Here is a 57671-nt window from a genome sequence, read left to right on the forward strand (position 1 = left end):
GTGCGGCGTTGCCGAACGCGAAGTTCTTCGGTATGACTGGTACACCGGTCCGCACCCTGGCTACGGACACCTTCGCCCTCTTCGGCGAGGAGGGCGACCCGGGTAGGGTGCTGCACCGGTACTCGGTGTCCCGGTCCCTGGCGGACGGGGCCACTGTGCCGGTGATGCTGGACCCGCGTCCGGTCGGCTTCGAGATGAACGACCAGGCGTTGCAGGCTGAGTTCGACCAGTTCGCCGACGACTTCGACCTCGACGACCCCGACCGTGAGGCCCTGTCCCGCAAGTTCGGACGTCTCACCTCGGTATTCACCAATCCTGATCGTGTCCACGCCGTCTGTCAGGACATCGTGGATCACTACCTGGCCAGCACTTACCGCAACGGCCTCAAGGCGCAGGTCGTGGCATACAACCGAGAACTGGCGGTGGCATACACCGACAAGATCAACGAGTTGCTGGCCGGCTTCGAGACGTCCCAGGTGCTCGCAGAGGTGGGCAAGCATGACCGGATCACCGCAGAAGTGAACATCTCGGTCAAGGACTCCAAGGACGAAGACCCCGCCATGCGCCCGTACCGGCTCACCGAGGCTGCCGAGGAGGAGCAGAAACGACGATTCCTCACTCCGGACGACTCGCTGTGCTTTCTGGTGGTGACCGCGAAACTGATGACAGGGTTCGACGCCCCCAACGAGGGCGTGCTCTACCTGGACAAGCCGATGAGGGCCCACACCTTGTTCCAGACGATCACCCGCCCGAACCGCACCTGGGTATCGCCTTTCACTGGGTTCGAGAAGCCATCCGGCGTGGTCGTGGACTACATCGGTTTGGCCGAAGAGGTCCAGAGGGCGGTCGCTGACCCAAGTGCGGATGGGGCCGAGCGGGGCGGCGGCTTCGTCACCGACCTGTCCGTGCTGGTCGCCGAATTCCGCGCCACTTTCGCCCGAATCGAAGACCTCCTCGCGGACGTGGAGGATCTAGACCTCACAGTCCACGGATACGAATCCGTGCGAGCCATAAACGCGTTCCTAGACGCCACCCCGGACGCCGCCGCGGCGTTCAGCAAGGACTACCGGCTTCTGGCGCGTCTGTACCCGCTGGTCAACACCGACAAGCGGGTCGTCAAGTACCAGGACGGCTTCGGGTTGTTCGGGTCGGTGTACACCACCCTTTTCAAGAAGTCCTCCGACGAGGAGAGGAAGGAACGGCTGCGTGAGCTCGGGCCGATGGTCTTGGAGATCATCAATGCCCACGTTCATTCCTTCTCCGTAGCCGCTACCCAGGAGGAAGCCCTCGTCCTGGACGCCCAGGGCATCGCCGTCCTGAAGGAGCTGCTGTCCCTCGTCCGCGCCGAGCCGGACGCGGACGGTGGCGACGACAAGGCTCCACCGTCCGCCGCGGAGATCCTGGACCGCATCAAGGCCGCTCTCGACGCAGGTGTCGAACCGGCATCCGCGAAGTACACCGCCCTCGCAGAGCGGATCCGGTTGCTGCGGGACAGGATTATCCAGAACGCACAAGACGCTCTGGAGTTCCTGTCCGAAGCCCTTCGGGTCGCCCGAGCCATCGTGCATGCCGAGAAGCACCCCGGCGAAGCCGTCGTTGTGCTGGACGACGACCACGTGGGTGTCCTGTCGCGGATCATCCACGACCACCCACCGGCCGGGCTCACGATCACGGAGAGGAACCTAGCCGAGAAGATCGACCAGGTCGTTACCCGCACCCTTGCCCGGTCATGGGACAACGCAGACGCTCGTAACCGAGGCGTCCGCCGCGCCACCGCTGCAGTCTTCCGCGACTACGGCTTGAAGCCGTTGGGAGAGCCGTACAACTCCACCGTCGCCTACATCGAAGCCCACTACCTCGTCGACTGACGAGTGCACGGGAGGCCCGGGCAACGTAAGGTGCCGGGCCTCGTCGCGTTACTCGGGCCCTGATCTGTCCCCTGGGCTGCGCTTGACAGCAAGCTAAACTCCTGAATTCCCCGCTGGCGGCCAGTTGGCGGGAAGCTACCTGACCCACGGTAGTCACGGAGCGTCAAGACCAAGCAAGGGCAAGCATGGCCCAAGCCCCTCCATTCCGACCGGGACCGTGCGGTGTTGCTCCCACATTGCTCGGGTCAGGCGTAGCCGATGCTCAATCGACAACCGTCCGCCGACGGCGCGGCGTTGAACGCCGTCGGGTTGGTAGCCGAGTTTGCGCGACACGGCCTGGGAGGCGACGTTGTGTTCGAAAGCGGCTGAGACCGCCTCTTCCGCGCCGAGTCCGACGAACGCGAGGTGCAGCACCGCGGCACGCATCTCGGCGCCAATTCCCTGCCCCTGGTAGCGCCGTCCCAGCCAGGAGCCCGTGTGCACTTCCCGCGTGATGGCCAGGTCATGCGCACCGATGCTCTGCTGTCCGACGACGACACCGTCGGCGAACACCGTGAGGTTGAGCGACCAGTCGCTGGGGGTCCAGATGCCCAGGTGCCGCCAGTGATGCTGGACGACGCTCAGCGCAACTTTGGCCGGTGGCTGGTCGGTCCACGGCACGACAAACGGCATGACGTCCGCGTCGTGGACGCCGCCGGCTGCCAGATCGGCCAGGGCGCCGAGTTCCTCGGGCGAAGGCAGACGTAGTTCCAGCCGTGGCGTCCTCAGGCGCAGCCCTAATAGCGGGAAGTGGTCGGCAAGCATGCCGCCATCGTGCCCGCAGACGTGGAACAGATCACCTTGTTTCCGGTCCGCGGGCAAGGACCGGCCCAACCTTCCAGTGACTCCGAAAGAGCCGGCGCCATCGCAGCGTCGTCGATGTCGGCGAGCACCGACCGCTCATCACCGACGTCGGGCCGAGCAAGCTCGGCAAGGCTGAGAAGCTCGGCGTCGAGGTCGTCGGCCAGGACGGGATCTGGCCACAGCCTCAAATCTGAGGTTGTACGACGACCAGCTCCGCGTTCACGCCGAAGTGGCGTCCGTACATGACGCACCAGCGTTCGACCGGCGGCAGGGCGCCCTCGGCGGCGAAGCCCAACTCACTGCAACCGACCCCGCCGGTGATGCGGTCCAGCTCTTTGCGCGGCCGAGGCAGGGTTCGGGGGCATCGGCTCAGTGCTGATCATCTGGTCGAGGCGGCGGGTTCGCGGTGGAGGTGGAGCAGCGCCGCGCCGCACGACGCGGCGGCGTCGATGACATCGGCCGCCGAGAACTACTCGTCGTCACGGATCACCGTGCTCGCACCTTCGAGGACGGCCGGCAAGAATGCGCCGGTGCCGTTGCTCAGCGTCCCACTACTGCAACGACACTTCGATGAGTGGACAGCGCGACAGTGACCCAGCAACCCGTCGATCCCATCACTGGCGTCACGAGCCAGCCACACGTCCACCGTCAGTCGCGAGACTCCCGCTCGGGCCGCAATCTCCTTCTCCTGCCGCCCCTCGGCACACTGAAACACGATCCGCTCGGCCCGCCGATCCATCGTCGACGCCACCCCATCAGCCAACACCATGACCCGCCAACACCAGTAGCATTCTGCCGATGCGGCCCGAAGTGAAATCAGGTGTCAGCAGCGCTCAAGGGGAATCGGGCTTCGCTTCCCAGGTTGCGAGTTCTCCGCCGGGCATGGAGACGACCAGGAATCCGTCGGGGCCTCCGACTGTCCATGCTTCGTATTCGTCGTCAGGCTCCACGTGGATCGTGGCTCCGCTATCGAACGCAATAATCAGTGCTCCAGAATCATTAATCGCAGACTTCGTTACGGCCTGATGAAGTAGAGTACTCATTGGCTGGAAAGATTCTTGTGGGTCAACATCAGGAGAAAGGTTGTACTGTTTCCCCGGCAGGGTGAACCTGAATGACGATTCGATACGCACCATGTAGCCATCGGAGAAATGTAGGACAGCGCTGTACTCAACCGTCATGGATAGTAGCCGTTTTCCAGTAAGGTCAAGCTTCATTGTTACCATCCTTCCGGAGTCGGGTACGATCCGTCTGCGTTGCGCGGGATATGACTTTCCGCCTTGGACCCCGGCTTGCCGTCAAGTCTGACGGGCTGGTTGTGTTCGTTGGTGAACTTGACGTAGCCGTTCGGGTATCGCGGATCTGCTCCGGGTTCCATAATGCGAACTGAATTTGCATCAATCGATGAACCCGGCTTCTGCCAGATGGTTCCCTTGCCATTGTTGCACGGTCGAGAAGACCAACCGTCCTGCGCTCCCGCCGGCGGGGAGGAGTCCGCGGTGGAACTTCCCGCGCTCTCGCTGCTGCTGTTGGCTTTGACGGGTTCGACGTGGTCGTCGCCGGCGGCGTGACCTGCTAAATCTATGGCGGCAGCGCCGGTCATCGACGCCCCGGCCGCGATGCCGGCTGCGGACACGATGTTCAGCGGCACACCGGCGATCGCCCCCACGCCGGTCGCGTCCAGGAGGCCGCCCACGCCTTCCCCGGCGCTGCTGATCACCGTGAGACCGATACCGCCCACGGCGGTGAGGGTATCCAGCGGGTGGTTGAGCATCGCGTTCCCGGCAGAAGCCATCGCGTTGACTACATCTGCGCCGGCTTGTGCGAGTGTGTCCCCGACGTCGTCGAGCCAGCTGGATTTCTGCGGCGCCTGACCTGCACGGTCGCGCAGCGTCTGCGCGGTGATGTTGCCACTGTCCGTGAGCTGGGCGCGGGCGCGGTTGAGCGCGTCGCGCGCGGCTTGCCGTTGTGACTCGCCCGGGTCGGTGAAGGGTGGCGGGGGCTGGTTGTTCGCTGCGGCCTGCGCAGCCGCATGGTCGTGGGACGCCTTGGCTTGCTGGGTTGTGGCTTGGCCTTGATTCCACAGCGAGATGCCCTCGGCTGCCTGAGCTTGTGCCCACCGCAGCGTGCCGGCGTGGTCGTTGAGCGCCCCGCTGGCGGCCTGCAGGGAGTCGGCTGCCGCATACCACTTTCCGGGTTCGTAGGAGAATTTGTCATGAAACGCTGATGCGGCGGGCCCTTGCCAGGCGCCGGTGTCGATCGCCTTGAGACCGTCGGCGGCATTACCCGCTTCCCCGGCGCGCGCCTGTAGGACGCGCGCGTTCTCTTCGATCGCCTCAGGTTTGCCCGGGATCAGAGCCACCGGATCCTGGGTTTCGCCAAGTTCAGCCACCCTCGACCGCCTGCTGTCCGGGATCGATCCGCAGGGTTCGGGCTGATGCATCGTCGATTCCGCAGTAGGCGTTCGCGGCCCTGGTCAGGGTGTCGCCGATCTTGTCGGCGTCGTCGGTCAGGATGTCCAGGCCGTCGGACCACCGCACGCAGAAGTCCATCAGCCCATCGTGCACACCCTGATGCCCGTACAACTCAGCGTCACCGCACAGGCTGCGGAGCTGGAACCCCTGCTGATCCGTGACACTGCGGCTGATCCCGCTTCCAGCCTCGGCCACTTTGTCGACATCGACATGGAAACCCGGCCCATCCACCACTGAAACGGCCCCCTCGAACACTCACAGTATTCGTGCATCATCCTCTGTGCCCATACTGTCGGCAAGCCTTTGACTACTCTCAGAAGAAGTGCGCCTTCCGGAGTCGTCCTTCCGCCGCACCGCGCTCGAGTCGACCCCGAGGACGGTGTACATGCAGCCAACGCGGCCACCATGAGCCCTCGGCCAATCCTCCATTGCCGGCGCAGAGCCCTTCCTGAGCTGCACGGAGTGGCCACGACGGGGCTTCCTGCCCTGGCCGAAGTGGTGGGGCAACCCAAAAGGAACGCCCCTAACGAACAATCTGGACAGATGCAGTCGAGGTCGTAGAGTCGTCGGTACTGACGTGAACAACGCGCCCGGCCACCGCCTCCGAGGGTGATGCTGGCCAGCCCCGACAACGTGATCTCCGCAGTCCCGGCCCTGTTGGCGTTCCGCTGCCTGGCTCGATGCGTCGTGCGCATACCGGCGGACGGCCGTCGTAAGCTGCTCAACCGTGATGGAGCAACTGGCGGTGACGGTAGGAGGACGAGCCGCACGCGCGATACTGATCGATGATCAGTATCGGCTGGCGCTGATCAAGAGGACGAAGCCAGGGCAGGCGCCGTACTGGACCGCGCCGGGTGGTGGTGTCGAAGACACGGACGCCTCGGTTGAGGCTGCTCTGCACCGGGAGTTGGCCGAGGAATTAGGGGCCGAGGCATCCGGTGCTTCTCGGGTATTCCTGGTCAGCTCACCCTCGCCGTCCGGTGTCGCGGTGCAGTACTTCTTCGTGGCTCGGTTGACGCAGCTGGACGAGTCGGCCCGCACTGGTCCGGAGTTCGAGGACTCGTCTCGCGGCGGTTACGAGCTGGATCGGGTCGACCTTCGTGGTGATGATCTGGCGTCGGTCGATGTGAAGCCAGTCGCATTGAAGGAGTTCATCCTGGCCAACCGCGAGGCGTTGTTGGCCGAGGTCGACGTAGAGAGTTGACGCGCGGTCACGAGTTACCCCACCGCAGATAGGCGCACGCCTGCGCGGCCAGCGCGATACCTGCCCACCGCGCGCTTCTAGTCGGCGGATCGCATGAGTCGGCTGGTGAAGCCCTGTGCCACGAGCCGCCCGAACGCCTCTTCAACCTGCCCGGGTACTTCCTGCGGGATCGCGAACCCAAGGTCGGGATACCTCAGAACACGTTCTAGGTCGCCGACCATCATGGCGACGACGTCCGCAGCGTTCCCCATTGTCTTGGTGTACTCCTGGAACGTGACCGGCGTCGATGCGCAGAGCGGCTCGACCTCGGGCCACTGGCGTCGACAGGTAGCGTAGGCGCGCCTCTCCATGTACGGCATCGCGATCACGAGCAGAGACGCTGGTGAGATGCCGACTTCGTCGAACACCTGCCGTGACAACGTGAAGTTTTCGCCGGTGTTGCGGGCGTTCGGCTCAACCAGGATCGCCGCATCGGGCACGCCGAGCTGCAGGGCAACTTCGCGAAAGTGCTCAGCCTCGCCACGCGGATAGAGGTGAGCAGTCTCAGCACTGGTGGCGCCACTGACTGCCATCACGGGGAAGAACCCTCGGTGATACAGCTCGGCGGCGTAGACAGCCGCGCCAGGGTCGTTGCCGCCGAGGACCAGCGCTGCGGAACAGGAACGTAGGTCGTGGTGGAGGCGGTGGTAGTTCCAGATGAGTTCGGCGTCAGCCCATTCGTCAGCCGTCAGCTCGCGCTCCACGCGTCACTCACCCCCTACGACGGCGCCTGCCCTTCGAAAGCCAGGCGGATACTCTGGATGCTCTCCAACTGGTGCATCATGCCGTACCGCTCCGCCAGCGCAGCGGACTCCTCCAGCAGCTTGACTCCGGCTGGCGCGGTCCGTGCATCTGACAGCAGGATGTGGCCCTGTGCGGTGTCAAGTCGCACCTGTTGCATTGGGGTGTCGAGCGCTCGGTTCGCCAGCGCGACGTCCATAGCCGCCAGTGCGGCGTCCAGCTTGCCCGCCCCGCGATGCGCGAGAGCCAGTTTCTGGTGGGCGATCGACCAGTCGACTGGTTCGTCGAGCTCGTCAAAGCTGCGGATGGCGGGGTCGATGAACAGCACGGCTTCGTTCGAGCGGCCGCATTTGCTCAGCGCTGTGCCTACCCAGAGCAGCGACCTCGTCCGGTCACGCTCGGAGAGCCGCTGATCGTCGGCCAGCAGTGAGTAGTGATCGGCGGCGCACTCGTGGGCGCCGGCCATCTCCTCGAGGACCGCGAGTTGGAGGTCGATCTGCGCCACGCGTCGCGGAGCTTTCAGGTCATCGAAGACCGCGCGTGCCTGCCGGTAGTAGTGGCTGGCCGAAAGTGGTCCTCGCAGGTGCCCTTGGTCTTGGCGTAGGTCGCCGACCAAGCGCAAGGTACGGCCGTACAGGGACATTCCGACTGGATCGCTGCTATCTGGGATGAACCGCCGCCGCCAGCGCTGCACCAGTCGATCTACCAGCGGGAAGTCTTGACGCCCGAAATGGATCATGGCGCGCTCGAGATCACCGGCCCACTCGTCATAGTCGATCGCCGAGCCGCCGACTGCACCGGGCGGTACCGGCGAGTGGACGGCGAAGTCTGTCCCCTCCTGGAGCAGGTCCTCTAACTGCGCTGACGTAATACGCAGGAGCTCCGCCAGCTTGTCACGCCGGTAGGGCATCGGCTCGGAGCGTCCGGCTTCCCAGTCCCGGATGCTCGTGACGTCGGCGGGCAGCTGCTCCGCCAGCTGTTCCTGCGTCAGTCCGGCTGCCTTGCGTGCGCGCTTCAGCCGGGTTCGGCGTCCGCCCATGGATTCCCCCTTTGTGACGCCTCGGGTCCGCCACATTACCCCAGGTCACAGCCCGGAAGCCAAGGTCCGCCCCCGGTTTTCCCCCGGTTTGCCCGCTGGGACGACGCGTCCGGTGGGGTCAAGGTCGTGTGTGGCACCCCTGCGGCCGGTTGACGCGGTCGCCCGACCTCCCGCACCACGCGCCACCAGGACGGCGATCCCGTGATTTCCCTCCGCTGCCTGGCCGCACGTGGACGTCCCGGCCGCCGGGGGTGCCGCCCAGACCTACCCGAGCGGACGAGGAACGAGGCGGTCTCCGACATGGCCACGCTGGCAATTCCGCACAGCACATCCCACCCCGAGGCCGCAGTGGCGAAGCGGCCGAGCGCAGCCTCGGCTCCGCCAGCCTCGCCGGATCGGCGGCCTGCCGCCTACGACAGGCGCCGCAACGCGCTCGCGCCGGTGCCGGAGCCGCGACTGCTGGAACCGGTCCAGCTCTACAGCCTGATCGTGTTCACCCTCGCCACCCACGCGCCGTTTCCAGCCGCTTCGGCTGACGTCGGGCGCTGCGTGGACTGTGGCCAGTGCTGGCCATGCGCCACGGTGCGCTTGGCCGAGCGACTGAGGGCGGGATTTTAGCCATGACGCTGACCGAACGAACCTCGAATCAGGTCAGGCGAGCCGAGCCATCCGGCAGCGCGCCGGAGCCGTGACCGGCGCACTCATCACGATGCTGGTGGTCACGGGCCTGGTTTTGGTCTGGGCCGTGGCGCTCGTTCAACAGGACTACCGACGGGCTCAGGTTAATCATCGCGATGGCCGGTCCGTGGCCGCGCTGCAGCAACGGCTCGATGACGAAAAGGCCGCAGCCGTTACCGCAGAGGAACACAGCGAAGCTGACACCGACGTCTTGCCTGCCGTCGGCCCGGGCCTACCCGCGCGACGTCGGCGCGCGGCACGACCGGCGCTGGTTCGCCCCTACGTGGCTGCAAGGAAAAAGACGGCGCCACCGAGGTCCCAGACGTTGCCGCCCGACGTGTTGCAACGCGTCCTGGACGGCCTCCGGAACCTACCCGACCGCGCCCCCCGACCCTCCTCGTCCGCTGCCGCGCCGGAGTGGCCCGATACCGACCCAGATACCCCGCAACCGCATGAGGAGTAGCCGCTATGAGCTCATCCGAGGTGTCCGTGCACGTCAGCACGGACCGCACCCTGCGCGTGAAGATCATCGACGCCTGCGGCATGACCTGCGTGTTCTGCCACAACGAAGGCACACCGGTGGTCGCCGACAACGTCGGCCGTCAGGTCGGCACCTTCGAAGGCACCGGCGGCACAGGACGTGTCTCCATTTACACCGCCACCAACGGCGCGCGGTTCCTGCCCGCACCGATCCTGCCGGACAACAGCTTCCGGGAGGCACTGGTCGCGCTCCACGATGCCTTGGGCCTGGATGAGCTCCACCTCACCGGCGGCGAACCGACCCTGCACGCCGGCCTGCCACATCTGGTGGCCCTGGCGCGTTCCGCCGGGTTCTCCGTGCGGATGACCTCCAACGGCGAGCGCGGCAGCGAAATCCTTCCGCATTGCGCCCAGGCAGGCCTGGAGCGCATCAACTTCTCGATCTTCGGGACCACACCCGAGGAGCTCGCCGCAGTCCAGCACAACCGCTACCGCAACGTCGAACCCGCAGCCCGGAAGCTCACGGCACTCACCGACTCAATCAACGCCGCACTCGCAGCGGGCATCGGCGTCAACGCCAACATCGTGGTTCCCGACGAAAGCCACATCGCCCGCGTGCACCGCCTCCTCGACGAGTACTCACCACGCCTGTCCGTCCGATTACTCAACTCACTCGACCACGGGGAAGCGTCGATCCGCGCGATCAAGACAGCACTCGAGCAACGCGGCGCTGTCCCGGAAGCGCGCTACCTGACAGCCGGCGTCTCCGGCGCACGAACGGCGTACCGACTACCAAGCGGCCGGCGGGTGTTCTTCAAACAGATCCGCCGGGTCCGGCTACCGACGACGTGCACAGGCTGCCCCTTCAACAACGACACCGACTGCCAGGAGGGCTTCTACGGCGTACGGCTCTACCGCGACCGCGCCGGCCTCTACCAGGTCGGCGTCTGCATCCAACGCATGGGCCTGTGCCGGCCCCTCGATGAGTTCCTGCGATCCGACCTGCCCGAAGAAATCCGTGCGCTTCGCGCCCGCGAGGCCGCCGAGCTCGACGCAGCAGATCGCTAGGCTCCACACCACCACACCGAAGGAGACACGCCAGTGCCGATCGAGCACGAAGCCAAGATTCTCGACATCGACCCGCAGGCAACCGCGGCACTCATCCTGGAGAAGGGCGGCACGCAGGTCAGCGACACGCGGCTCATGCGCCGCCACGTCTACGACATCACGCCAGGAAACCAGTCGAAGTGGATCCGGCTACGTGATACCGGCAGCGAGACAACGCTGTGCGTCAAGGAGATCCGTAGCGACGCCATCGACGGCACCTACGAGGTCGAGGTCACCGTAAGCGACTTCACCAGCACCAACGAACTGCTCGGCCTGCTCGGCTTCACGCCCAAGTCGTACCAGGAGAACCGCCGCACCAGCTTCGAACTCGACGGCGTACAGCTTGAGATCGACGAGTGGCCGCGGATCCCGCCATACTTGGAGATCGAGGCCAGCTCGGCAACCGACGTCGTCCGGACAGCCGGCCTCCTCGGCTACACCGAGGAGCAACTGACAAGCGAGAACACGACGAAGGTCTACGGGCGCTACGAGATTGAACTAAGCACGATTGAGGTACTGAAGTTCTAGCAGGATATGGCAGTGCCCGGATTTCTTCCTTCGGTCTGGTGCACGTCGCCGAACCGGAGGGTGACGTGGCCGGCGCGCGTGACCGTCACGCAGTACAGGTTCGTCTCGACCGTCGTCATCTTTCCCCTCCTGCGGAATCGCAGCGAAGCCGGGTGACCGTCTTGCGCGGGGCCTCGACCCAGTAGGTCCTGGCCGCCAGGCCTTCGTCCAGCAGCCGGCTGGTGTCGGCCAACGCCTCGCCGAGGTCGAAGACCGCATGCATGATCTCGGTGAACTGCCGGGACGCGGCGCGGTCCTCACCGGTGACCATCATCCTTCCCCGCTGCGACGCCGCACCTCGCCACCGCACCGAGCCGACCGGCTCCGACAACCACATCCGAGTCCCTGCGCGCTAACCTCACGCTCCGCGCACTGTGAACTATCGAGCGAACGGAACGCTCGGAAGTCGCGCTTGCTCCGTGCTAGACCGGTACAACGCGGCAGTCCAGTGACGAGCACTGTGCCGAGGCACAACATCTGCGCCGAAATTGATGATTCTGTGCAAATGTCAGGGCGGTTTGTCCCAAAAGAGATACGGGCCTGGTCGCTTGCCGGTCGCGAGCGCATCCTGACACTGTGATTACCGCATCGTTCGCACGTGCTCGTGCAACTCTTCCATGAGTACGCCCGCTGACCCCTGGGCAGAACTCGACGCCCTGTGGGGGAACACCCGCACATCGGCCGAAACCCCGTCCGCCCACCGGTTTGCGTTCTACGGCAGATGCTCAACCGAAGACCAACAGGACCCCGCAACCTCACGCAGCTGGCAGCTGCGGAACGCGTGCAGGTTCGTGGAACCCCTCGGCGGCGAAGTGGTCGAGGAGTACTTCGACATCGGCGAGTCCCGGTCCGTCCCCTGGCACCGCCGCCCAGAAGCCAAACGGCTGCTCGAGGCACTCAAAGGTGCCTCACGCCAGTGGACGGCGGTCGTCGTCGGCGAAGGCACCCGGTGCTGGTTTGGTAACCAGTTCTCCCTCACCGCACCCCGCCTTGCCGCCTACAACGTCGAACTCTGGATTCCCGAGCTCGGCGGCAGCTACCAACCCCGCAACCCCTCCCACACCATGATGATGAGCCTCCTCGGCGGCATCAGCGAATCCGAACGGCAACACGTCCAAGCCCGCGTCCGCGCCGCCATGGACGCCCAAGTCATCAACGAAGGCCGCCACGAAGGCGGACGAGCACCCTACGGCTACATCGTCATCGACGGCGGGCCCCACCCCCACCCACGCAAAGCCGCCGACGGCCTCCACCTCCGCATCCTCCACATCGATGACGAAGCAGCCGCCGTGGTGCGCCGAATCTACGCCGAGTACCTCCAAGGCTTCGGCGACCACACCATCGCAACCGGCCTCAACCACGACCACATACCCTGCCCCTCAGCTCGCCACCCCGAGCAAACCCACACCGTCGCGGCGACGCCTGGCTGGCCAGCACCATCCGCTCGATCCTGCAGAACCCGCGCTACACCGGCTACGCATTCTTCGGCCGCTGGACCAAAACCGAGGTCCTTCTCGACCCCGATGACCCCTCCGCCGGCCACACCACCCGCTTCCGCCGAGCGTCACCCGACCACGTGGTTCGATCCCGGATGCAAGCTCACCACCCGATCGTGACCGTTCAACAGTTCACCCAGGTCCAGCTGCTCCGGCACACGAAGACCCTCGCCGGCCGCAGCAAAACCGAACGCAGCGGACACCCCACCCGCCATGCATACCTGTTCCAAGGGCTCATCAGATGCCGCACCTGCAACCGCAAGATGCAAAGCTCCACAACCGGTCCACACCACTACTACCGCTGCGTACCCCGCGACTCGTTCACGCAGGTGACGCATCCGCATTCAATCTCGGTCAGGGAAGACAAAGTGCAGAGAGCTGTCACCACGTGGCTAGAAGAACTCAACATCACTGCGGCAGCAAATACTGTGGGATGTGACGACCTCGCGACGGCGGCGATCAACCGTGACGACGACAACCTAGCCAAGTCGTACCATGACTTGCAGCTCGTAGTCGTTTACGATCACCGCACATCCACCTTGACGATGTCCCTCCAGCCGCAGGAAGCAGCCGATCCACCGCATAACCGAATACAGCTGTGGACACCAAGACCGCGCCGACAAGCGGCTTCCCCGCACCCAGCCACCAGATGCTACATCGAACCTCGCTGACAGTCAGAATGTCAGGTGTTCGAGCCCCCCAGCTCCACAATGACCAAACACCGCCTGAAGGCGGTTGAGTACGCTGTCGACTCGGCAAGCTTCGGATGACACGTGCTTAGGACAAGGACGCGAAGTGCTCACCGTTGCGCGCGGTCTTGTCGTCACGCATCCGCGTCGGCCTCGCGGTTGAGCACGTCTGTTTCCCCAGCACGCTTCGCCGGTGATCTCCCGGCGCTGTGTGAGTTGCGACTACTGGCGCGGCCACATCGATTCATGCGATTTGGCGGGACTGAGTCAACCGCCAGTGGGTGAGGCGACCAGCAGTACGGCGCAACGGTCCTCGGCGCGTGCCGTGCAGTGTTCTGAGCGTGCCCGAGGTGACGCGTTACCCACCAGCTGCGGGCCGTCAGCCACTGGGAGGTCACAGCCGAGATACGAACTCTGGCACGTCGTAACAACCGCGCTGAAGATCGCGACTCTGCGCGGGACAGGAGAGGAAGTACTGATCGATGAGCCAGCCCAACCCGTACTCGTCACACCCCCAGCCGCAGCAACAAGGGCAGCCCAATTTGCCGCAACTGCATGCAAACGCTCACGTTGTACCGGGCGTTGGGGGAACTGTGCCCCACTCGGTCGCGACAGGTCTCGCGATGAAGCAGAGGCACCCGGTGGCGGCATGGCTGCTGTGGCCGACGATCACGCTGGGGATCTACCACCTGGTCTGGTACTACAAGATCCACAAGGAGATGGCCGAGTTCGATCGTCGCCGGGCTGTCCCGGTCGCGGGCCCCATGCTGGTGCTGTTGTTCCTCGGCTGGACCGTCGTCGCTCCGATGGTCAGTTACTACAACTGCGGCAACCGGATCCGCAACGCCCAGCGCGCCGCCGGCCTGCCAGCCACCTGCTCGCCCGCGGCCGGCATGCTGCTCATGTTGGTCTGCGGCGTCGGCATCCTCTACTACCAGGTTGAGCTGAACAAGGTCGTCGCTGCCTACGGGGCGCCCGCGGGACAGCAGATCCAGCTTCGCGTCTGACACCCGCGGTGACAGGACGTGTAGCCCACTGACCTGTCTGATCGGATCTCGGCTCAAAGTGCGTGGCTACGCGGGCTCGACCCGCCGATGCCGCCCGCCGTCACCCCGATGCCGCTCGAGGCCACGTAGTACAGCAGCGGTCGGGTGTGAGATTAGGCAAGGAACGTGACGATTCAAGGAGATCGGTGTGGCCTCTGACGCGCTCGAAGGACCAGTCCCGGAATCGAGCGGACGGGGCCAGGCGGTCCTCGACCTGCTGGACAAGGCCATCGGCCTGCAGGCACCGCTGGTCCGCAAGAACATCGCCCGGGCCCGCCAGCGCAACCCGGAAGCGACACCGGCGGAGATCGTCCGCACCCTGGAGCGGATGTACGTCAGCGCCTTGGCGGCGGCGCACACCGGATGTACCTCACCTCCGAACCTGAGAACACCGCAGCTCACACAGCATGGGCCCAGCAGGGGTTCGTCGACATCCAAAATGATCTGACGATCGACGGCGTCTCGGTCATCTCTAACTTCAAGGGTCCCGGGAAACACCGCGCTGTCTACGAACTAAGGCTGTGAACTCCGCTAGCGCAACGATCCCGCCGATCCGGCCCCCGGTCGACCCCCAGGCCTGACTGCGCGACGCCGTGCGTTCATGAGGTAAGGCAGCTTTCAGTCCTGTGCGCACGTAGCCATCGAGGCAGCGATGTGCGCCAGTGTGCACGACCACAACCCCGTCATTCCGTGATGGTCTTTCCTCGCCTTGGCCAACGGGCACGGGGACACCGGATGACGCGGCACCGAGACGACCCGGGGCGCGTCAATCCACAATGGACAGACGCGCCCCGGCTTTGCTCGTTTTGGAGTATCCCGGTCCTGCGGTGTTGGGTCAGGAAGCGGTTTCGTCGAGACGTTGGTTGCGGGGCACGATGGCAGCGACGGCTTCGGCGGTCTTACTGGCGAGTTCCGGCAGGATGTGCGCGTAGGTGTCAGCGGTGATCGTGATGGTGGAGTGGCCGAGGAGTTCCTGTACCTCTTTCAGGCTTGCTCCGGCGGCGAGCATGAGAGTGGCGGCGCCGTGGCGCAGGTCGTGCAGGCGTACGGGCGGAAGCTCAGCGGCGTCGGCGATGGCGTGGAAGGCGTCGGTGAGCCTGGCCGGGTGCAGCGGCCTGCCGTCGCTCTCGGTGCACACCAGCTCGTGCTCGACCCACTCGGCGCCGGCCGCCGCACGCAGTTCTTTTTGGTGCGTCTTCTGCCGCCGCAGCACCAGGGTGGTGGCCTCGTCGAATGTGATGACGCGGCCGGAGGCTTCGCTTTTAGGTTCGCCGAACTCAGTCTTCCATCCCAGCTGGACGATCGCGGTGGAGATGGTGATCGTCCGGTTGAACAGGTCGATGTTCCACCACGGCAGGCCGCACGCTTCACCGCGCCGCAAACCCCGGTAGGCGATGATGTGGAACAGCGGATAGTAGGGGTGGCCCTCAGCCTGGTCGAGGAACCGGCCGATCTGCTCGGGTGTCCACACCATGACCCGCGAGGGCTTCTCCCCGGTGCGCTGCCAGCGCTCGGCTCGGCCCGGTGTCCACAGCAGAGCTTTCGGGCGGCGCCCGGAGGGCAGCTCGACGTAGGAGGCGGGGTTGTAGGTGATCTTCTGGGCGCGGATGGCGGCCTTGAGCGCGGCGCGCAGGGTGGCACGGTAGCGCTGCATAGTGGCCGCGTTTATGACTCGGAGACCGTGCACGCTCTTGCGGACGTCGGGATCGTCGCTCTCCTTGGCGGCGGTGATGGTGTCGTTGCGTTCGGCCATCGCGTCGAACATGCCGGCGATGTGATCGACGGTGAGCGCGTCGAGTCGGTAGTGGCCCAGGTGCGGGATCAGCCAGTTGGTGATGTGGAACTGGTAGCCGATCCGGGTTCCTTCCCGGATCTTCTTGCGCGAGGCGATCCAGCTGGTCAGCCATTCGCCGACCGTCGGAATGTCGCCGAGGCTCGCGTTGCCCTGGTCGAGTTGCTTGGCGACCGTCTCGGGAGCGGGCATCGGTTCGCCGGTGCGCAGTCGGTTCTCGATGAGGTCGCCGATCGTGGCGAGTGCGGTGTCGCCACGTCGTTCACCGAGCGCGACGAGAGCGGCGATCTTGTCCAGCTGGTCCAGCGCATCGGTTTGCGACGCGAATCCGTGCCGCCTGCGCGTACGGCGGGTCCGGTCGTGGTTCTTGGGAAGTTCGACTTGAAACGACCAGGTTCCGTGGTTGGAACTCCACATGCCGTTGGCGCGCTTGAGCTTCGGGCATTGTGTGCCGAGTTGCTTCTTGGTACCGGGTTGAGTGCACGTACAGCGTTTAAATGTGCTGCCTTTGGACGTCATCGCGGATTTTCCTTTCCCGCAATCCGTGGGTGTCGTGTTCGGACACGGGCCATGGACGCTCCGTTTCGCACAGAGGGGAAGCGTCAGGCATGAGGCTCTTTGTCCAGCCCGAGCAGCTCGATCACCCGTACGACGGGAATGCAGTAGCTACGGCCGACGCGAACCGCCGGCACCGGGAAGGTTCCAGTGCGGGCGAGTTTGTAGGCGGTGGTGCGGCCGATGCCGAGCATGCGGGCGGCCGTCATCAGGTCAATCGTCACGCCGAGTGTCGCGAGTTTCTCGCGCGACCACGCCGGCGGCGGCGCGGCCGTGGCTGTCGAGTCAGCTGTAGCAGGGCAGGGTCGGTCGAGGTCATGCACAGCAACCTCCTCGCGGTCAGGCGATGGCACGGTTTGGTGGTGGGCGCGGAGATCTCGTATGTGGGCGGAGCCTGCGATCAGCGCCCATCTGGCGCCGTCGGGGTCGCGGGCGCCGGAACGGCGCTCAGCGGTGCTGTCAGGTACCCGCGCGGCGCCCCGGTTGGCTGGCGGTGGTTCGCGGGGCCGGGGCGAGCAGGCGGTGCGGAACCTGCCGCACGCTGGTCGCGGGATCTTGGGCGGCCCAGAACAACGCCGGGGTGACCAGGGCGCGGTGTGCGGGCTGGTCGGAGAGCACCCATTGCTCGACGGGACGGAAGGCTCCGTTCTCGTCGCGGGTTCCGGTGGCCTGGTAGCCGGTGTACTTGATGGTGGTCAGGATCGCCGCGATTGCGGCTGGTGGCCACGAGGTGTGGGTCCCGGGCGGTGGGTAGCGGTCGTGGTCGGCATCGAGGCGGGCGGTGATGTGCTCGACCGACAGGCCGGTCACCGCGCGCCAGTAGAAGATGGCCTGCACCACCGGGGCGCGGAGCGGGTCCGGGGTGAGGCGGGTGCGAGGTGTGCCGCGGCGGCTGCGTGCTCCGGCCACGGTCATCGTGGTGTAGCCATAGGGCGGATGGTGGATGTTCCAGCCCGCACGGATCAGGACGGCGATCGCCTCGGCTGAGCGCCGTGTCACCGGATGCTGGACGAGCTGAACCTGCAGGGGCGCTTGGTTGGGAACAGTTCGGTTCGGTGGCTGTCGGTGCCGGACGCGGCGGCTGACCGCATGGACCCAGCGGCGCACCTGCGTCGTGAAGTGGCGGGCTCTGCTGTACGTGGGCATGACGAAGAGGCCCCTTCAACAAATCGGGCAGAGGAAGGTGGGCAGCGGGTGGGTGTGGCGCTCCGGGGCGGGGCGCCAGGGGGTGTCCTCACACCCCGGAGCGCCACAGGTTCAGCAGGGCGCGCGGGTTCCGCCGCGCCGATCGCGCGCGACGGTCGAGGTCCGGGCGGTCCCGGAGGGGCGGGTCGAGCCGCGATGCGCGGGTGCTGGTCGGTTCGTGCGGGCCGTCTTGTTCGGCGTGGTGCTGTCCGGCGGGTGGCGGAGTGGACGGTGCAGGTGGGTCAGGTCGTCGAGCAGGAGGCGTAGTGCGTGCGCGGCTTGCTGGGGCATGACCCCGTTGCCCAACGCGCGCAGTTGCGCGGTGCGCGGCAGGTCGAGATGGTCGGCGGTGGCCCAGCCTGGGGGCAAGCCCATGAGCCACTCCACGAACGGCGGCGCGAGCACGGGACGGCCGTGCCGGCCGGGCTGGGTCGGGTACGGGGCGGGGCGGCCGGTGATGAGCTCCCAACGGTGCACGGCCGCGGCGTACTCACCCCAGTCCACCGGCGCCGGTTCACCGCGTGCGGCGCGGCGGGCGCGAGGTGCGCGGGCGGTTGCCACGATCACTTACCTCCTTGTTCGCGCTGGTCGTCGGCGCGGGCGTGGTGACGGCGATGACGACCGAGGGCAGCATCAGGTCGCCCTTCGACCCGCGCTGCGCGGGGCAGCCCTTGGTCCCGTCGGTCGCCCGCGGGGTCGGCAGGAGCCGTAGAGCGTCCAAGAGACAGACCTCCTTGTCGTGACGCGGCGGAGATTCCGTTGGAAGAACCGTCGTGCGCGGTCGGTGTCGGCAGCAGCACCCCACGCACCCGGGGACAGACAGCTACGAATCCCCTGAGTTTGTGGTGCCGTGCACCACGTTCCGTCCGTCGGTGATGACGGCGTGTTGAGCGCGCGTGCGCGGTCGGGAAGAGACGGTCCGCCGTCGTGCGTGTCATGGGTGCTGTTCTTCGGGTCCGGGGCCGTCGGGGTCGGCAGCAGCCGCACCGAGTCGGTCAGCGCCACGCACCCCGCTGGGATCGGACGGCCCGGATTGCGCCCGGCCTCGATCGCCGCCAGCCGCGAGTCCGCCGCTGTCGGAGTCGGCGAGAACTGCGCCGGCCGGACTATCGAGTCGACCGCGTCGTTGAGGTTCACCTGATGCCCGCCCGCTCGCCTGCGTGCGGGATCGGCCGGGCCGCGTGGCTCGCCGTCGCGGGCCTGCGGGGTCGGCATCATCCGCATCCCGTCCCGACTGGGGGACGGCACACAGGAACACGCGCTCCCGCCGGTGGGCGGCGCCGATGTCGGCGGCTCGTAGGCAACGCCAGACCGCGTCATACCCCGCTTCGGCCAGCCCTGCGAGTACACGATCGAGGCCGCCGTTGCGCCAGCGGAGGGCGGCGACGTTCTCCACGACGACGAGGCGGGGTCCCAGGACGCGAATGGCGTCCAGGATGCTGCTCCACAGTCCACTGCGAGCGCCTTTCTCGATACCCGCGCGCCGACCGGCCGCGGAAATGTCCTGACACGGAAAGCCCGCTGTGAGCACCTCGACGGGCGCGACGGAGGCGAAGTCGACAGCGCGCAGATCGCCGAGGTTCGCCACTCCTGGCAGACGTGCCGCGAGGATCGCGGCGGCGTGCGGATCGACTTCGCAGTACCAGGCGATCCGGCCACCGAGCACGGCCGCGACCCCGAGGTCCAGACCGGCCAGCCCGGTGCACAGCGACCCGATCACCGGGCCCTCGGTCGCGACGAACCGCAGCTCGCGTGCAGCCGAGGCCCCATCCGTTCGGGAGGTGTCCTGCCTAGTGGGCATGGTGTGCCTCCCGCTCCGGGACTCGCCGGTCCGAGTCGTTGGTCGGCGGTGGGCAGCGGTGGCGCGTGACGGCGCGCCGGGCGGCGCCGGGACGCCGATAGCGGGCGTCCCAGCCGCAGTCCCGGCAGTGCACGAGGGTGCTCACGCCTGCCACCGCCCGCTACCCTCGGCCCCGCCTCCTGAAGCGACGTGACCGTCGCTCGGCGACGGCGGGAGCGAGGTGCCGCGGGGCACCAGGGGCTTGGACAGGACGACGACGTCCTCGTGCGAAATCAGATGCAGCGGCAAGCCCTGCTTGCGCTGTTTGCGGATGAAGTCGCGCTGGAAGAAGCTGCCGCGGGCGACCAGTTCGCGATCGGCGACCCGGGCCAGCAGCGCCACGCACCGCTCAACCGGCACCAGCCCTGCGACCTGGCCACAGGCGATGATCTGCGAGGGCAGGTCGATCAGTTCCGAGTGCTCGCGCCACGGGCGCACGGTGATCGCGACGTGCCCACCCGGGCGCAGGATCGCCGCGCAGCCGGTCAGGAGGCGGGTGAACCCCGCCAGCAACCGGTGGTGGCCGACATTGGCCAAATTGCCCCGATCCAGCGCGCTGCCATAGCGGTGGTGGTACTTGTGCACCTTCCCGTCCGGCGAGTCGGTGGCGGCGGTGACGACCTGCCCGTGCGTCGAGGGCCCGTACGGCGGTGAGGTGACCACCAGCGCGACCTGTCCCCGGTACTTCTCGGGCAGCAGGAACGGCAGCTGGCGGGCGTCGCCGTGCACGACCTCCGCCTCATGGTCGTGACCGCGTTGCCGGGCCAGGTCCAGGTTCGCCCGGGCCACCGTGACCCAGTGCGGCTCATACTCCACGCCAACCGCGCGGCGCCCGGCGTCGATCGCTTCCACCAGGGTGGTGCCGGAGCCGGCCATCGGGTCGAACACCAGCTCCCCGGGGCGGGTGTACGCGCGGATGGCGTGCGCGGCCACGGCCGGGAGCATCTTCGCCGGGTGCGCGGTCGACTCGGGCACGTAGCGGCCTTTGCGCTGCGCGGCCGGGGAGGTCTGCGCGGTCGCCCACACCGACAACGGCAGCTCGCCGGCATCGGCCACACCGGTCGCGGTGTCCGGGCCCGCCGGGTCGTGTCCGGTCGGGGTGTTCGGCTGCGCCGAGCTGGTGTCGCTGGTGGTGTCGAGGGCGTCGATGAACGCACGTGAGATCGGCACCGTCGGGTCGTCACATCCCTGGGCGGTCGAGGGAGTCGCGCCGGTGGTGTTCGGTACGGAGGGACGCAGGTCAGTCATCAGCGTGGTGCCTTTCGCAGGGGTGGGAGCGGCCGGTGAAGGCGCGAGCGGGCGCCGTGAGGACGGGGTCACTGGCCACCTCCGGCGCCCGGCGCGTCGCTGTGCGCGGCGGTCGCCGGACCGGTCCCGGAGGGCGGCGCGCTGGGGTCGGCCGGTTGCGCGAACGCGAGGACATCGCCGTGCGCGCGCAGGTGCGGGGCGGGCAGTCCGCGCACCGTCGCGCGGTGGCGGGCCCGGTCATACTCGGCGGCCACCGCTGCGCTCGGCGCGGCGCGCAATCGCCCCTTCGTCACGGGGGTGTGCAGCGTGACGACGTGCTGCAGGTAGAGCAGATCGGCGTGCTGGCAGGCGGCCACGATCGCCCCGGTCGGGTCGACCAACCCTCCCTGGCTCCAGTCACTGTGCGTATACACCGCGAGGATGCCGCCGTGGCGGAGCCGGTTCGCCGCCAGCAGCACGAGCCGGTCCAACGACACCGACTCGGCGGCGCGGGCGGGCAGGGAGACGAGCACCAGATCCGCGCCCTCGCCGGGCGCCGAGTCCGGCACCTCCGCGCCGTTGAGGGCACCGGTGCGAGCCGGGAGCGACGGCGCCCCGGCCAGCGCCGCGGACCGGTCGCTCGCGTCGGTGACGAGGTCGGCCCAGAACGGTCGTGACGACGCGGCGGAGCCGTCGGCGCAGGCGTCAAAGGTGTAGGTGTCGGCGGTGCGATCGAGTGCGCGCACCGCCGCCCGTGCCGCCGCCACGGACTCGGCACCGGTCGCCGTGGCGCCGTCGACGTCCGGGGTTGTGACTGTGCTCGGCGCGGGGCCGAGGTCGATCAGAACGACGTGCGCGCCCGGGTCGGTGAACGCCGTCGTGATGGCCTCCACGATCGGTACCGGCCATGGCGCGTGGGCGTCGATCGGGTCGGGTCCGCACGTCCACACCGTCGCCGGAGTCGGCACCGTCGACGAGGGCGTCGGGCGCCGCCGCGCCGGGGCCGGCGTGCCGTCAGGACGCGAGGTCGCACGGGTCCCGCCGGCGGCTGCCGTGGTGGTGCGAGTGCGGGCTCCGGGGTAGGGGGCGCGGTCGCCGCCGCGCCGGGTGCGCGGCGGGCGAGTCGAGTCTGTCCGGCGACCAGGACGGCCGTCCGGGGACTGCGCGCGCTGGGTCATGAGAAGCCTCCTGAAGCGTGTGCCACCGGTGTGTGCCCGGCGGTAGATGCGGTCACCGGCTAACTCCGGAAAAACGGCCTTTTGGAGACACTCACTCCCGGAAAAATTCAAGAAACTCGACATCCAAGGCAACGAACTACAGTTGTTCCTGGTCAGGATGAGTAAGAACCCCGGGAAATGGCCTCTCCCCTATCCTCTAGGGCCCCACGAGTGCCAGTTCAAGAAATTCTCTCGGTGACCTGGCGCGCGCATCACCGCATCCTGTCGATAACGAAATTCTTGTGAGGCGCCACACTCAAGCAACAGGCACTCCCCAGCGTGTCATCGCAGCTCAACGCTACTGAATCGGGCGCCTCAAGCGCCGCGAACGCGTCTCGTGGACCGTGCTCGCGAACTGCACGAATGGCACTCATCGCCGCATCCGAGGCGCCCTTTGAGGCGCTTGTGATGCGGTTTCGAGGCGCTTGTGAGCCGGTTTTGAGGCGCCCCGACTGGCTCTCTGGTGGCCGCACTGATTCCGTTTTTGTCAGGAGTGGTCGACATGGCTCTGTCGTTACCGGAAACCGATCCCAGGTCCGGCGTTTTCTCTCTGCGCCGCAGCGACGACTACGCCCGGGATGGCGGGGTGTTCGACTCCGCCGCCACGACCTTCCGCTGGCTGGTGACCGGCCCGCATCCTGTGTGCGTGGACGGTGCCGCCATCCTCGGGCTGCCCCCGCGCCCGGTGGCGCTGGACGAGCTCGGGGCGCTGCTGCTGACCGAGGACTGCGCCCAGGCGACTCGCGACGCGGCGTGGACCTATCTGATCACCAGGGCACGCGCGGAGGGCGGCACCTGGACCATGGCGTGCGTCGGCTTGGCGATGCCGGTGCTGCTGCCGGTCGCCGCGCAGCTGACCAACCGGTTCCGCGGTGACAAGCACGACATCCACGCCGCCGTGCTGACCGGGTTCCTCGACGGGCTCCGCGAGACCGCGCTGGACCGGCCGGCGATCCTCGTGCGCCTGCGGTGGGCGGCCTACCGCGCCGGCTACGCCGCGCTGCGCGAGGCCCTCGACGCCGCGCCGCCGACCGACGACATCGGTGTCCGCGCCACGCCACCACACCGCCCGGGCGGACACCCCGACCTTGTGCTCGTGACCGCCGTACGCGCGGGCGTCATCACGACCGACGACGCCGCGCTGATCTCGGCCACCCGCTTCGGGGAACTGTCGCTGACCGAGGCCGCACGCGCGCGCGGCCAGTCGTACAAGACCGCGCAGCAGGCCCGCCACCGCGCCGAGCAGCGCCTGGCCCGCTACCTCGCCGAGCCGGTTGACTCCCGCGCCGACGACGGCGCCACACCGGCACCGGGCACCAGCGGTCGCGCACACCCCAGCGACGCCCGGCACCCGGCGCTGCGGCTCTCCCCGACCCACCGACAGCGGCTACGCAACGTGACACGCGTGAGTCCGGAACTGGCGAAGAAATTCGTGCGCCCGCTGTCTCCGAACGACCCGAAATCCGGAGTTAGCGCACGCGGGACCCGGCTGCCCGCACTCCCGCGCCGCCGCTCGGCGCTCACTCAGGAGGCGCCCTCATGCGACTGACTCCCGTTCGCCACCGCCATCGCCCGCACCCGACGACCCCACGCCGCAGGGCCCCGCGCCGTCCCGGTTCCCTGGCCCCTGCCCCGCGAGTGCGACAAGCACCTGCCCGCTCCGCGGCCGCACGCACTCGCACCGGGAATCGCTGCGCGGGCACGCCCGGCACGCCGCTCCCGCCGGCACCGGCCCGGCCACGGCGAGGTGCGCACCGCCGCCGTGTCGCCCTGCTCCTCGGGTGGCTGGTCGCGGCCAGTGTGCTGCTGACGTCCTCGGCCGCGCGAGCGGACACCGTCCAGGTCGTCGCGCTCGCCCAGACCGTCGATCAGGTCCTCGACAACATCCGCACCTGGATCCTGGGGCTCCTCGCCGGCATCGCCCTCGTGCTGTTCACCGTCGCCGGCCTGCGCTACCTGCTGGCCTCCGGCGACCCCGGCGAAATCGAGAAAGCCAAAAGCGCTTTCAAAGCCGGATGCATCGGTTTCGCGCTCGCCGCGCTCGCCCCGCTCGTGGTCGAGATCCTCAAGGGCATCGTGGGCGGGGTGTGAGCGATGACCACCGCCGGCACCACACCCGCAGCCCGTCCACGCTGCCCGCTCCGCCCGCACCGGCACCGACCCGCGGTGCCGATCGTGCGTCCCGCCCGAGCCACCGATTTCGCCCCTGCCCGCGACGGGGCGGGCACTGAGGCTGGGCGCCACGAGCGGCCCACGTTCAGTCCGCCGACAGCACCTGTCCGGCGCCGTCGCGGCCGGGGGCGCTGGATGCCGCAGCGGCGGTGGGCACGCGCGCTCGCAGTCCTGGTGCCGCTGCTGGCGGCCGTCGCCGGCATCGCGCTGACTGCCTCGGCCGCGCCCGGCCCCACACCGGGGGCCGTGGCAGCGGCTGCACCGGTGGCCCCCGCGCAGCCGCCGGTACTGCCCCTTCCGCCGCAGCCCAGCTGTGGTCCGGGCTCGGTCGAACCCGCGTGCATGCTGCCCACCGGCACTCAGGCGCCTCCGCCCACGGGGTTGCCGAGCACCCCGATCGTGATACCGCCGTCGTCGCAGCCGCCGATGTCGTGTTTCCCGGGTGCGCTGATGCCCGAGTGCGGAGCGCTCGGCGGCAGCACTACGGCACCCCCGTCCTGCGACGGGCCGAACTGCATTCCGCAGCCGACCCCGATCGACCCGAACGCGCCCGGCCAACCCCAGGCACCGGGCTCGGACACCGGAGACACGACCGACGACTGCGGGATCACCGACCCGGTCGCGTGTGTCACCGAGGGCATCGACAGCTTTTTCCGGGGCGTGGTCACCGACGCGCTCAACCCGCTGCTGGACTTGCTGGGCCAGACCCTGCTGACCACTCCGGAACCGAGCTCGCTGCCCAGTATCGGGCAGCTGTGGACCGAATCGTGGCAGATCCTGCTCACGGTCTACGTGATCATCGTCCTGGTCGCCGGAATGATCGTCATGGGCTACGAAACCCTGCAGACCCGCTACACGATCAAGGAAATCGGGCCCCGGGTCGTGCTCGGGTTCCTCGCCGGAACCCTGTCGCTGTTCATCGCGACCAAAGCGATCCAGTTCGCCAATGCCCTCGCCGGGGCGGTGATGGGCTCCGGGATCAGCCCGCAAAACGCGGGCAAAGCGCTGACCGACATGGTGATGGGCAACCTCGGTGGCGGGGTGTGGCTGATCTTCATCGGCCTCGCTCTCGTGGTGATGATCATCATCCTGCTGATCACATTCATCGTGCGGCTGATGGTGACGATCCTGCTGATCGCCGCCGCGCCGATCGCGCTGATGTGCCACGCCCTGCCCCACACCGACGGCATCGCCCAAGCGTGGTGGAAAGCCTTCGGCGGAGTGCTGGCCATCCAGATCGGCCAGTCGCTCACGATGGTCGCGGCGCTGCGGATCTTCTTCGCCCCCGGCGGCTTCACCGTGTTCGGCCCGACCCTCAACGGCGTGATCAACCTGCTGCTGTGCCTCGCGCTGATGTTGGTCCTGATCAAGATTCCGCTCTGGTGCCTGCGCCCGATCACCGGTGGGCGCTCGATGCTCGGCTCGCTGGTGCGCGGCGCGATCGCTTACAAGACCATGGGCCTGCTCGGCCGCGGCTCCTCCCTGTTCAAGGGCAAGGGCGGTAAGGGTTCGGGACATGGCAGGCCGGGCGGGGGCCTGCCACCGGACCCGCCCGCCACGCGCTCGGGCCAGTTCATGCTCCCCATGCGCGTACGTCGGGTGCGCCCCGGACCGCCCCGGTCACCACGCCTGGGCGAGCTGCCGCCTACCGATCGGCTCGCGAACCGGCTGCCCGGGCCCGGGCAGATGTCGCTGTTCACCACCAGCGGCACCGGGGACACGAGCGAGGTCGCGGTGAACCCGCGTGCGCTGCCGCCGGACCCGCTGCCCGGGGCGCTGCCCCGTGAGCAGCTCGGGCTGCCGATCACCACCCGGCGCGACCCCGATCGGGTAGGGCGCCGCTCGCTGGCCGACGAGCTCGCCGAACGCCAACCCGGGATGCCGCCACCGGTAGCCCAGCCCGGGCTGCTGACCCCGGACGGGCGGATCAACCGCAACGCGCGCCCGCTCAGGCACCTGCCCCGCGCGCTGATCGCGCCCGGAACCGGGATGCTGCCGCTGCACCTGCGTCCCGCACCGCCGGGCACGCCTCGGCAGACGCTGGCCGACGACCTCGCCAACCCCGACCCGGCCGGCCCGCCGCAGCAGACCGGGCCCGGGCTGATCACCCCCTCGGGCCAGATCAACCGTGCCGCCCGCGCACCGCGGCGCCCCGCACGCGACGCCTACACCGGCAACCGAGCGCGGGCCTCGGGCCAGTACCCGCTGCCCCTCGAGGTGCCACGCCAACCCCCACCCCAGCCGCCTGCACCGGCCAGCGGTGCCGACACCCCGGCGCCGCCTCGACGGCGAGCCGGTACGCAACTGCCCCTGCCTCTGGACCTGCCCGGTCGCCGGGGCCCGACGAAGAAGTGAGGCCAGTTCGCCATGACTTCTCCCGTGCGTGTACCCGCCGACGTCGACCGCCCCGACCGGGTACTCGGACCGCTGACCGCCCGCCAACTCGCGATACTCGGCGCCGCCGGCCTGCTGCTCTACGGGCTCTATGCGCTCACCCGCGCCGTGGTGCCGCTGCCGGTGTTCCTCATCGTCGCCACCCCGCCCGGAGTCGCGGTCACCGTGCTGGCCCTCGGGCAGCGTGACGGGCTGCCCCTGGACCTCCTCGCGCTCGCCGCTGTGCGTCAGCACTTGTCGCCTCGGCATCGGGTCGCCGCTCCCGAGGGTGTGCGCGCGGCCCCGGCGTGGCTGACGGCCCAGCAGGCCGACACCCACGCTTGGGGGCGTAGGCGGTGCCAGGCCTCGGCGGAGCCGGTGTCCCCGGCGCCGCTGGAACTGCCGGCCAGCGGTGTCGCCGACACCGGCGCGCAGGCCGGGATCGTCGACCTCGGCACCGATGGGCTCGCGGTCATCGCCGTGTGCTCAACGGTCAACTTCTCGCTGCGCACGCCCGGAGAACAGGAGGCGCTTGTCGCGTCCTTCGCGCGCTACCTGCACAGCTTGACCGCGCCGGTGCAGATCCTGGTGCGAGCCGAGCGGCTCGATCTCGCGCCGCAGATTGCCGAACTGCGGGCGCGTGCCGGCGGGCTGCCGCACCCCGCTTTGGAGGCTGCCGCGCGCGACCACGCGGATTACCTCGCCGAGCTCACCGCGCACGCGGATCTGTTGCGCCGCCAGGTGCTGCTCGTCTTGCGCGAACCCCTGGGCAGCGGCCCAGCTCCCACCGCGTCGAGCGTGTTGCCGCGGCGGCGGCGCCACCGCGGCGGCGGTGAGCTGTCGGTGGATGACGGGGTGCGGCAGGCGGCCGAGCAACGGCTGGTGCGGCGCTTGGGCGAGGCCATCGAACTGCTGATTCCCGCCGGGATCGTGGCAACGCCGCTCGACGCCGCCGCCGCAACCGGGGTGCTGGCGGCGGCGTGCAACCCCGACACCTTTCTGCCGCCGTCGGCCGGACGGGCCGGCGCCGACGAGGTCGTCACCGCCACCACCACCTTCACCGACCTCTACGGCGCCGACTACCGCGACGACGATGCCGACCTCGCCACGGCATCGCGCCCGGTCCCGCCGGCGCACACGCCCGCCGCGCAGCCATCCCCTCGCCGGGCTCCGGCGACGCACTCCTCCCGTCCGCCGGCTCGCGGCCCCGAGCCCACGCACCTCGAGCCCGCACGCCCCCAGCCGGCCCGTCCCGGGCGCGCGCAGGCCTCGGGCCCGTGGCTGTCCGAGGACGAGGACTGGGACTACGACGACGAGATCGAAAGCAGGTAGACCTCGATGGCACGCACCAGAAACCACCACGCAGCGTCCCGGTCCGGGTCGGCGGGAGCGTTCACCCCGGACGCGTTGTCGGTCTCCGCCCGGCACCTGGAGGTCGGCAACGAGTTCGTCGCGTCCTTCGGCGTCACCGGCTACCCGCAAGAGGTCTACCCCGGTTGGCTCGCGCCCCTGCTGACCTACCCCGCCCGCCTGGACGTCTCGGTCCACGTCCAGCCCGTCGATCCGGCGACAGCAGCCAGCGGCCTGCGCAAGCAACGCGCCAAACTCGAATCGTCGCGGCGGCACAACGCCCGCCACGACCGGCTCGACGACCCGGACCTCGACGCCGCCGCCGAGGACGCCGCCGACCTCTCCCGACGCATCGCCCGCGGCGACGGGAAACTCTTCAAATTCGGCCTCTACCTCACCGTCCACGCCCCCGACGAAGATGCGCTCGCCGAGGAAGTCTCCGCGCTGCGGTCACTGTGCGCGTCGCTGCTGCTGGACGCCAAACCCGCGACCTACCGGGCACTGCAAGGCTGGGTGAGCACCCTGCCACTCGGACTCGACCCGCTCGGTCTGAAAAGGACGTTCGACACCGCCGCAGTGTCGGCCGCGTATCCCTTCACCTCACCGGATCTGCCCCCGACCGACCCGACCACCTCGACGCCCGCCGGGGTCCTCTACGGCTACAACGTCGGCTCCTCAGGGCTGGTGCACTGGGACCGGTTCGCCTGCGACAACTACAACTCCGTCGTCCTCGGCCGCTCCGGCGCGGGCAAGTCCTACTTCGTCAAGCTCGAGACCCTGCGCAGCCTCTACCGCACCCTCGGCGACACCGACAGCGACTGGACCGCTGGCGGGGTACAGGCGTTCGTCGTCGACCCCGAAGACGAGTACGCCCGCCTGGCCTCCCAGGTCGGCGGCACCTACGTCCACCTCGGCGCGAACGGGATCCGGCTCAACCCGTTCGACCTGCCCGTGCACACCGACGCCCGCGGACGCCGCACCGCCCCGCGCGACGCCCTCAAACGGCGCAGCCTGTTCCTGCACACCGTCCTGGCCGTCCTCTTCGGCGCCGAGGTCACCGCCGCCGAGCGAGCCGTGCTCGACACCGCGATCACCACGACCTACCACCGCGCGGGCATCACCGACGACGCCCGGACCTGGACCCGCCCGGCACCACTGCTGCGCGACCTGCGCGACGTCCTCGCCGCCTCCGGTGACGGCGGCGACGCGGTGGCCGCCGATCTTTCGGCGAGGTTGCATCCCTTCGTCGACGGGTCGTTCGCCGATCTCTTCGACGGGCCCACCACCGCCACCCCCGACGGGCACCTCGTCGTGTTCTCCCTGCGCGATCTCCCCGACGAGCTGCGCGCGATCGGCACCCTGCTCGTACTCGACGCCGTATGGCGCCGCGTCTCCAACCCCGCGGCCCGGCGGCCCCGGCTGGTCGTGGTCGACGAGGCGTGGCTATTGATGCAACAGCCCGAAGGCGCAAGGTTCCTGTTCCGCATGGCCAAGGCCGCCCGCAAACACTGGTGCGGCCTCACGGTCGCGACCCAGGACACCGCCGACGTGCTCAGCAGCGACCTGGGCAAAGCCATCGTGAGCAACGCCGCCACCCAGGTGCTGCTCCGCCAAGCGCCGCAAGCCATCGACGAGATCGCCGAAACCTTCGACCTCTCCGCCGGAGAACGCCAGTTCCTGCTCACGGCCGACCGCGGCCAAGGCCTGCTGTCCTCAGGAACCCAGCGCGTCGCGTTCCAATCGCTGGCCTCGCCCACGGAGCATTTCCTCGTCACCACCGACCCCGCCGAACTCGCGCGGCTCGCCGAAGAAGACCCACACGCCATCGACAGCGGCCTCGCCGACGCCTACGTCGACCTTGGGCCCGCCCCCTCCGGCGCCCCCGAGCCCGCTGCCATGCACGCCGCCACGGGTGCCGACGACGAGCTCGACAACGACACGTTCGGCGACGCCGGACAGGTCGACCTCGACCCCGCGTGACCCGTCCGCGCCGCTGTCACCTTTTCCTTGTCCCGCGCCCGTTTCCTGGAAGGGAGTTCCGTGATGCCTGTGCACGCCGCGGCACCGCCGACGGCACAGAACTGGGTAGGCGACTATCTGCGCGACCCCGGCGCCAGCACCGCGTACCTGCTCGCCGACCTGCGCGCCTGGACGCTGATATGGGGACCGGTTCTCATCCCGGCCCTCGCCGTGGCCGTGGCCGGTGGTGTGGCGGCGCGGCGTTGGTGGCGCGCGCGCCGCCACGCTGCGCTGCTGGCCGATGCTCGCCGGATCACCGTGCTCGCCCCGCCCACCGTGGATCCCGCCGGCGGTGCCGCGCTCTGGTCCAACCTCGTCGGCCTCCTGCGCCCCCGGTTGCGGCGATGGTGGGCCGGCCAGCCGCATCTGGCGATGGAGTACGTGTTCGGCGAGCACGGCGTCACCGTGCAGTTCTGGGTCCCCGGCGTCATCCCGCCCTCGCTGGTGGAACGGGCGATCGAAGCTGCCTGGCCCGGCTCCCACACCCGCACCAGCCCCGCCGGCTCCCCCTTCCCCGACCGGGAGACCGGGCACCGGCGGATCACCGTCGGCGGGCAGCTGCGCCTCGCCCGCCCCGAGGCGCTGCCGATCCGCACGAGCTTCGACGCCGACCCGATCCGAGGTCTCCTGGGCGCCCCGGTCGGGCTCGGCCGGGACGAACGCGCCTGCGTGCAGATCCTCGCCCGCCCGGTCACCGGCCGCCGCGTCGCCCGGGCCCGCCGCGCCGCCCGCCGGGTGCACCACGGCTCCTCCGGTCGCCTCGGTGGGCGGCTCCTCGACGCGGTCACACCGGGTGCGAACGCCACCCGCTCAGGCCGGACCCCGGACTCGCGGCGGATCAGCCAAGACCCCCGACTGTCGCTGGAATATTCCGCCCAGAACAAGGCGATCGTGGGCAAACAGCGCGGTGCGCAATACGAGACCGTCGTGCGCTACGCCGTGGCCGCCGACCTGCCCGCCGACGCCGCCGACGAGCCGACCGGCCGAGCCCGTGACACTGCACGTGGGCGGGCCCACGCGCTCGCCTCCGCGTTCGCCGCCTACACCGACCACAACCACTACACCCGCACCCGCCTGCGCCGCCCCGCCCACGCGCTCGCCGAAAGACGCCTCGAACGCGGGGACCTGCTCTCGGTGCCCGAGCTGGCCGTGCTCGCGCACCTGCCCACCGACGCCGAGATCCCCGGCGTCGAACGCGCCGGCGCCAAGGCCGTCGCCCCGCCACCGGGAGTCGCGACTCCCGGGCCGGAGGTGACACCGCTGGGACGCTCCGACACCGGCCACGCCCGGCCGATCGGCCTGCGCATCGCGGACGCGCGCTATCACACGCACGTGGTCGGAGCGACCGGCTCGGGAAAGTCAACCCTGCTGGGCAACATCATCCTCGACGACGCGGACAACAACCGCGGCGTCGTCCTGATCGACCCGAAAGGCGACCTGGTCACCGACGTCCTCAACCGGCTCCCGCGCTCAGCCGCCGAGCGGGTGGTGCTCTTCGACGCCGACTCCCGCCACCGCCCGCCCGTGCTCAATCCGTTGGAGGGCGGGGAAACCGATCGGGAAGTCGACAACCTCGTCTCCGTCTTCCGCAGGGTCTACTCGGCGTTCTGGGGTCCGCGCACCGACGACCTCATGCGCGCCGCCTGCCTGACACTGCGGGCGCAAGAGGGCGTGCCGACCCTGGCCGACCTGCCGAAACTGCTTGTCAGCGAGGCATTCCGGTCCCGCATCACCACCGGGCTGACCGATCCTGTGCTGCGCGGATTCTGGGAGTGGTACGACGACCTCACCGACAGCTCCCGCTCCCAGGTCATCTCGCCCCTGATGAACAAGCTACGAGCATTTCTGCTGCGGCCCTTCGTGAAAGAAGCCATCGCCGGCGGGCGATCCACCGTGGACATGTCGCAGGTCCTCGACGAGGGCGGCATCTGCCTGGTCCGCATCCCCAAAGGCTCCCTCGGGGAGGAAACCACGCGGCTGGTCGGGTCACTGGTCGTGGCCCGCACCTGGCAGGCCACCACCGCCCGCGCCCGCGTCCCACAGCGCCTGCGCCCCGACGCGCACACCGTGATCGACGAATGCCACAACTTCCTCAATCTTCCCTACCCCATGGAAGACATGCTGGCCGAGTCACGAGCGTTCCGGAACGGGTTCATCCTGGCCCACCAGCATCTCGGCCAGCTCTCGAGAGAACTGAAGGAAGGCCTCTCCACCAACGCCCGCAACAAGATCATCTACTCGGCCTCCCCGGAGGACGCCCGCGAACTAGCCCGCCACACCGCACCCAGATTGTCCGAACACGACCTGTCGCACCTGGACGCCTACCACGCGGCCACACGGCTGGTCGTGCACGGCCAGGAGACCGAACCCTTCACCATGATCACCGCTGCCCTACCTGACCCGATTCCCGGACGGGCACGCGAAATCCGTGCCGTGCTCCGCGCCCGGCGCCGCGCGCACAGCGCCGCGGCCGGCGACAACGCCTCGACAACTCGCGACACCGCCACCCGGCCCGCGACGGCCGGGCGCCGGGTTCCACCGACCCGACCACCCAGGACCGATCCTCGTCGCGCCCGTCCCTGAATTCCGTCGCGTCACAAGGAACGGCCACCAGCCACTCGGTTCCCGGGGGCCCGAGGCCGAGTCTTGCCCACAGCACGTGTCCACAGCCTGTTGACACCTCGCCGAGGAGCGTCCGTTGATCACGACCACCACCCGACAGCACAGCCTGCGCGGATCTCTGCCCGGCCGCCACACCGCCCGCGCGGCCAGCTCGGTCGAGCACCAGGCCATGCTCGCCTCGCGCCTGACCGCCCGCGACAAGTGGCTCCTGGCCCTGCTGCACGAGCACCGGGTCTTGACCACGGCCCAGATCCAGGACGCGGCCTTCCCCTCCGGACGTTCGGCGCGCCAGCGGCTGCGCGACCTCTACCTCTGGCGCGCGATCTCCCGGTTCCAGCCGTTTCAGCAGCTCGGCTCCGCCCCGATGCACTACGTCCTGGGCCCCGCCGGCGCCGCCGTCCTCGCCGCCGAACACGGTCTGGAGGTCAAGGAACTCGGCTACCGGCACGACCGCGCCATGAGCATCGCCCACAACCAGCGCCTCGCCCACACCGTCGGCGTGAACGACTTCTTCACCTCGCTGATCGCCCGCACCCGCTTCTCCCCCGCAGCCCAGGCGGAGGCAGTGGTGGTGTGGTGGTCAGAATCCCGCTGCGCCCGCCATTTCGGCGACCTCGTCATTCCCGACGGCTACGGCCGCTGGCGCCACCGCCGCGGCGGTGGCGCCGTCCGGGAGGTGGAGTGGTTCCTCGAGTTCGACACCGGCACCGAGTCCCTGGCCAAGGTCGGGCGCAAGCTCACCGCCTATGCCCGGCTGGCCGAATCGACCGGGATCGCGACGCCGGTGCTGGTGTGGCTGCCCAGCACCCGCCGCGAAGCCGGAGCCCGCACCGCGCTCGCACGCGTACACGCCGACCTCGGCGACCTCGGCGACCGGTGCCGGTGGCCACCGCCGCGGCCGATCTGCTCGACCCCATTGCGCCGCATCCGAGCCCGGCCGAGGCGGTGTGGCTGCCCCTGACCTCAGCACGAGCCTATCGCGCCGGCCCGCGCTACAACCTGGCCGACCTCGCAGGTGCCTGGCCTGGCCTGGCACCTCCGGCCGGCCCCGGCACCGAGGACGACGAGGGCCCGACCGGTGACGCCGCGGCGGCCTCGCCGTACCGGCTGCCACCACCCAGCCCGATCTCCCCGCTGGCCACTCCGAACCGAGTCACGCTCGACGAGCACTGACAGCGGGACTTCTCCTCCCCGCCCTGGCCTCGAGGGAGAACTCGCCCGACCGCTGCTACGCACTTACCGCGAAAGGAAAGCGAGGCAACCCATGGGACCCAAACTCGTGGCCGGCGTCGCCGCCCTGATCCTCGCCATCCCGCTGCTCATCGGCGCCGGAGTCGCCAGCCTCGTCAGCTCCCTATTCGGCAGCAGCAGCACGTCCAGCTCACTGACCTGCACGCCCGACGGCACACTACCGGGCTTCACCGCCGAACAGATGGGCAACGCCGCCACCATCGTCGCAGTCGGCAAGCAGATGGGCGTGCCCGAACAGGGCTGGGTAGTCGCCATCGCAGCTTCGATGCAGGAATCCCAGCTGCGCAACGTCTTCTACGGCGACCGTGACTCGCTCGGGCTGTTCCAGCAACGACCATCGATGGGATGGGGTACCCCGCAACAAGTCACCACACCGACCTACGCGGCAACGAAGTTCTTCGAACACCTCACGGCCACGCCGAACTGGCAGAAGATGAGCATCAACGACGCCGCGCAAACCGTGCAGGGATCGGGATTCCCGAACGCCTACGCCCAGCACGAAAGCAAGGCACGCGCCATCGTCGCCGCCGTGTCCGGAGCCCGCTGCCAACCCACGCCCGCGACGACCGGAACCGGTGACTGCACCACTATCCAGGCCGCCACCGCCGCAGCGACAACCGCAATCAACTACGCATGTGGACAATTGGGGCTGCCCTACGTATGGGGCGGCAACGGCCCGGCCGACGGGGACAGCGGATTCGACTGCTCAGGCCTGACCAAGGCCGCCTACGACGCCGCCGGGATCGCCCTTCCCCGTACCGCGCACACCCAGTACCAAACCGGGCCACGAGTACCCGATGGACAGGCCCTCCTCCCCGGGGACCTCGTCTACTACTACCCACCATCGAAGGTCTGGCACGTGGGACTCTACATAGGACACGGCAAAATGGTGAACGCACCCGACGTCGGCCAACCCGTGCGAATCGCCGACTATCGCTATCCCGGCGATGGCTACCTGGGTGCCACGCGCCCCGCACGCTGAACGCTGAACGCTGAACGCCGGGAACAAACCACCTCGTGCCCCCGGCCGCAGCTGACGACCAGGGACACCACGCGTGGTGGGTATGTTTCGGGTCGTGTGGGCGACGAGGGCGCGGACATCGCACGATCCCACTGTGGTTAGACGGTGCGACGCGGTCGCTGCCGCTCAAACGCGGTGCGGCGGGGGGATCCGCGCACTACGGGTTTTCGACCAGGGGCACCGGTGTCATGAGAATCCGCGCGCAGGACCGGATACCCACGAGGGTGAGCGGCGGCCTGTGCGCGGATAAGGGGACAGCAGTCAGGCCTTCGGTGCCGACTCGGCGGCGCCTTCAGCCGTTGCCGGGACGTCGGTCTTGTCCGGGTTGATGGCGAACCGCTTCGGCGCCTCGCACGTTTTGATCGCGTACCCGTCGGCGACGAGCTTCTCCAGCGCGTTGTTGACCGCACCGCCCGAACGGCTGAGCACCTTGCCGATCTTGGCGGGCCCGAAACTCTCGCTCGCGTGGGCGGTCAGGTACTCCTCCACCAGGGCCCGCAGCCCGCCCTTGGGCAGTCGGTCCTTGTCCGTGCTGGCGTTGTCCGCGACCGCAGGCAGTTCTGCCGCAGACGGCTCAGCCTCGGCCGCACTGCTCGCCGGATCCCCCTGCGCGGCGTCGGGGCTGGTGGCGCTGTTCTCGGCCTGGGTTTCTACGGACGGGGCGGCCCCGTCGTCAGCGGGGGCGGGGGCGTCGGTTTCCGAGTTGTCATGGGCTTCCGAGTCGGCGGTGGCCTCCTGCGAAGACGTGGTGTCCTCGGTGGCCGACTCGTCGACGTCGGCCTCCTCCGTCGCATCCAGGTCCCCCGTCGTGGTGTCGGTGGAGTCGCTGGCGTCATCGGTCGGTGCATCGGCGCTGGGCGTCGCGTCCGTGTGCGGCTGCGCGTCCTCGGCATCGGGTGCGGCAGCGTCATGGTCCGGCGTGGCAAGAGCCCAGGTATCGGGCTTGCGCGGACCCTCACCTGCGGTCCGGATCGCGGTGCCCTCACTCTCCCAGCGGGCCAGGAACTTCGAAGCGGTCGAGCGGCCAACCCCGGCCGCCATCGCCAAGGCGGCGGGCGTGGACCGGGGATTGTCAGCCAGCGCCGCCCGGACCTTGTCCTCCGTGGTCGGCGCGTTCTGCTGCCTGGGGTCATCGGACACGGCGTGCAGGTGGCGGCCGCCGTCAGTGGTGGCGGCGCGGGCGTGGCGGTTCTTACCGGACATGACGAACTCCAGGTGTTGGTACGAAACGGAATAGGTTGGGATGGTCGCCCCGGCCGGGGCGCTGGCTCGCCGGTGCGCATCCGGTTGGTCGGGCTACACGTCTATGGACGCTTCGTCATCGCCTCCATGTCAAGCGATTCGTCAAACAAGACACGTGTCTCGTGTGGACACACTGTCCGGGCGGGTTCGACAATGCAGCCATTTTGGCGAAAACGTATACGCGGATTGACATCCGGGCGCCCACGGAGCGTCGATGGGCCCGTAATAGCGCGAACCCCGCACCGTTTCCGAGAAGGACGCGTCTGCCATGGCCGACGACTTTGCCAAGCGCCCGCGCCGCCGCCGGCGAGCTTCCCTCTCTCGCCCCCGAAGAAGTTTCTGGTGGCGATGCCCTACAAGCCTGCCTGCCCCGGCATCATCCCCGACGGCGAAACACCGCCAGGGATCATCGACACTCTCGAGAAGTTCTCCCGATCTTGGCGGGATGGATTACGGCGGCGATGTCGGACTCCGTCGCCGCCGATCAGTGGCCCAGCAGATCGGCGTCCACCTGCAATCGTTCTACGGCGACGCCCAGATCCGACACCGATGGGGACTTCTCGGACGGGGAGCCGCGAGGCGGAGGCGGAGGCGGGTGCCTTCTCGCGGCGAAGGTTGAGCGTTATCGCCGAAGGTTGGTGACCGATTGGTGGGCCGTCCGGGTTAGCTGTCGGCGCACGAGGGCCATGTGTCTACCGCCCACTCCGGCCAGCTCGGCCAGCCCGCCGGTGGGGTGGGAATCTCGCCGCCGTCGAGTTCGGCGGCATCAGGCACCTGGAACTGCTCCCGCCAGGCATCCAGGTCGGCCTCGCTCATCGGGAACGTCTGATGCGGTGTTGTTTCCTGGCGGTGCGCGATGCGGGCGAGCTGGACGTCCTTGTCCACGGGCAGGTAGACCACCTGGCATGATGCCCCGACCGACCGGGCCAGCCAGCGCAGTGCCGACCGTTCGTCGCGGCTCCAGAGCCCGAAGTCGAGTACGACGCTGGTCCCCAGCCGCAGCGCCTGTAGGGCGACCGAGATGAGCCGCCCTTCGAGCACCCAGCGCTTGCCGTCGGCCATCGAATCGCCGAACAGCGGGATCATCCAGTGATCTGGGGTCAGCCGCAGTGCCCGGTGGGTTGCGGCGAGCTCTTTGGCGCGGGTGGTTTTCCCAGCCCCGGGGAGCCCGACCATCAGGAGCAGGGTGGCGGCACGCGGGTGCTGCGTAGTGCTGGGTCCGGCTGCATGCGGGCGCTGTGAATCGAAACGCTGCGACTGAGACATGACTTCCCTGATCAGGCAGGATGACCCGACGTCACAGGAATACGAGTGACTGCCGGCAGGACACTGATCCGGCGGTACGTCCTGGCACTGCCCCCGCGTGGCGGCAGTGCAATGGGCCACGGTTACAAGGAACCGCGGTACCGCCGCTAAGCGGCGGTTGTAGTCATGGGAGCGCAGCAGCACATGTCTTGATCATAGCGGACAGTCGAACCTGCGGGGACGGATATCTGTCGGTCATCGCCGTGCCTCGCAGGTGTGCAGCCGCTCGCTCATCTCGGCAGTGGACAAGTGGGAGCGACCGACCGGGGGTAGGCCGCCGCATCGGCGCACGCTGGTCGACGAAGCGGGGCCCGGTCACGCTGGACTCCCCGACCGCGCTTAGCCACCGCCCTCCGGCACTGTCGCGGGCAGGTGCACCTCACCCTCGGATTTCTCCGAGACCACCTCAAAGGTCCACTCGTCACCGTCGAGCCGGTAGTTCCCGTCCGCGTCGGGGACGATCCGCCGAGGCAGGTATCCGTCGAGGGCGCGGCGGTGCTGGTGGACGTGGACCAGCGTGTCGCCGTCGAAGTACACCAGCGGATATTCGTCGGGGAACTTGTCGTGGTTCGTCGCGCACCACACTGCCACTGCCTCGGCGATCTCCGGCCGGAACACCGGCACCCACGGTGCTGCGGAGTGGGTATCGAGCCGCGCGGGAAATCCGCTCACAGGCCGGTTGCCGGGGTCGCAGGTCACCACGGTTTCGCCTGGGCGCGGATAGTGGCGCTCGGCGTCGCGCAGCACCTCAAGCTGGTGGTAGAAGCGGTCACGGGTGCGAGTCGGGCCGGACAGGAACCAGCGGCCCAGCTCTCCGAGCGGATAGCGGCCGTCGTCGCCGAGCGCGATCTCGTGACGCTGGTGGGTGGCCTGCCCGGTGAAGACCACCAACAGGTCGCCTTCGAAGCGGGCCAGCGGGTACCAGTCCGGGTCGACCGGGTACACCACGTTGAGCCACTCGCATACCGCCTCGGCGACCTCCCGCCGCAGCCGGGGCCGCACCCACAGACCGTGGTGGCGGGCGGGTTCGACGGCGGCGGGGAAGCTGCGCTGGTGCGGCTCGGCCCGGGCGGCGGGAACGAACTCGATCCAGTACTCGCCGGCGGCGAGGTCGGTGCCCGCGGACGAGTGCGGGGCGTTGCTGAGCAGGGTCATCACTGCTCTCCTTCGACAGTGGTGTTCTGGTCGGGCGTGTTCTGGTGGTCGGGGTGGGTCCAGCGGCGCGCGACGGGATCCCAGGTGGCCGTCATGACGAGGCGATTGAAGTCGGGCAGGCCGGGCCCGTACAGCCAGCCGAACTCCAGGCATTCGGCTTCTCCGGGCCACCGCCCGGTCCACACGTCCTGCGGGCAGCGACAGGGCTCGTCGTGGCCGAGTCGCTGCAATCCGGTGGCCAGGCAGCGGGCGACGTCACAGCCCTCGACGTGGTACTGCCCAATCGCGACCTCGCAGTCCGGGCAGGACTTCTGCACGGGCGTGGCGTCCGTGTCGGTGGGGTGTGTGGCGGCGCGGTGGTCGGCGGCGCTGCGCGGCTCCGCTGTCGCTACTTCGTCAGCGGCAGCCGGGGCGGCGGGTGCGGTGTTCGGCGACATGGTGTTCTCTCCTTACGGTTGTGGGCTGAAAGGTCGGGGTTCAGTAGGCGGTGAGCACCGCGCGTGCGCGGGGGTTGGCCAGCACCGGGTGGGTCGTGTGGCGCTCGTTGTCGGCGATGAGCACGCGCACGCCGAAGCGGGGCGGACCACCAGAGGGGTCCGCCCATCCGTAGAGGGTGGGCAGCATCGACAGGGCGTGCGCGGCCGTCTCGGTGGCGGGGTCGCCGTCGCGATACCCGAACACCTCGACCTCCAGCTCCACCGCCGCGTCGTCGGCGGTGACGGCGTACCGCAGATGCGGTGGCAGGTTGGCCCGTAGCTTGTCGACGTCGCCGTGAGTGCCGGGTCCCGGTGGTTCGGTGAGGTCGGCCAGGATCCGCAGTCCCAGCTGGGGCAGGTCGTGGCGGTGGGTCGCGCCGAGCAGCGGACCGTAGCGGCGGGCGGTGGTGTCGGCGGCATCGATCCCGGTATAGCCGCAGGTGGCGCGCCCGTGCGGGAACACCAGTGGAAGTTCACCCGGTCCGGGCGGGACGTAGTCACCCGCGCGCAGCGACCAGCGATCACCCCGCAGCGCAGACCACACCGCGCCTGTGTCGAAGGCGTGGACGTAGTCGGTGCCGTGGCTGGTGGGCCAGAGCCACGGCCACTCACTGCCCGCGTGGGTGACCTCGCCGGCCTCGTCGACCTCTGCCTCGCGCAGGAAGAAGTCGACCAGGGCCCTGAACCCGCCCTCCGACCGTGCCCGCGCGATCTCGTCGAGGCCGCCGCTGGCGCGGCTGCCGAGGTGGACCGAGCCGAGCCACTCGGCGTCGCGGCCGCGCCCGAGGTAGAAATCGTGGGTTGTCGTGCCGCTCATCGGGCCTCACCACCGAAGGCGGGCATATCGGCGGGCTTCTCGCGCATCAGCGGCATCGGCACCGACGGTGGCGCGGCCGGGTCACGCAGCCACGCGTAGAGGTCGGGCGGGCCGAGCGGGTCGTCCTCGCCCTCGGGCAGCCACGGATCGCGCGGGTCGATGCGCTGCCATCGGACCCCTCCGCCCACGGTGGCGAACACCGCAAGCTCATCTGGGTCAAAGGCGATGATCCAGCTGCTGCTGTGGGGGCTGTACCACGGCCATGGCCAGCCCCCTCGGGCCGGAACCCCCGGCCGAGGCCTTCGTCCTCCCACGCATCGAGGGCGTCGACCACCGCCGCGCGGAAGGTGTTCTCGTCGGTCGCGGTCAACGCCAGCAGCACGGGCGGGACGGCGAGAAAGTTGTCCGGGTAGCACTCTCCCTGCAGGGAGCCGATCCAGTCGGCGTGCTCACCGCGTCCGAGGTAGAAATCGGTGAAGCTCGACATGATCTGCGGTCTCCTTATCGTGTTGGCGCCGAGAAACCCCAGCTATGTGCCGCCGGGGCCCAGGCATAGGGATCGGGGTACGGCGGCTCGTGGAGGCGGGCGGTGTCCCGGTCGCGCTCGGTGGCGCGGCCGAGGATGTAGGCCAGCACGATCACCGGGGTCCACGGTCCCGGCAACATGACGGCCAGAACCATCCACAGGAGTCGCTTTTTCCTGTCACGCATGGGTTTGTCGCTCCTTGCCACGGTGCGGTGGTGGCTGGTCATTCGAACGTGGGAACGGCGCCCAAGGCCCCGACGACGTCGGCCACGGTGGCAGGCAGGTCGGTAGTTGTGTTCATCAGTGGCCCTCCTTCGCGGGGATGCCCTCCCGCGCGGGTGGCTTCGCGGTGTCGTCGATCGGTGCGCTGAGGGCGCGGCCGAGAGCGGGCGCTCGGCCGATCGCCTCGTCGACCGGCATGGTCAACACGATGGTCATTTCGTCGCGGGACGGCGGACAGGTGATGCGCGGCAGATAGGTCACGCGCACGAGCTGGCCCTCGCTTCCGAGCGCCGCCGTGAGGTCGCGTCGCAGCTGTACGGCGACCTCCTCGCAAGCGGCGCGTTTTTGCTCGCGCTCGCGTTCGGCGGCCACGGCGCGCGCGAGGCCCTGGTCGAGTTGCGGGACGAGTTGCTCGTGGATGTAGGTCGCGACCTCGGCGGGTGCGGCACCGACGGCGAAGCCGGGGTGGAAGCCTTCTTCGAACTCGTGTGTTGGCCACCGGAACGCGCCGTGAAACCGTGGCGGTACGTCCGGTACCAGGTAATACCCCCACGCGCGCTCATCCCACGGGTGTAGGCCGATGCGTATTCCGCTGCTCAGGCACAGCAGATCGGCGACCTCCCATTCGTCGCGGCCACGGCCGACGGTCCAGTTGCCCGGTAACGCGGCGGCGATGTGGATCGCGACGAGGGCGACCCGGTCGTTCTTCGTGATGCGCGGCGGTGGCGTGCTCGGGGCGGTGGTGTGGGCGGCCTCGGGGGTCGCGATCGTGGCCATGATCGGGTTCTCCGTTCTCAGGAATCGGGGGGCTTACTGGTCCGTCGGCGAGGGCAGTCGGGGTGGTGGCCGGGGCCGTCGTGAAATTCCATGGGGGCGGCGCGGATGCCGTGGTGATCGGCCTCGGAGTCGTGTGGCTGTGGTCGCCGGGGCGGGTTTGGCCCGCCCCCGGGCGGTGGGTTCAGCGGGTGGCGCGCAGGGCGGCGGTGGCGGCCTGTCCGATGGCGCGGGCGGTGTTGGTCGGGTCGGTGAGGGTGTGCGCGGTGGCGCCGTCCATGGGGGCGGTGCCGTCCTGGTCGGGCGCGAGCCACAACACCGCGCAACCGCTGGCACGCAACCGGTCGAGCATCTTCTGGCCCCGTTTCCGGTATTCGTCCTCGAAATGGCCGTCGGAGATGATGACCAGCAGGCGCGCGGCGGTCGGGCGGGACAGGTCTAGGGCGCCTTCCAGGGCGCTGATCGCGGTGTCGATGACGTGCCCGCCCCGACGGGTGCCGAATTCCGTGACGTGGGCCGGGGTCGTGCCGGGGCGGGTGATCGGCGTGACCTTGCCCGCGCCGAAAAGCACGGTGGCGGTGGTGGCGGGCACGGCAGTGTGGCAGGCGGCGTGGGCGAGTATCCACGCCGCCGAGGCCACGGGATCGGTGAAGGCGCTCATCGAGTCGGTGACGTCGCAGATGATGCCGAGCCGCAAGGGCGGCGCGGGTACGGCGCTGCGGGTGGTGCGGGTGAACGGTTCGGCGGTCGGGATCGCGCCCGCCGCCCGTTGGGCGTCGGCGGCCATCGCGCCGCGCATCCGCAACCGCCCCGGGGGAACCGTCGAGCGGGTCTTGGTGGCGGTGCGGTCGCGGTGTCCGGCGGTACTCAGCGCGCGGGCGAGCTGTCGCGCGGCGGTTTGCTCGGGTGTGCTCGGCGCCCGGGTTCCCCGGATGTGGCGGGCCTTCGTGGCGCGTCCCGTCCCGACACCACCGAACACCGTGGTGGCGTCGTCCTGTGCCTGCTGGCGCGCCGCCTCATCGGCAGCCCGGGCGTCGATCGCCAGCGTGACGGGGTCGGTGGGGGCGGGCTCGGCCGCGACCGCGCTACCGATCGCGGCGACGGCGCTGGTGATCGCGCTCGCCAGCGGCGACGGGATGCCGTTCCCGGTCCCGGCGGCGGTAGTGGCGCTGGGGTCGGGGGTGTCGGGCGGCTGGTTCGGGTCGGTGCCGATCGCTTCACACCAGCGGCGGCCGAGTTCGATCATGGCCGTGGCGTTGTCGTCGGCGGTGCGGTGTGCGGTGCGCCAGATTGTGCGGAGTTTCACGAGGGTGTCGGTGCCGAGGACGTCGCGCACAACCCGCTGGACGCGGGCGACTTCGCGGCGGTTGAGGATGCCTCCGTCCACGCGGGCCAGCAGGAGAGCGGCACTGCGGGCGGCGTCCTGCGGGGTCATTTGCGGCGCGGTTGCTGGGTCGCTCGCTTTGGTATCGGCGAGGATGAGTTGGGTGGCACTGGCGCGCAGCCAGTACCGGTCACCCGGGCGGCGCCGGACTTGTGCCGCTTCCATGCGGGTTTCTTCCAGCAGGTCCGCCGCCGCGACCGCTCCCGGGGGCGCGCCGTCGGGGGCACGCCACGCGGAATGCTTGGCGTGGCCGCATTCGTGGGTTAGCAGCCCCCATGCGGTGCGGTAGCGGCGGCGGTCGCCAACCCGGTGAGGTTCGACGGTCGCGGGGTCGACACCCGTGTCCACATGGGATCCGTCGACTTCGATGCGGCCGAAGTCAGGGAAGAAACAGGCGGGGGAACCGTGTCCTGCACCGGGGGCGACGATCACCGCGAGGTCGTCACGGTCGGCGATCGCGGGGACCTGCGCACCGAACGCGGAGGACAGGGCCAGCCACGCGGGCGCAGTGGGGAAAATCGCGGTAGGTGTGGCGGCGGGTGCGGCTACATGGAACGTCATGATGAGTGTCCTTTCCGGACAGGGCGGCACGGGTGCGGCGGTCGGGGTTAGAACTGTGACCCGAGGGAGAGGGGCGCAACGTTCGCACCGAACACGTTCCGCACAACCTCGGCGACCACGTCCCGGTCCTCCTCGGGTGCGATACCGACCAGGTTTCCGGCGGCGGCAGTGGTGCCCAGCACGGCGGCGATGCGGTTGAACGCGATCAGCTCCCGCAGTTGCGGCGCCCACCCGATCTCGCCCTTTTCCTGCCGTAGGGCCAGGTTCTTTGCCGCGCGCACGGCTTTCGGGTCGATCTTGAGCTGGGCGGCAAGGTCGTAGTCGGTGGACACGTGAATCTGCGCGGCGAACCGTGACGAGAGCGCGTCGGTCAACACCGCGCCGTGCACCCCGGGGTTGTGTCCGGCCACGACATAGAACCCGGGCGCGGCGTCCACTACCTCGTTTTTGTGGCTCTTGATAAGGATCTGGCGGCGTCCGTCCATCGCGGGGTACACCACCGCGAGCACGGTCGGCGGGATGAGAGTGGCGTCGTCGATGAACAGCGCGCGCCCGTCACGCATCGCGGTCACCAGCGGGCCGTAGGCGAACTCGTAGCGCCCGTCCGGGGTTTGCGCGTAGGAACCCACGAAGTCGTCGGTCACGGTGTCGCTGTCGCCCTGAATGGTCACCAGGTCGTCGAACGCAGCCTCCACCACCGAGGTTTTCCCGGTACCGGGCGGCCCGTACATGAGCGCGGACACGTTCGCGTCCCGCAACCGCCGTAGCGCGGTCACATCGGACAGCCCGGACAGCTTGCGCGGGTGGTACATCTGCCCGTTCGGGCGACGTACAGGATCTTTGACCACCCCGGGCGGGGCGGGTGCCGGGGCCGGGCTGAGCGGGGCGGGCGCGGCGGCGGTGGTGCGCGGGTTGACCGTGGCGGCTTTGGCGGCGTCGGCGGTTTTGTCGGTCGCGCGGTAGGTGACCGGGTTGGTGCCGACCCTTTCGGCTTCCCCGCGCATTTCCAACGTCGCCAAAGCGTTGCCGACCGCGCCGGATGACTTCCCGCCGAGGTTGTTCGCGATGGTGCCGGGGGTGAGCGTGGCGGTGGGGTCATGGGCGAGCTGTTCGGCCACCATGCGGCGAAGTTCGCCGTTGCGCAGTCGATGGGCCGCGCCCGGGGCGGCGGGCGTGTTGCCCGTGGCCGGAGTCGTGGCTGGCGTGGTCATGGTGTCGGGTCCTTCCGCGTGGTGTCGGCGAAGCGCACAACAGTCCCTATTCGCGAATTGCGGTTTTCCGAGTTCCTGGGGTAATGGTTCACACCCCGGGCGGAAGCTTGTTGTGGTTTCCGGTTTCCCGGTGACACAACAAACGTAACTCGACCCCGGGTGCCGTGCAATGGTTTTCCGGGGTCAATTTCAGGGAATTTTGCCATTTTGACGCAACCGACTACATTTTCGCGGACTTGTTTGTGCAGGTCAGGAAGTCGTGGATCGTCCTGGAATGGGAGCGCCGGCCACGGAAGAAGCTGCACATAGATGCAGTTTTATTTAATAGATTGAATAGGGAAAGGGAAACGGGAGGCTGAGTGAAGTGCAGCGGTGAGCAGTGGAGAAACGATGATGAACCCGCGCGACAACGCCGCCGGGCCTGATGTGTTTACCTGCTTGGTGTCAAGCGAGTCTGGGACACCGGTGGATCCCCATGGAGGGGGTGTGAGCTGCGAGAACGGCTCACGAGGGGGATCCATTTTAGTCGGATACCGGAAGACGAGGCTGATAGGCCGGGTCGTCGGTCCCACGGCTGGCTATCACGCTCCGCGTCGTCCTGGACTGCAGCGGTGGCACCGGGTGACCGCGCCGGTGCGTGCGGCCCGGCACTCGGGGCGTTATCCGTGCGCGAGAAGTACGGGTCGTCACGGTGGCGCCGGATTGTCTCTTCGGGGAGCGGACGTCGCCGACAGCACTCGACGCGGAACAGTGCCGGGCTTTTCGGAGAATACGAGTGTGCGCCCACGAAGTTCTTTTTCTTCAGCCTCGCCAGTTGTACTGCCACGGTCAACGCTAGCATCGGCGCGGGCGGCATCACGGCGAGAAATCGAGGTTTTCGCTGTTCTGCGCAATTGCCTTTGCCGCTCGTGACTCGCACCTCGATTCCCGCCGTGGCGAGGGATGCTGGACACTTGACGGAGCGTTCATTCATGGTGCCGTGGATCGAGAGAAGTCCTCGACCGGTATCCCGGTGTCGCGGGCACGCAACCGCTGGGCAAGGTCGACGGTGTCCGCGGTGGGAACGGCGTCGATTTCCGCCAGGCGAGTCTGCAAGAGGCTCAGGGTTCGGGAGATGGTGTCGTGCCGGCCGAGCGTGTGCTGCAGGCGCATGATGTCGCGGTAGAGCAACTCGTTGTGCGGATCGAACGCCCGCGCGGTCTCGAGCAGATCCAGGGTGTAGTCGGGGTCGGTCGTGACGTGGGCGCGGGCGAGAGCGGCCACGGCGTCGAGCGCGTCGCGGCGGGTCGCCTCCCGGGCGGCGACGAGCCAGTCGGAATCCAGTCCGTCGGCCAGGGCGCCGCCGTAGTGCGCCACGATTGCCTCGTAGGCGTCGGCGCGCCGCTCGGACGTGCCGGCCGTGCGACGGCGGGTCACCGCGTCGGCGAAGCCCCAGTAGTCCACCTCCACGACGGCCGGATCGAGCCGGTACTGGCTGTGCTCGGCTAGGACCAGCTGGCCGACGGCGCCGTGGGTGGCGGCGTCGAGGGTGCGGCGGATGCGGGACAGCACGGTGCGCAGCACGCTGGCGGGATTGCGGGGCGGCTCGTCGGGCCAGAGGGCGTCGACGATCGCGTCCCGGGATACCCCGCCGGGATGCACGGCGAGAAACACCAGCAGTTCGACCGGTCGGCTGCTCAGCTCGCCGGACAGGTCGCGCGGCTCGGTCTGCGGGTGTTCGGGGCCGGGTCGCCAGTGCAGGGCCGGGGCGCCGAACACTGCCAGCGTCAGCGGCGGGGGTGTCCCCGCGTCCGTGCCGGCCGCTCGCGGGCGCGGCTTGTCGCCGGGTTCGCCGTCCTTGCCCGGGGACGGCTCCGGCGCGGGTGTCCCTGCGGTGATTTCCAGGCGTTGCGGGCCGACTCCGGTGTTCTGGGCTCGGGCCGGGTCGGCCGCGTCCGATGGTGTCGCGGCTCGGTGGGGAGCGGGTGCGTCGCTGGGCGGGTCGTCCTCGGCGGTCCTGCTGTCGGTGCTGTCGTGGGGTGCGGTGGTGCGCAGGAAGGCCAGCAGGTCGCGGGTCGCGGCCTCGGGCAAGGTGAAGGCGCGGGTGCCGCGCAGCGGTTCGCCGGGGCCGGGATCGGTGGCGGAGATGATGCCGGAGGCGGTGACGTAGGCGGTCACGCCGGGGCGCCACTGGCCCAGCAGCACGGCGGTGATTCCGGCGGTGCCGCCGTTGTCGAGCAGTTGCTGCAGGCGCGCTTGGCGGCTCGGCTCGCGCGGCGGTGTCGCGATCAGCATGCGGGGCTGGTGTGGCTCGGCGGGGTCGGTGTCGAGCCGGGTCAGAGCCGCGTCGAGGTCGGTCGTGACGGTGATGACCCGGGGCAGGCTCGCGGCGGGTGTCGGCAGGCCGGTCACGCGAATAAGGTCGGCAGCGGGGAGCAGAACCTTCGGCGCAGCGTCCCCGCCGGGCGCCGGGGCGGTGAGGAGGGTGAGCAGCAGGGCGCGCGCCGCGGCGTAGGCGCCGGGCCCGACGAGCCCGAGCCCGTGCACGTGGGCCAGGTCGAGCGCGATCTGCGTTCCTCCCCCGAACCCTGCGGCCGCGGTCTCGTCGCTCGCGCCGGGTGCGAGGGCGAGGTCGACCGCCGAGAGCGGGCTCGTCGGGCTGGTTCCTGCGCTCGCGCCGACGACCCGTCGAGCTCCGGTCGTCAGCACCTGCACGGCACCGCTCCCCTGGCCTCCGACGGGTTCTGATGCGGCAACGGACTCCCTGTTGGCGCCGTGCGGCTCTGCCGGGAGAGTTGCGTCCGAGGCAAAATCAGGGTCGCCGTCGGGTTCCGCGGGGTGGGTGACCGCGAGGTCGTCGTCGCGCTGGGCGCGCAGGTGGGCCTGGCGCAGCTGGTAGACGATCGGGGCGGCCAGGAGGTCGTCGCCGCGGTGACCGCTGCCGGGCTGGTAGCGCGCGTGGCGGCGCCGGCGGGCGAGCATCAGCAGCGCACTCACCGCGGTCGCCAGCCCGAGCCCGATGAACACCTCGCCCTCACCCCAGGTCACCGCTCCCCCGCTGTGCTCGGTGCGCACGATCTCCGGGACCGGCGCGGCCGACACAGGCGGTGCCACGGCCCGCGGGGATGGTCCCGTCTCCGGGTTCGGGAGGGTCGGCGCGAGGTGGTGCGGAGCGGCGGGTTGGGCAGGAGCGACCGGGGTGGGGGTCGGCTCGGCGGCGGGCAGGCGAAGCAGGTCGCCCGGGTGAAGCAGGTTCGGGTTGCTCAGAATTCGCCCATCGGGTTGCGTGCTGCCGCGATTGAGCGCCCAGAGCTCCGGCCATCGGTCGCCGTCACCGAGGCAGCGCTGCGCGATGCGCCACAGTGAGTCGTGGACCCCATTGCGCGGCTCGCGGACGCGTTCGACACCAGGGTCTACGGGTTGCGCCGGCGGTGTCGCTTCGGTGTCTGTGGCGGTAGCGCGGCCGTCCGCCGCCGTCGCCATGGACGTGGTGTGGCTCTGAAGATGCCCGGGCGAGGGTGTGCTGGCCGGTGCCGCGGTGGCCGTGCGGCCGAGCAGCGCGATCAGCAGGGTGCCGACCAGCGCGGCAGCGACGCGGCGCACGGGCCCGCTGTCCTGCGGCCAGCGCGCGCCACGCACCACGTCCAGCGCGCACGCGGCGACGTCGAGGACGAACACCGTCCACAGCAGCCAAGCGACGCAGGCGAGCGTGTTGAGCAGGAAGGTGCTCGACATCGGCGTCAGCAGCAGTGCTTCGAGCTCATCGAGGCTCGGCACGTGGTCGGGCAACGGCCACCCGACGCCGTAGATCAGCGCGAACGGGAGCCCCGCCAGCAGCGCCACGAGCAACGCGGCAGCGAACAGGCCGCGCACCGTCCAGCTCAAGAGCCGGAGGGTGCGGGCGACACGGTGACCAGGAGCGGCCATCAGCTTGGTGCCGCGCCCGCGGCAGCAGGTTCCGGCGTGGATCGCGGCGGCTGTGCAGCGGCTGCCGCGGGAGACAGGCCGTTGTTCTTCGGGCTGCTGGTGCGCTTGCGTTTACCCGCGCGGACGGGCTTGGCGGCCTGGTCGCGCCAACACGCGAGGTCAGGGGCGGGAATGTCGGTGACCTGGGCCAGCTCGGGCACATCGATGACGTCCTCGGCCGCGGTCAGAGCGGCGCCGAGCTCTCCTTCGAGCTGGGCGAGCTGGCCGGCGAGTTCACTGTGCCTACGGGCCAGCTCGCCGATTGTGGTGGCCGCCTCGGCCCGGCGCGCACTGCGCGCGGAATCCTTCTCCTTGAGGCGACGGGCGATCTCCTGTTCGGAGGTGACCATGCCCGTTCTCCCTTCCTGCTCGTGGATTGCTCGTGGTGGTGGTCAGGGTTCGATCGTGGTGACGCCGCGTTGGGGGTGGGCGGCGCCGTGGCCGTGTGTGCGGATGTCGCGCACGCCGATCAGCGACATCAGCTGGGTTCGGTAGGTGGTGGTGATCTCGACGGTCACGGTGTCGTCGCCGACCTCGATGGTGCCGGTGGCGCCGACGCTGGCGAGGTAGGTCTGGGCGAGCTGGTGCGCGCGGGCGGGGTCGAGACGGAGCTGGCCGGTGGTGCGGTAGGTGCTGAGGTCGAGGGCTTGGGCGCCGGCGCGGGCAGCGGACTCGGCTTGCCCGCCGGCACGGACTTTGCTGGCCAGCGCGAGGCCGCCGTCCAGGCTCAGGCCGGCCAGCGCGAGCAGCGCGACGAGCAGGACGACCACGAGGACGGTCACCTGGCCGCGTTCGGCGCGCCACCAGCAACCCCATTCGCCCTCGGGTCGGCGGGTCATGGGGTGGCTCCGGTGGGTTGGGCGCGGTAGGTGTCGACGACTTCGCTGGCCCTGGAGGCGAGGGTCCGGGTGGTGGGGACGCCAAGGAGCGCGGCTTGGCCGAAGTCGACGCGGCAGCGCACGGTGACCGTGACGGTGGTGGCGGGGGCGAGGTTGCCGGTCAGGGTCATGGTGACTCCGCGGCACACGATCCCGGCCTGGGCGAGTGCACTGTTGGCGGTGTCGCCCGCCGCGGTGGTGGCGGCCGCGATCGTGCGTTGCAAGGTGGCAGCGCGGGCGGCCTGGTGGGCGGCGTCGTCCAGCCGCAGCCGCGCGTCAACCCCGCGGTGAACCACCACGGCGACGAACACCAGCAGCATCACCAGGAACGGGGCCACGATCACCGTCTCGACGGTCACCGACCCCCGCTCATCGGCCCACCATCGCCGCAGCCACCCGACGGCAGGAGCCAGGCGGGTCACGGTGATCCCCCGTCGTCGCCCGCACGCCCGGTGCGGTTCCAGGTGGCGCGCCGGGAGGTGACGCCACCGGTGTGTGGCCAGGTGGAGCGCGGCCGCTCCCACGGAAAGGTCCCGGCGCCGGTGACGTCGCGAGCGGCCGTGATGTAGGCGAACACACTCTGCGGGAGTCCTTCGGCGGCCTCGGCCAGCTGATGCAGGAGGTGGCTTCCGGGAAGCTCAGCCAAAGCCCGGCCGGTGCGCGTGGTCAGCTCGGTGGACCGGGCTTTGGCCTCCCACGCGCGGGTTAGCACCAGGCAGCCGTGCAGGTGATGGGCGACCTGGTCCAGGGCGTGATCGATGACGGCGACGGCCTCGCGGGCCGCAGCGGCGAGCGCGCCGGTGTCGGTGTCGGACTCGGCCGTGAGTTCGGCCGCGACGTTGCGGGCAGCGCGGGTACGGTCCAGGCAGGCCAGGGTCTGCCACACGAGCTGGTGCACCTCGGCGCAGAGCTGCGGGTCGAGCCAGGCGCGCGCTGGGCTGCGGTGCAGCTCGTCCACGCCGGCGATCAGATTCCGGACGAGCAGGTGGTTGTCGGGGCCGAGGTCGGTGAAGTCCCGGCTGCGGAAGAAGAATTCGCCGCGGACGCGGTCGAGCCGGCATGGCCGGGCCAGCGGGTGGCGGTGGTCGGTGGGCATGCGCAGGAGCCTGCCGATCCCGACGGCCAGGACGATCCCTGCGCCCACAGCGGTGATCACGCTCAGGTTCGCAATGACGCCGCTCCATCCCGGCGGCACCTGGATCACCTCCGGCGCGACAGCTCCGGCAAGTCCGATAAGGAGGGTCTGCGGCAGCAACAAGGCGCGCAGGCGTTCACGGTGCCATCGGCGACGCGGTGTCTGCGGGTTGAGCAGCAGCGTGTCGGGCCCATCGTGGAAGGTCCCGGTGCGCACCGGCGTGGCGGTGATTCGTGTGGTCATGGCATCTTCCGTTCGCGTGCCGCGCCGGTTGTGTGGCTGCGGCGTGAGGAGTCAGTGGGCTCCCGGGATATCGGGAACGAAGCGCTCGACCGCGCCGGCGGCTTCGGCGTGAACAGGCAGGTGCAGGCCGGGCACCACCGCGGCGGCCTCGCCCTGGACGGCGACCGACACGGCCGTCGGTCCGCGGGACACGGTCAGCTGCGGGTTCTGCAGCGGCCCGTGGGCGAGGTCATCGAGCAGTTGTTGCCCGGCCGCGCGCCCGGCGCCGGCGGTGCCGTCCTGGGTGCGTGCCGCGGCGAGGGCTTGGGTGGTAGCGGCCTGGGCGACGTGGGTGGCGTGGGACCACAGCGCGAACTGGATGATCGCCATCAGGGCCAGGAACAGCAGCGGGATGACGACGACCAGCTCGGCGGTGACCTCGCCTCGGTCCCCCCGCAGCGCGCGCTCGAGGCGTGCGGTCATCGTGGGAGGTGAGGGGGTCAGCTGCCGAGGTCGATCGAGTTCGCCTTCGCGGTCAGCTTGGCCACGATGATCGCGACGATGGCGATCGCGGCGAGGGCCAGCAACGCGGTGACGATGACGGTGGTGGTGATCTCCCCGCGCTCCGGCTCGGCCCGCAACACCGTGATGCGTGCGCAGAGGACTGTCCAGAGGGTGTGCATGTGGTTCCACATCAAACTTCCTTCGTTGTCGAGATGTGCAATGCCTTTTGTGTCAACAGGACGGCGCGGTCGCATGTCGGGATAGCCGCCACAACACCTCCATCCTTCGGTTCCGGTCGAGCAAAGCTTCAGAATTCGTGAACTGGCGGGAGTTCTAAAATCCATTGAGGACTTGGAGTACTGCCGGGTAGGCGATGAAGGTCAAGAAGCCGAGGAACAGCAGGGCTACCGGCAAGGCCATGCGTTCGGTGGCGGCTTGGGCCTCGGCTTCGGCGTCGGTGAGCTGGTGGGTGCGCAGGGCCTGCGCTTTCGCGGCGAGTGAGAGGCGGATACGGGCGCCTTCGGTGCCGGCCAGCGAGAGCGAGGCGGCGAGCTCGGCCAGCTCGGTGATGTCGAGTTCTTCGCCGAGCCGGCGCAGCGCGGCCCAGGGGGTGGTGCGGGTGAGCTGGGCAGCATGCAGGGCCTGGCGGATCTTGTGGAACGCGGGTCCGTGGCCGACGGTGGCGGCGTCGATCAGCGCGGCTTCGACACCGGCGCCGCCGGCGAGGGTGATCCACACCAGGTCGAGGAACGCCGAGAGCGCAGCTCGAAAGTCCCGCCGCCGCCGAGCCGCCTTCGCTCGGACATCGAGGTCGGGCAGGAGGAAGCCCAGTGCGGCGAAGATGACCCCCGCAAGCAGCGACACCTCGGTTCCCAGCGCCGACCCGAACGCGACGAGCAGGGCGTGGAGCAACCACGGCGCCAGCAGCCCGGAAAGGGCGAGCAAGACTTTGGCGGCCAGGTGGGTGTCGGCGCCGCGGCCGAGAACCTGCAGATCGGTCTCGATCGCGGCACCGGGCAGCCCCAGCGCGCGCAACACCGGCACGACCGGCCGACCCCACCGCCGGACCCACGCGTCGCGGGTGGTCGTGATCGGCGCCGCGGGAGGTGGTGCGAGCTGAGCGAGGCGCTCGCCGAGCGCGGGACGGGGTGGCCGGACCCAGGTCAGCAGCAACCAGAGGCCACCACCCGTCCCGGCGCCGAGCAGGAGCGCGGGAATCATCGGCGCTCACCTCCGTCGTGCGCCGCTGCGGCCACGTCAGGTTCCACGGGTGTTTCGAGGGTGAGGGGGCGGGTCTGCCCGGTGCTGGTGGCGATGCGGGTGAGCCAGGCGAACCCGGCGGTGAACACGGCGCCGATGAGCAGGAGGGCGAGCTGGCCACCGGTGGTGTTGTAGACGTCGAGGTAGGCGCGGTCGAACACCACGACCCCGCCAGCGAAGACCAGCGTGGTGGCGACCACCACGCGGACCGAAGTGCGGATGCGGGCGCGCCCGGACTCGACCCGCATCCACGTCGCCGCCTGCTCCCGCGCGGTGGCCGCGAGCGAGCCGAGCAGATCGGTGAGCTGGCGGGCCTGCCGCTCGGCCGCGAGCACCAGGGCGGCGAGGACGAGATCGGCCATCGGATGGTCCAGCTCCCCGGCCAACTGCCGCAGCGCCGGCGCCAAACGCTGCCCGCTGGACAACCTGGCGGCGAGGCTGGCGATCTCGAGTCGGATCGCGGGCGGGGCGAGACGGGCGGTCTCGAGGATGGCTTGCTCGAGCCCGGCGGCGGCGGAAAGGACGTCGCGCAGCATCTCCGTCCACCCGGCGATCGCCTCGATCCGCGCCATCCGACGCGCGTGCGCACGATCGGGACCGACGAGCTGGGGCAGGAACCACACGGCCGCCGCGGCCAGCACCACGCCAACCACCCAGCCGGTCACGGCTGCGGCCACGATCCCGGCGGCCAGCGCCACGGCCAGGCGCAGCAGCACCCGTCGATCCCGCAACCGGCCTGCGAGCACCTGGACGCGGCCGGCCTTGACGCTCGTAGCAGTGCTACGACGTGGGGCGGAGAGGATGAGCAGCACGCCGCCGGCGGCGCCGGCACCGAAACTGGCGGCGATGATGATGGTGGTGGTGGTGGTCGTCATGGCGTCCACCACCCCTCGGGCTGGGTGAGCAGGTCGGGGTCGAAGCCGGCGGCCGTGAGGTCATCGAGCGTGTCGGCGCGCAGCGCGCCCGCCACGGGCACGGCGCGGCGATCGGGACCGCGGCGGTAGATCTCGTTGGAGATCACCACCGGGCCGTCGGCGTCGACGACCTCCCGGATCGAGGCGATCACGCGGGTGGTTCGGTCGGCGGCGCGATCCAGGTGGACGACGAAGTGCACCGCGCTCGCCACCAGCAGCGCGGTCGCCTCCAGCGACAGCCGTTCCCGGCCCTGGGCGGCGTAGGAGGCCAGGCGGGTGAAGGCGATCTTCGAGCTGGACGCGTGCAGCGTGGCCATGGAGCCGTCGTTGCCCTGGGACATCGCGTTGCACATCGGGATGACCTCGGGCCCGCGGATCTCGCCGACGATCACGCGATCCGGGCTCATGCGCAGGCCCCAGCGGACCAGCTCGGCCTGATCGATCGCCCCCTCGCCCTCCACGTTGGGTTCGCGGGCCTGCAGCGCGGTGACGTCGGCGTGCAACCGTGGATCGCGGTCGAGGCCGAGTTCGAAGGCGTCCTCGATCGTGACGATCCGCTCCATCGGGTCCACCTCCGATGTCAGCGCGCGCAGCAGCGTCGTCTTGCCGGCCCCTGTGCCGCCGGTGATCAGCACGTTCTTCCGCGCCTGCACCAGCGCGCGCAAGAACCGTTCCAACCCGGCGTCGAGCGTGCCGCGGCGGCGTAGCTGCGCGAGGGTGGCGGTCAGGTAGCCGTGTCGGCGGATCGTGCACGCCGTCACCCCGTCGGCGGTCAGCCCGAGCACCGCGAAGAGCCGCTCCCCACCCGGCAGCTGCAGGTTCAAGGCGGGTGCGCCGCGGTCGAAGCGCCGTTCCTCCGACGACGCGCGGGCAGCGAGAGTGCGAATCAGCTCGGTGAGTTCCTCGTTGGACGCCGCTACCGGCGCGGCCTGCGTGCGGCGGCCGTCGTTGTGCTGGAGGAAAACCCGGTCGAACCGGTTGACCGCGATCGTCTCCACGCTCGGGTCCGCGAGCAGGGGTTGCAGGCCGCCGAGGCCGAACACCTCGTCCAGCACCTGCTCGACCAGCCGCTGTTCGGCGGCGGAATCCGCCAGCGCGTGTCCGGCCAGGAGCTCGTCGTGGCTATGCGCGCCGATCGCCGCATCCAGTACCTGCCGTCCGATCTCACGCCGGCGCGCCAGGCTCAGCGGCTCGCCTACGGATGCGGCGTCCACTCGCGCCGGGAGATCGGCGTTCAGCGCGGAGCGCAGCCGGTTACGCAGCTGCCGTTCGGCTGCGCTCACGCCCGTCGTGGCCGGGGTGTTGGTCGGGGTCATGCCGGGCCCCTCCTCACGAGCCGGAGCTGAGGGCCGTTCCCGGTGGGGCCGGCGGGGTGTGGTGGCGGGGTAGGTGCCGGGCGCAGCTGCTGATGCGGCGGCCGCGGGAGCCGGACGACGTCGCCGCCCGCTAGCCGGACTTGCTGGTCCGGCACCCCCGGCACGCTCGTGAGCCCACCGCCCGGGAAAGGCATCGCCGGGGTCGGCGGAGCGGCCGGCGACGGCGTGGCCCGGGTGGCGAGCGCGCGGGCAAGTACTGCGGCCTGCCGGTCCAGCGCGCCGGCGCCGCGTCGGAGCCGCGATGGTCCACTCAGGATGGTTGCTGCGGCCGGGTCGTGCGGAATCCGTCCGATCGCGGGCACGCCGAGGTCGCGCTCGACATCAACGGTCGGGTACCCCTCACCCACGAGCACCAGACCGGGACGCGGTGTCCAGCGCGCCAGCTCACCCAACCGGGCAGCGGCATGCGCGAGGTCCTCGGCGCCGACCCGGGTCAGCAGGAGCAACACGTCGGCGCCGCGCGCGAGCGCTTCCGCCGGAGAACCGGGATCGACGCGGCCGCAGTCGGCCAGCACCACGGCCCACGGATCACGCGCGACACCGCGCAGGATCGCCCCGCCGGACGCCATGGCCAGGGTGTGCATGGCCGCGCGGGCGTGCACGCCACCGGGGGGTGCCACCAGCATCCGCGCGCCACCCGGAAGCGGATACGTGTGCTCCCACACGACCGCAGGGTCGGCAGTGCGGCGCGCGACCGCGGCCAAGCTCACCAGCCCGGGGGTGGCCGGCACCCCGCACCGCGCAGCCAGGTCACCGCCGGAGGGGTCGACCTCGACGACCAGCCGACGAGTCGACTCCGCGTTCGGCCAGTGCCGTGCCAGCGCGACCGCCAACGTGGTCACTCCGGGCGAGCCCTTCACCGAACACAACGCCACCAGCATCAGCGCCCACCACCCGCAGGCTGCAACACCAGCGCCACGCGTCCCGCCGGCACCTGCGCCAGCTCCGTCGCGCCGACGGTGTCGAGCTCGAGCGACACGACCGTCGTCTGATCGCTGCCTGCTTCGCTGACGCCGACAACTGTTCCCGGCCACGAAGTGCCCGCCGCTGCGTCTTCCCCCGTGGTCGATGGCGCTGTCGTCGCGCTCTGGGTGACGATCACGGCGACGGTTGCGCCAGCGGCGAGCTCCGGCGGGTACTGGCCCGATGTCATCCCGACCGCGACCACCGCTCGCCCCGCCGCCGGGGTTACGGCCGCCCCGACCGCGTCCGGGGTGAGTAACGCGCCCGCGCCGAGGCTGGTCGCCATCGCCCGCCCGACCATCATCCGGGCCTGATCCGCCGGCACAACTACCAGGCCCGGCCCCACTGACACCTCGACGCTGCGCAGGTCAACCGGGGCCAGCACGTGCCCGAGCGACACCGGATGCGCCGTGGCCAGCACGGCAACACGGTTCTCGCTGGCCGTGGTCCACCACACCGCGCCGCCGACGCACAGCACGACCAGCAGCACCCCCGCGACTAGATGCGGTAGCCGGCGCCGGCGCCGCGGCACCGCCGCGGCGCGCGACCCCGAGGCGTCCAGCCAGGACAACGCGCGCGGCCCATCCGGAGACGTCCGGCTCCTCGCCGGCGTGTCGGTACTCGTCATGACAGCCCCCTCCAGGCATAGATCACCCGCACCACGAATTCGTCAGAAGACGCAGTCCAGAAAAAAGAACGCTGATTCAGTTCAGGAACAAAGCGTCGTTCTCAACCCGTTCCGAGAGCTTGCGCCTCGGCAACCCGGAATGCCGCCGACCCGGTGGTGGTCAAGTCCGGCAACGCCCCCGACGCCCCTGCCCCCGCCCACGTGACCCGCCACGACACCGTCGCCGTCACCGCGAACCGCTCGCCCGGCATCCCGGCCGAGGACCGCTGGTAGGTGTAACCGCAGTCCGGCGACGCCGTGGTCGCGTCACCCGAACCGGAAAACGGTGTTCCCGGCCCGGCACAGGTCACCGTGCTGCCATCGCCCATCGACAACACCACCGATGTCGGCGTCGCGATCGCGGTCACCGACACCGCCGGCACCGCTGCTGTCGCCGACCGCGCCTGCCAAACGCCTTGATCCAGCCACAACCACGTCGGTAACCGCACCAACTGCGTCCCAGACGGGCTCGACCCGATGACCGGACTCGGCAACCGCAGCTGCGACCGAGCCTGCGCCGCCAGCTCCTCCGGCGACGGCACCGCCGCAGCCCCAGGAGCCTGGCCATCAGGAATCCACACCGGAGCCCGATACAACGCATCCCGCGCTCCAGGACCCGAGCAGCGATAGACGTACCACGCGCCACCCGCCGTCCCGGCCTGCGCTGGCACCGCGTGGCCCTGTTCAGCCCACCGCAACGACACGAGACTCACGCCTCCTGCGCCCGAGCGGTAGCTCGCGGTCTTCAGACCCGACGGAGGTTGATAGTCGCTGCGCACGTACGAGCACCGCGCACGATCGTCGCCGATTTTGGTGTCGCCTGGCGGTGCGGAAGGGGCTGATCGTTCGGGCTCATGCGGTGCCCTCGGCGTGCCAGGCCCGGGCGCCGGAGATACATCGCGTCCGCCTTGTCCCGCACCGAGTTCACAACCCGCGTACGCCGCCTGACCACAATTGACGTCTCCGAACCAGTCGCCCGCGAACGCCGACCCTGCGTACGCAAGCATCGCGGAGGAGGTCAACATCACCGCTGTGGCCGCTCGCTTGACGGTCAGCATGATCCGATTCCCGCCACGGCGAACCGAGTCACCCTCCAGGAGCCGTCGACCGCAAGTTTGACCTCGGCGTTGATCAAGTGCTTGCCGCCGGACTCACTGTCGGCCGGCTTGCCCGTGTCGGTCCGGTACTTCAACCAGCCGCGCGCGTCTGAGCAGTCACGGATCATGACGGTCTTCGGTG

Annotated in this window: 55 protein-coding genes and 2 pseudogenes (2 of these 57 cut by a window edge); 17 read left to right on the top strand and 40 right to left on the bottom strand. The window is 69.5% G+C overall.

The features are described from left to right. On the top strand, window positions 1-1868 hold the 3' portion of the coding sequence (locus AB0383_RS16370; protein ID WP_366187684.1) for an HsdR family type I site-specific deoxyribonuclease. 1213 nt of this gene lie to the left of the window's left edge; the window shows 1868 of its 3081 coding nt (coding positions 1214-3081); the start codon falls outside the window, past its left edge; the stop codon is at window positions 1866-1868. Window positions 1869-2021: 153 nt separating this feature from the next. On the opposite strand, the gene AB0383_RS16375 is transcribed toward AB0383_RS16370, so the two are convergent. The 5 genes from AB0383_RS16375 to AB0383_RS16395 all read right to left on the bottom strand — a co-directional run bounded on the left by AB0383_RS16375 (window position 2022) and on the right by AB0383_RS16395 (window position 5440). Then, entirely contained in the window at window positions 2022-2672 is a 651-nt protein-coding gene (locus tag AB0383_RS16375; protein WP_366187685.1) for a GNAT family N-acetyltransferase, read from the bottom strand. Between the two features lie 508 nt (window positions 2673-3180). Continuing rightward, window positions 3181-3480: a helix-turn-helix domain-containing protein gene (locus tag AB0383_RS16380; RefSeq protein WP_366187686.1), complete on the bottom strand. Its 300-nt coding sequence runs from the start codon at window positions 3478-3480 to the stop codon at window positions 3181-3183. Between the two features lie 64 nt (window positions 3481-3544). After that, window positions 3545-3928 (bottom strand): DUF6188 family protein, encoded by a 384-nt coding sequence (locus tag AB0383_RS16385; RefSeq protein ID WP_366187687.1) that lies wholly within the window; start codon window positions 3926-3928, stop codon window positions 3545-3547. Window positions 3929-3930: 2 nt separating this feature from the next. Then, window positions 3931-5103, bottom strand: coding sequence for a putative T7SS-secreted protein (locus tag AB0383_RS16390; protein WP_366187688.1), 1173 nt, complete (start codon window positions 5101-5103; stop codon window positions 3931-3933). Further along, entirely contained in the window at window positions 5096-5440 is a 345-nt protein-coding gene (locus tag AB0383_RS16395) for a hypothetical protein (RefSeq protein ID WP_366187689.1), read from the bottom strand. Before AB0383_RS16395 ends, AB0383_RS16390 begins: the two co-directional genes overlap by 8 nt. Before the next feature lie 475 nt (window positions 5441-5915). On the opposite strand from AB0383_RS16395, the gene AB0383_RS16400 reads away from it, so the two are divergent. After that, a complete protein-coding gene (locus AB0383_RS16400; RefSeq protein WP_366187890.1) occupies window positions 5916-6389 on the top strand; it encodes an NUDIX domain-containing protein in 474 nt (157 codons plus the stop codon). A gap of 77 nt (window positions 6390-6466) precedes the next feature. Here AB0383_RS16400 and AB0383_RS16405 read toward each other — a convergent pair whose 3' ends face one another. Continuing rightward, window positions 6467-7132, bottom strand: coding sequence for a YdcF family protein (locus AB0383_RS16405; protein ID WP_366187690.1), 666 nt, complete (start codon window positions 7130-7132; stop codon window positions 6467-6469). A 14-nt stretch (window positions 7133-7146) separates the two neighbouring features. After that, window positions 7147-8208 carry a helix-turn-helix transcriptional regulator gene (locus AB0383_RS16410; protein ID WP_366187691.1) on the bottom strand — a complete coding sequence of 354 codons (1062 nt, stop codon included), beginning with the start codon at window positions 8206-8208 and terminating at the stop codon, window positions 7147-7149. Between the two features lie 1146 nt (window positions 8209-9354). Here AB0383_RS16410 and AB0383_RS16415 point away from each other — a divergent pair. Continuing rightward, the gene (locus AB0383_RS16415) at window positions 9355-10434 is read left to right on the top strand and encodes a radical SAM protein (RefSeq protein WP_366187692.1); all 1080 of its coding nucleotides are present in this window, start codon (window positions 9355-9357) and stop codon (window positions 10432-10434) included. Between the two features lie 33 nt (window positions 10435-10467). Then, a complete protein-coding gene (locus tag AB0383_RS16420; protein ID WP_366187693.1) occupies window positions 10468-11001 on the top strand; it encodes a CYTH domain-containing protein in 534 nt (177 codons plus the stop codon). On the opposite strand, the gene AB0383_RS16425 is transcribed toward AB0383_RS16420, so the two are convergent. Both AB0383_RS16425 and AB0383_RS16430 read right to left on the bottom strand, forming a co-directional pair. Next, window positions 10998-11120, bottom strand: a complete 123-nt coding sequence (locus AB0383_RS16425) for a hypothetical protein (protein WP_366187694.1) — start codon at window positions 11118-11120, stop codon at window positions 10998-11000. The two genes, AB0383_RS16420 and AB0383_RS16425, sit on opposite strands and share 4 nt — an antisense overlap. Then, window positions 11117-11311, bottom strand: coding sequence for a hypothetical protein (locus tag AB0383_RS16430; RefSeq protein ID WP_366187695.1), 195 nt, complete (start codon window positions 11309-11311; stop codon window positions 11117-11119). Before AB0383_RS16430 ends, AB0383_RS16425 begins: the two co-directional genes overlap by 4 nt. Window positions 11312-11657: 346 nt before the next feature. On the opposite strand from AB0383_RS16430, the pseudogene AB0383_RS16435 reads away from it, so the two are divergent. From AB0383_RS16435 to AB0383_RS16450, 4 genes and pseudogenes are all read left to right on the top strand, one after another. After that, window positions 11658-12128 (top strand): annotated as a pseudogene (locus AB0383_RS16435) (recombinase family protein); the annotation flags it as partial. Between the two features lie 362 nt (window positions 12129-12490). After that, a complete protein-coding gene (locus AB0383_RS16440; RefSeq protein WP_366187891.1) occupies window positions 12491-13207 on the top strand; it encodes a zinc ribbon domain-containing protein in 717 nt (238 codons plus the stop codon). A gap of 641 nt (window positions 13208-13848) precedes the next feature. Continuing rightward, window positions 13849-14232 (top strand): DUF4234 domain-containing protein, encoded by a 384-nt coding sequence (locus AB0383_RS16445; RefSeq protein ID WP_366187696.1) that lies wholly within the window; start codon window positions 13849-13851, stop codon window positions 14230-14232. Window positions 14233-14419: 187 nt separating this feature from the next. After that, window positions 14420-14719: a hypothetical protein gene (locus AB0383_RS16450; RefSeq protein WP_366187697.1), complete on the top strand. Its 300-nt coding sequence runs from the start codon at window positions 14420-14422 to the stop codon at window positions 14717-14719. Between the two features lie 387 nt (window positions 14720-15106). Here the strand turns inward: AB0383_RS16450 and AB0383_RS16455 are convergent, their stop codons facing one another. The 8 genes from AB0383_RS16455 to AB0383_RS16490 form a co-directional block, all read right to left on the bottom strand. Then, window positions 15107-16582, bottom strand: a complete 1476-nt coding sequence (locus AB0383_RS16455; RefSeq protein WP_366187698.1) for a site-specific integrase — start codon at window positions 16580-16582, stop codon at window positions 15107-15109. An 83-nt stretch (window positions 16583-16665) separates the two neighbouring features. After that, window positions 16666-16941: a helix-turn-helix domain-containing protein gene (locus tag AB0383_RS16460; RefSeq protein WP_366187699.1), complete on the bottom strand. Its 276-nt coding sequence runs from the start codon at window positions 16939-16941 to the stop codon at window positions 16666-16668. A 136-nt stretch (window positions 16942-17077) separates the two neighbouring features. Then, the gene (locus tag AB0383_RS16465; RefSeq protein ID WP_366187700.1) at window positions 17078-17764 is read right to left on the bottom strand and encodes a recombinase family protein; all 687 of its coding nucleotides are present in this window, start codon (window positions 17762-17764) and stop codon (window positions 17078-17080) included. Window positions 17765-17875: 111 nt separating this feature from the next. After that, entirely contained in the window at window positions 17876-18370 is a 495-nt protein-coding gene (locus tag AB0383_RS16470) for a hypothetical protein (RefSeq protein ID WP_366187701.1), read from the bottom strand. Next, complete coding sequence (locus AB0383_RS16475) at window positions 18318-18524, bottom strand: hypothetical protein (RefSeq protein WP_366187702.1); 207 nt, start codon at window positions 18522-18524, stop codon at window positions 18318-18320. Before AB0383_RS16475 ends, AB0383_RS16470 begins: the two co-directional genes overlap by 53 nt. Before the next feature lie 213 nt (window positions 18525-18737). After that, window positions 18738-19604, bottom strand: coding sequence for a DNA cytosine methyltransferase (locus AB0383_RS16480; RefSeq protein WP_366187703.1), 867 nt, complete (start codon window positions 19602-19604; stop codon window positions 18738-18740). Between the two features lie 141 nt (window positions 19605-19745). After that, the gene (locus AB0383_RS16485) at window positions 19746-20891 is read right to left on the bottom strand and encodes a DNA methyltransferase (RefSeq protein WP_366187704.1); all 1146 of its coding nucleotides are present in this window, start codon (window positions 20889-20891) and stop codon (window positions 19746-19748) included. Between the two features lie 68 nt (window positions 20892-20959). Next, entirely contained in the window at window positions 20960-22048 is a 1089-nt protein-coding gene (locus AB0383_RS16490) for a hypothetical protein (protein WP_366187705.1), read from the bottom strand. Between the two features lie 541 nt (window positions 22049-22589). On the opposite strand from AB0383_RS16490, the gene AB0383_RS16495 reads away from it, so the two are divergent. From AB0383_RS16495 to AB0383_RS16530, 8 genes and pseudogenes are all read left to right on the top strand, one after another. Next, window positions 22590-23636, top strand: coding sequence for a sigma-70 family RNA polymerase sigma factor (locus AB0383_RS16495; RefSeq protein WP_366187706.1), 1047 nt, complete (start codon window positions 22590-22592; stop codon window positions 23634-23636). Between the two features lie 251 nt (window positions 23637-23887). Next, window positions 23888-24178, top strand: coding sequence for a pilin (locus AB0383_RS16500; RefSeq protein WP_366187707.1), 291 nt, complete (start codon window positions 23888-23890; stop codon window positions 24176-24178). A gap of 531 nt (window positions 24179-24709) precedes the next feature. After that, window positions 24710-26614 (top strand): hypothetical protein, encoded by a 1905-nt coding sequence (locus tag AB0383_RS16505; RefSeq protein ID WP_366187708.1) that lies wholly within the window; start codon window positions 24710-24712, stop codon window positions 26612-26614. A 12-nt stretch (window positions 26615-26626) separates the two neighbouring features. After that, complete coding sequence (locus AB0383_RS16510) at window positions 26627-27964, top strand: PrgI family mobile element protein (protein ID WP_366187709.1); 1338 nt, start codon at window positions 26627-26629, stop codon at window positions 27962-27964. Between the two features lie 6 nt (window positions 27965-27970). After that, entirely contained in the window at window positions 27971-29962 is a 1992-nt protein-coding gene (locus tag AB0383_RS16515; RefSeq protein WP_366187710.1) for a conjugal transfer protein TraC, read from the top strand. 63 nt (window positions 29963-30025) lie between these two features. Then, window positions 30026-32584 carry a DUF87 domain-containing protein gene (locus AB0383_RS16520; protein WP_366187711.1) on the top strand — a complete coding sequence of 853 codons (2559 nt, stop codon included), beginning with the start codon at window positions 30026-30028 and terminating at the stop codon, window positions 32582-32584. 115 nt (window positions 32585-32699) lie between these two features. Then, window positions 32700-33796: pseudogene (locus AB0383_RS16525) on the top strand (replication-relaxation family protein). A 91-nt stretch (window positions 33797-33887) separates the two neighbouring features. Further along, window positions 33888-34856 (top strand): C40 family peptidase, encoded by a 969-nt coding sequence (locus AB0383_RS16530; protein WP_366187712.1) that lies wholly within the window; start codon window positions 33888-33890, stop codon window positions 34854-34856. Between the two features lie 300 nt (window positions 34857-35156). On the opposite strand, the gene AB0383_RS16535 is transcribed toward AB0383_RS16530, so the two are convergent. The 22 genes from AB0383_RS16535 to AB0383_RS16640 all read right to left on the bottom strand — a co-directional run bounded on the left by AB0383_RS16535 (window position 35157) and on the right by AB0383_RS16640 (window position 56255). Next, window positions 35157-36035, bottom strand: coding sequence for a hypothetical protein (locus AB0383_RS16535; RefSeq protein ID WP_366187713.1), 879 nt, complete (start codon window positions 36033-36035; stop codon window positions 35157-35159). A gap of 765 nt (window positions 36036-36800) precedes the next feature. Then, window positions 36801-37313: an ATP-binding protein gene (locus tag AB0383_RS16540; protein ID WP_366187714.1), complete on the bottom strand. Its 513-nt coding sequence runs from the start codon at window positions 37311-37313 to the stop codon at window positions 36801-36803. 468 nt (window positions 37314-37781) lie between these two features. Next, a complete protein-coding gene (locus tag AB0383_RS16545; protein WP_366187715.1) occupies window positions 37782-38597 on the bottom strand; it encodes a hypothetical protein in 816 nt (271 codons plus the stop codon). Then, window positions 38597-39034: a hypothetical protein gene (locus tag AB0383_RS16550; RefSeq protein ID WP_366187716.1), complete on the bottom strand. Its 438-nt coding sequence runs from the start codon at window positions 39032-39034 to the stop codon at window positions 38597-38599. The genes AB0383_RS16545 and AB0383_RS16550 overlap by 1 nt, the downstream gene beginning before the upstream one ends. 40 nt (window positions 39035-39074) lie before the next feature. Further along, window positions 39075-39890 carry a hypothetical protein gene (locus AB0383_RS16555; RefSeq protein WP_366187717.1) on the bottom strand — a complete coding sequence of 272 codons (816 nt, stop codon included), beginning with the start codon at window positions 39888-39890 and terminating at the stop codon, window positions 39075-39077. Beyond that, window positions 39887-40090, bottom strand: a complete 204-nt coding sequence (locus AB0383_RS16560; protein ID WP_366187718.1) for a hypothetical protein — start codon at window positions 40088-40090, stop codon at window positions 39887-39889. Before AB0383_RS16560 ends, AB0383_RS16555 begins: the two co-directional genes overlap by 4 nt. Before the next feature lie 301 nt (window positions 40091-40391). Then, the gene (locus AB0383_RS16565) at window positions 40392-40601 is read right to left on the bottom strand and encodes a hypothetical protein (RefSeq protein WP_366187719.1); all 210 of its coding nucleotides are present in this window, start codon (window positions 40599-40601) and stop codon (window positions 40392-40394) included. Window positions 40602-40716: 115 nt separating this feature from the next. After that, complete coding sequence (locus AB0383_RS16570) at window positions 40717-41415, bottom strand: hypothetical protein (protein ID WP_366187720.1); 699 nt, start codon at window positions 41413-41415, stop codon at window positions 40717-40719. A 181-nt stretch (window positions 41416-41596) separates the two neighbouring features. Next, window positions 41597-43357 (bottom strand): VWA domain-containing protein, encoded by a 1761-nt coding sequence (locus AB0383_RS16575; protein WP_366187721.1) that lies wholly within the window; start codon window positions 43355-43357, stop codon window positions 41597-41599. Window positions 43358-43404: 47 nt separating this feature from the next. Beyond that, a complete protein-coding gene (locus tag AB0383_RS16580) occupies window positions 43405-44568 on the bottom strand; it encodes an AAA family ATPase (protein ID WP_366187722.1) in 1164 nt (387 codons plus the stop codon). A gap of 969 nt (window positions 44569-45537) precedes the next feature. After that, on the bottom strand, window positions 45538-48432 hold the full coding sequence (locus AB0383_RS16585; RefSeq protein ID WP_366187723.1) for a BTAD domain-containing putative transcriptional regulator: 2895 nt from the start codon (window positions 48430-48432) through the stop codon (window positions 45538-45540). A 41-nt stretch (window positions 48433-48473) separates the two neighbouring features. After that, window positions 48474-48863, bottom strand: a complete 390-nt coding sequence (locus AB0383_RS16590; RefSeq protein ID WP_366187724.1) for a hypothetical protein — start codon at window positions 48861-48863, stop codon at window positions 48474-48476. Between the two features lie 42 nt (window positions 48864-48905). Then, window positions 48906-49352: a pilus assembly protein TadG-related protein gene (locus tag AB0383_RS16595; protein WP_366187725.1), complete on the bottom strand. Its 447-nt coding sequence runs from the start codon at window positions 49350-49352 to the stop codon at window positions 48906-48908. After that, a complete protein-coding gene (locus AB0383_RS16600) occupies window positions 49349-49750 on the bottom strand; it encodes a TadE/TadG family type IV pilus assembly protein (protein ID WP_366187726.1) in 402 nt (133 codons plus the stop codon). The genes AB0383_RS16595 and AB0383_RS16600 overlap by 4 nt, the downstream gene beginning before the upstream one ends. A gap of 59 nt (window positions 49751-49809) precedes the next feature. Next, window positions 49810-50769, bottom strand: a complete 960-nt coding sequence (locus AB0383_RS16605) for a hypothetical protein (RefSeq protein ID WP_366187727.1) — start codon at window positions 50767-50769, stop codon at window positions 49810-49812. 51 nt (window positions 50770-50820) lie between these two features. Next, entirely contained in the window at window positions 50821-51231 is a 411-nt protein-coding gene (locus AB0383_RS16610; protein ID WP_366187728.1) for a TadE family protein, read from the bottom strand. 17 nt (window positions 51232-51248) lie between these two features. Further along, window positions 51249-51443 carry a hypothetical protein gene (locus tag AB0383_RS16615; protein ID WP_366187729.1) on the bottom strand — a complete coding sequence of 65 codons (195 nt, stop codon included), beginning with the start codon at window positions 51441-51443 and terminating at the stop codon, window positions 51249-51251. Window positions 51444-51585: 142 nt separating this feature from the next. Next, the gene (locus AB0383_RS16620) at window positions 51586-52473 is read right to left on the bottom strand and encodes a type II secretion system F family protein (protein ID WP_366187730.1); all 888 of its coding nucleotides are present in this window, start codon (window positions 52471-52473) and stop codon (window positions 51586-51588) included. Continuing rightward, window positions 52470-53387, bottom strand: coding sequence for a type II secretion system F family protein (locus AB0383_RS16625; RefSeq protein WP_366187731.1), 918 nt, complete (start codon window positions 53385-53387; stop codon window positions 52470-52472). Before AB0383_RS16625 ends, AB0383_RS16620 begins: the two co-directional genes overlap by 4 nt. Then, window positions 53384-54742, bottom strand: a complete 1359-nt coding sequence (locus AB0383_RS16630) for an ATPase, T2SS/T4P/T4SS family (RefSeq protein ID WP_366187732.1) — start codon at window positions 54740-54742, stop codon at window positions 53384-53386. The genes AB0383_RS16625 and AB0383_RS16630 overlap by 4 nt, the downstream gene beginning before the upstream one ends. After that, the gene (locus tag AB0383_RS16635; RefSeq protein WP_366187733.1) at window positions 54739-55683 is read right to left on the bottom strand and encodes a carbon monoxide dehydrogenase maturation protein; all 945 of its coding nucleotides are present in this window, start codon (window positions 55681-55683) and stop codon (window positions 54739-54741) included. The genes AB0383_RS16630 and AB0383_RS16635 overlap by 4 nt, the downstream gene beginning before the upstream one ends. Beyond that, a complete protein-coding gene (locus AB0383_RS16640) occupies window positions 55683-56255 on the bottom strand; it encodes a hypothetical protein (protein WP_366187734.1) in 573 nt (190 codons plus the stop codon). The genes AB0383_RS16635 and AB0383_RS16640 overlap by 1 nt, the downstream gene beginning before the upstream one ends. Before the next feature lie 435 nt (window positions 56256-56690). Between AB0383_RS16640 and AB0383_RS16645 the strand changes: the two genes are divergently transcribed. Beyond that, window positions 56691-56852 carry a hypothetical protein gene (locus AB0383_RS16645; RefSeq protein ID WP_366187735.1) on the top strand — a complete coding sequence of 54 codons (162 nt, stop codon included), beginning with the start codon at window positions 56691-56693 and terminating at the stop codon, window positions 56850-56852. 631 nt (window positions 56853-57483) lie between these two features. On the opposite strand, the gene AB0383_RS16650 is transcribed toward AB0383_RS16645, so the two are convergent. Continuing rightward, window positions 57484-57671 carry the 3' end of a hypothetical protein gene (locus AB0383_RS16650; protein WP_366187736.1) on the bottom strand. Its footprint extends 391 nt past the window's final position, so the window shows 188 of its 579 coding nt (coding positions 392-579); its start codon lies beyond the right edge, outside the window — the gene reads right to left on this strand; the stop codon is at window positions 57484-57486.

Origin of the sequence: Amycolatopsis sp. NPDC051373, assembly GCF_040689465.1 — a bacterium.
Lineage (GTDB): Bacteria > Actinomycetota > Actinomycetes > Mycobacteriales > Pseudonocardiaceae > Amycolatopsis.

Coding starts and splice junctions, on each gene's coding strand:
- AB0383_RS16375 (WP_366187685.1), bottom strand. CDS start 2,672: ATGCTTGCCGACCACTTCCCGCTATTAGGGCTGCGCCTGAGGACGCCA.
- AB0383_RS16380 (WP_366187686.1), bottom strand. CDS start 3,480: ATGGTGTTGGCTGATGGGGTGGCGTCGACGATGGATCGGCGGGCCGAG.
- AB0383_RS16385 (WP_366187687.1), bottom strand. CDS start 3,928: ATGAAGCTTGACCTTACTGGAAAACGGCTACTATCCATGACGGTTGAG.
- AB0383_RS16400 (WP_366187890.1), top strand. CDS start 5,916: ATGGAGCAACTGGCGGTGACGGTAGGAGGACGAGCCGCACGCGCGATA.
- AB0383_RS16410 (WP_366187691.1), bottom strand. CDS start 8,208: ATGGGCGGACGCCGAACCCGGCTGAAGCGCGCACGCAAGGCAGCCGGA.
- AB0383_RS16415 (WP_366187692.1), top strand. CDS start 9,355: ATGAGCTCATCCGAGGTGTCCGTGCACGTCAGCACGGACCGCACCCTG.
- AB0383_RS16425 (WP_366187694.1), bottom strand. CDS start 11,120: ATGACGACGGTCGAGACGAACCTGTACTGCGTGACGGTCACGCGCGCC.
- AB0383_RS16430 (WP_366187695.1), bottom strand. CDS start 11,311: ATGGTCACCGGTGAGGACCGCGCCGCGTCCCGGCAGTTCACCGAGATC.
- AB0383_RS16445 (WP_366187696.1), top strand. CDS start 13,849: ATGAAGCAGAGGCACCCGGTGGCGGCATGGCTGCTGTGGCCGACGATC.
- AB0383_RS16455 (WP_366187698.1), bottom strand. CDS start 16,582: ATGACGTCCAAAGGCAGCACATTTAAACGCTGTACGTGCACTCAACCC.
- AB0383_RS16465 (WP_366187700.1), bottom strand. CDS start 17,764: ATGCCCACGTACAGCAGAGCCCGCCACTTCACGACGCAGGTGCGCCGC.
- AB0383_RS16480 (WP_366187703.1), bottom strand. CDS start 19,604: ATGCCCACTAGGCAGGACACCTCCCGAACGGATGGGGCCTCGGCTGCA.
- AB0383_RS16485 (WP_366187704.1), bottom strand. CDS start 20,891: ATGACTGACCTGCGTCCCTCCGTACCGAACACCACCGGCGCGACTCCC.
- AB0383_RS16490 (WP_366187705.1), bottom strand. CDS start 22,048: ATGACCCAGCGCGCGCAGTCCCCGGACGGCCGTCCTGGTCGCCGGACA.
- AB0383_RS16495 (WP_366187706.1), top strand. CDS start 22,590: ATGGCTCTGTCGTTACCGGAAACCGATCCCAGGTCCGGCGTTTTCTCT.
- AB0383_RS16505 (WP_366187708.1), top strand. CDS start 24,710: ATGCCCGAGTGCGGAGCGCTCGGCGGCAGCACTACGGCACCCCCGTCC.
- AB0383_RS16510 (WP_366187709.1), top strand. CDS start 26,627: ATGACTTCTCCCGTGCGTGTACCCGCCGACGTCGACCGCCCCGACCGG.
- AB0383_RS16515 (WP_366187710.1), top strand. CDS start 27,971: ATGGCACGCACCAGAAACCACCACGCAGCGTCCCGGTCCGGGTCGGCG.
- AB0383_RS16520 (WP_366187711.1), top strand. CDS start 30,026: ATGCCTGTGCACGCCGCGGCACCGCCGACGGCACAGAACTGGGTAGGC.
- AB0383_RS16530 (WP_366187712.1), top strand. CDS start 33,888: ATGGGACCCAAACTCGTGGCCGGCGTCGCCGCCCTGATCCTCGCCATC.
- AB0383_RS16540 (WP_366187714.1), bottom strand. CDS start 37,313: ATGGTCGGGCTCCCCGGGGCTGGGAAAACCACCCGCGCCAAAGAGCTC.
- AB0383_RS16545 (WP_366187715.1), bottom strand. CDS start 38,597: ATGACCCTGCTCAGCAACGCCCCGCACTCGTCCGCGGGCACCGACCTC.
- AB0383_RS16550 (WP_366187716.1), bottom strand. CDS start 39,034: ATGTCGCCGAACACCGCACCCGCCGCCCCGGCTGCCGCTGACGAAGTA.
- AB0383_RS16555 (WP_366187717.1), bottom strand. CDS start 39,890: ATGAGCGGCACGACAACCCACGATTTCTACCTCGGGCGCGGCCGCGAC.
- AB0383_RS16565 (WP_366187719.1), bottom strand. CDS start 40,601: ATGCGTGACAGGAAAAAGCGACTCCTGTGGATGGTTCTGGCCGTCATG.
- AB0383_RS16570 (WP_366187720.1), bottom strand. CDS start 41,415: ATGGCCACGATCGCGACCCCCGAGGCCGCCCACACCACCGCCCCGAGC.
- AB0383_RS16575 (WP_366187721.1), bottom strand. CDS start 43,357: ATGACGTTCCATGTAGCCGCACCCGCCGCCACACCTACCGCGATTTTC.
- AB0383_RS16580 (WP_366187722.1), bottom strand. CDS start 44,568: ATGACCACGCCAGCCACGACTCCGGCCACGGGCAACACGCCCGCCGCC.
- AB0383_RS16590 (WP_366187724.1), bottom strand. CDS start 48,863: ATGGTCACCTCCGAACAGGAGATCGCCCGTCGCCTCAAGGAGAAGGAT.
- AB0383_RS16595 (WP_366187725.1), bottom strand. CDS start 49,352: ATGACCCGCCGACCCGAGGGCGAATGGGGTTGCTGGTGGCGCGCCGAA.
- AB0383_RS16605 (WP_366187727.1), bottom strand. CDS start 50,769: ATGACCACACGAATCACCGCCACGCCGGTGCGCACCGGGACCTTCCAC.
- AB0383_RS16610 (WP_366187728.1), bottom strand. CDS start 51,231: ATGACCGCACGCCTCGAGCGCGCGCTGCGGGGGGACCGAGGCGAGGTC.
- AB0383_RS16615 (WP_366187729.1), bottom strand. CDS start 51,443: ATGTGGAACCACATGCACACCCTCTGGACAGTCCTCTGCGCACGCATC.
- AB0383_RS16620 (WP_366187730.1), bottom strand. CDS start 52,473: ATGATTCCCGCGCTCCTGCTCGGCGCCGGGACGGGTGGTGGCCTCTGG.
- AB0383_RS16625 (WP_366187731.1), bottom strand. CDS start 53,387: ATGACGACCACCACCACCACCATCATCATCGCCGCCAGTTTCGGTGCC.
- AB0383_RS16630 (WP_366187732.1), bottom strand. CDS start 54,742: ATGACCCCGACCAACACCCCGGCCACGACGGGCGTGAGCGCAGCCGAA.
- AB0383_RS16635 (WP_366187733.1), bottom strand. CDS start 55,683: ATGCTGGTGGCGTTGTGTTCGGTGAAGGGCTCGCCCGGAGTGACCACG.